This is a genomic window from Streptomyces sp. STAM6, from assembly GCF_054963715.1.
This window is the reverse complement of the sequence record NZ_JBUEFZ010000021.1, coordinates 1-54,082: the sequence shown is the minus strand read 5'-3', so window position 1 is coordinate 54,082 and position 54,082 is coordinate 1. Positions and strand designations below refer to the sequence as shown.

Here is a 54,082-nt window from a genome sequence, read left to right as displayed (position 1 = left end):
CGGCCGCGAGCGCGTCGTACACGTACTCGTCGAGGCCGAAGGTCGTCAGCATCAGAACCTTCGTCGTGCTCCCGGACCCGGCCAGAATCTCGCGGGCCGCCTCGATGCCGTTCTTGTGCGGCATCCTGATGTCGAGGAGCGCCAGATCGGGCCGGGTCTCGGCGGCGATGCGTACCGCCTGCACACCGTCCTCGGCCTCGCCGACGACCTCGATGTCCTCCTGGGTGTTGAGGAGGTTCACAAAGCCGGTGCGGACGACCGCCTGATCGTCGGCGACCAGTGCTCTGATCACATCCAACTCCTTCTCCACGCCGATTACCCGGTCCCCCAGGGAAGCTCCGCCTCCACCAGGAAACCTCCGTCCGGGCCCGCGCCCGCGCTGAGCCGGCCGCCGACCAGGGCCGCCCGCTCCCGCATCCCGGTCAGGCCGTGGCCCGCGCCGGAGCCTGGACCGGAACCCGGGCCGGGGCCGTCGTCGTGGATGCGCAGCGTGAGCAGCCGGTCGGCGCCGTAGCCGATCTCCACCACGGTACGGGCGCCGGGCGCGTGCTTGCGCGCGTTGGTCAGCGCCTCCTGGGTGATCCGGTAGGCGGACAGCTCCCACGCGGCGGGCAGCGACACCCGCTCCCCGGTGACTCTCAATTCGGCCTCGCCGCCCACCGCCCGGTGCTGCTCGACCAGTTCGGCGAGATGGTCGAGGGTCGGCTGCGGGGCGGTTTGGGCCGCATCGCCCGTCGGGGTGCGCAGGACGCCGAGGAGGCGGCGCAGTTCGGCCATGGAGGAGCGGGCGGTGCCGGCGATCTGCTGGAAGCCGTCGCGGGCCTCGGGGGTGAGTCCGGGGGTGGTGTACGTGGCGCTCTCGGCCTGCACGGCGATCATCGAAACGGAGTGCGAGACGATGTCGTGCAGCTCACGGGCGATGGCGGCCCGCTCGGCCTCGGCGGCGTGCTGCCGCTCCACGGCGATCAACCGGGCCTGGGCCAGGTCCCGTTCCTTGCGGGTCTCCTCACGGGAACGCACCGCGTCACCCATCATCACGGCCCCGAAGATGACCACGGTCAGCAGGAACGACTCGGTGAACAGACTGAGCGAGCCCTTCTCCCAGAGCGCGGGCACCGGCAGGTCCATCCGCGACCAGGTGTTGATGTGCACCAGGTTCACGCACAGGGCCCCGAGTGCGGCGCCCGCGACGGTCACCGCCGGGTGCAGTACACGGTTGCGGCCCAGGGTGTAGCAGCCGATCAGCCCGCTCGCCGTGATCGAGACGTACAGATTGACGTCCCCGGCGAAGCCGAGCAGCCCCGCGGCGACCGTGAGCACCGCGAGGGGCGGGAACGCCCGCCGCCACATCAGCGAGGCGGAGGAGACGAGGACCCCGATCGTGGTGGTCACGGATCCGGGAAAGGCGATCAGCTCCACCACGGCACCGACGGTCAGGGCACCGCCGGTGACCCAGGGGTAGGCGGGCGCGGCGATCCATGAGCGGAACCGCTGCTGAAGGCACGTACGCATCCATCCATGGTCCGTGCCGTCGTCGGTGCGCGCGTCGCCGCACGGGTTGAGCCTGCGGCCGGATGTCATGCCACGGGTTGAGTCCCAGGTCCGGAGTCTCGGTTGACGCCCTGCGACCTGCGGATTCCTACCGTCGATGGATATGCGGCAGAGTTTTGAACAGTACATGCGATGCATTCGGTACGTACGTCAGGAGCGGTACGAGCGGTACGCGTGGGCCGGCTGCGCGGTCGTCGCGCTGGGGCTCGCCATGGCCTCGGATCTGCGGCCGCACCGGTGGTGGGGGGTGGTGGCGGGGGCGTGCTACACGGTTGCGGCGGTCCTGGCGTGCGGTGCGAGCTCCCGCCCCGCCGCCCGCGTGGTCGCGGTGGCGGGTGCCGTCGTGGTGCCGCTCGTCTCGCTGGTGACGGCCGGGCTCGGGCAGCTGGAGGTCACGGTCGTCGAGCGGTCGGGGCACCTGCTGCTCACGACCGGCAGCCCGTACGTCGCCGACCCTACGGCCGTCGCCGACTTCAACCCCTACCTGCCCGGGATGGCGCTCTTCGGTGTGCTGCCCGGGGACGCGCGCTGGTGGATGGGCGGCGCCTTCGTGGCGGCCCTCGCCGCGGCCGGCCTGTACCGGGCCCGGCTGCTCGCCTGCCCTCTGGTCGCGCTGCCCCTCGCGGTGGGCGGGATCGACCTTCCGGTCGTCGGCCTGATGTGCCTCGGGGTCGTGCTCGCCGGGCAGGGGCGGCCGGGCCGGGCGGGGCTGGTGCTCGGCGCCGCGGCCACGCTCAAGTGGACGGCGTGGCCCGCGCTGCCCGTGGCGCTGGCGCTGATCGCGGCACGCCGGGGCGGTCGGCCCGCGCTGCGGTACGCGGCCGTGGCCCTGTCCACCGCGACGGCGGCGGTGCTGCCCTTCGCCCTCGCCAACCCCTCCGGCTTCTACCGGAGCGTCGTCGCCTTCCCGCTGGGCCTCACCGACGCCACCTCGCCGGCCGCGAGCCCGCTGCCCGGCCATCTGCTTGCGACGCACGTCCCCGGCGGCAGGGTGATCGCGCTCGCGCTCCTCGCGGTGAGCGCGCTGCTGATCGCGCTGTGGCTGGTGGTGCGGCCGCCGGGGACGGTACGGGCGGCGGCCGCCCGGCTCGCGCTCGGTCTGGGCCTGGCGACGGCCCTGATGCCCGCGACCCGCTTCGGCTATCTGGTGTATCCGCTGGTGCTCGGGGCGCCGGCGTACCGGATGCCGCGGCGCGGCACCCCTGTCCCCCCTTGCGGGGAGAAGGCCCTCGTATGACGAACAACTCCCGCCCGCGCACGCTGATCGTCACCAATGACTTCCCGCCCAGGCAGGGCGGCATCGAGACTTTCGTCCGTGAACTGGCCGACCGTTTCCCGCCCGACGAGGTGGTCGTCTTCACCTCGGCGCCGAGCCCCACCACGGCGGAGTCGGCATCCGACGAGTCATTTCCCTACCCGGTGATCCGCCACCGGGTGCGCACCCTCCTGCCCACCCCCCGGGCCACCGCGCACGCCGCATCCGTGGCCCGGCGGTACGGCTGCGACCGGGTGTGGTTCGGCGCGGCGGCGCCGCTCGGCCTGATGGCGGGCCGACTGCGACGGACGACGGACATCCGTACCGCCGTCGCCACCACGCACGGCCACGAGGTGTGGTGGGCCCGCACCCCCGGGGCCCGGGCCCTGCTGCGGCGCATCGGCACGGATGTCGACGCCCTTACCTGGCTGGGCGCGAGCACCCGCCGGCCGATCGAGGCGGCCCTCGCTCCCGGGACCCGCTCCGCACGTCTGGTCCCCGGCGTGGACACCACGGCCTTCCACCCCTTCCTCGACGGCGGTCCGGTACGGGCCCGCTACGGCCTGGGCCGCCGCCCGGTGATCCTGTGCGCGGCCCGGCTGGTCCCGCGCAAGGGCCAGGACACCTTGATCAGGGCCTTGCCCTGGATCCGCAGGGCGGTCCCGGACGCCATGCTCCTCCTGGTCGGTGACGGCCCTTACGCCCCCGCCCTGCGCCAACTCGCTCTGGCCGAAGGCGTCTTGGACTCGTGTGTCTTCGCGGGCGGCCACCCCCACCACACGCTTCCCGCCTTCTACGCCGCCGCCGACGCCTTCGCCATGCCCTGCCGCACCCGACGGCGCGGCCTGGAGGTGGAGGGCTTGGGCATCGTCTACCTGGAGGCCGCCGCGTCCGGACTCCCCGTCCTGGCGGGCGACTCGGGCGGCGCCCCCGACGCGGTACGCGACGGCGAGACCGGCCATGTCGTCGACGGCCGCTCGGTGGCGGCGACGGCGGACCGCCTGACCAGACTTCTCCGCAACCCCGAACTCGCCCGGGCGATGGGCGAGAAGGGCCGCCACTGGGTCCGGACGGAATGGACCTGGGACCGCTCCTACGCAACTCTGGCGGGGCTGCTCCATTCGGCTCCCGCCGTGCTGAGTCCGTCCAGGACCACGGCGAGAGTCGGCGTACCGGCCACCCCATCCTCGTTGGGGGCGGCTCCACCGGGTCGGGTGTCAATGGCGACGCGCATACTCGGTCCTCGTGTCGATACAGCGGGGTGACGCGTCGACCCTCCACCACTTCGAGCGTATGCGGGTCGTAACGGCGTCGGGCTGTCGGTGGAGCGGCTCACGGCCGGAGACGGCCCAGGCAGCATGACAGCGGCCCAGGCGGCATGACGACGGACCCATCGCGGCTGAAACCCGCTGGTGGGGCCCATTCGGTCCTGAGTCTGGCCAAGTGTAACTAGAACTGGTATCAGTTCTGAAACACCGTCAGACGCCGGAATGGATGGACGCCATGACCGAGCTGGTCGAGCACGGAAAACTGTTCATCGGCGGCGAGTTGGCCGATCCCCTCGGTGACGCGACGATCGAGGTGGTCTCGCCGCACACCGAGCAGGTCATCGGCCGGGTGCCGCACGCCTCCGAGGCCGATGTCGACCGGGCGGTGGCCGCCGCGCGGCGGGCGTTCGACGAAGGGCCCTGGCCACGGCTGCCCCTTGAGGAGCGGATCGCCGTCGTGACCCGCATCAAGGACGCGATCGCCGTGCGTCACGAGGAGATCGCCCGGTCGATCAGCGCGCAGAACGGCTCTCCGTACTCCTGGAGCGTTCTCGCGCAGGCGCTCGGCGCGATGATGGTGTGGGACGCCGCGATCACGGTCGCCCGCGCCTGTCCGTACGAGGAGCGGCGGGCCGGGGTCCTCGGGCCGATCCTGGTGCGCCGCGAACCGGTCGGGGTGGTCGCGGCCGTCATCCCGTGGAACGTCCCGCAGTTCACGACGGCCGCCAAGCTGGCCCCGGCGCTGCTGGCGGGCTGCACGGCGGTGCTCAAGCCGTCGCCGGAATCGCCCCTCGACTCCTACCTCCTGGCCGAGATCGTCCAGGAGGCCGGGCTGCCGGAGGGCGTGCTGTCGATCCTGCCCGCCGACCGGGAGGTCAGCGAGTACCTCGTCGGGCACCCGGGCGTCGACAAGGTCTCCTTCACCGGGTCGGTCGCGGCCGGCAAGCGCGTCATGGAGGTCGCCTCGCGCAACCTCACGCGCGTCACCCTGGAACTCGGCGGCAAGTCCGCCGCGGTGATCCTGCCCGACGCCGACCTGGAGGCGGCCGTCGCCGGGATCGTGCCGGCCGCCTGGATGAACAACGGCCAGGCATGTGTGGCCCAGACCCGCGTCCTCGCCCCCCGCTCCCGCTACGACGAGATCGCCGAGGCGTTCGCCGCGGCCGCCGGCGCGCTGGTCGTCGGCGACCCGCTGGATCCGGCGACCCAGGTCGGCCCTCTGGTCGCCGAGCGGCAGCGGCGCCGCTCCCTCGACTACATCCGCATCGGCCAGGAGGAGGGCGCCAAGGTCCTTACGGGCGGCGGTCGTCCGGCGGGCCTGGAGCGCGGCTGGTACGTCGAACCGACCCTCTTCGGCGGCGTCGACAACGGCATGCGCATCGCCCGCGAGGAGATCTTCGGCCCGGTCGTCTGCCTGCTGCCGTACGGCGACGAGGGTGAGGCGCTCGGCATCGCCAATGATTCCGAGTACGGCCTGAGCGGCAGCGTGTGGACCGGTGACACCGAGCGCGGCATCGACTTCGCCCGGCGGGTGCGCACCGGCACGTTCAACGTCAACACCTTCAGCCTCGACATGCTCGGGCCGTTCGGCGGTTACAAGAACTCCGGCATGGGGCGGGAGTTCGGCCCCGAGGGGTACGGCGCCTTCCTGGAGCACAAGATGATCCACCTTCCCGCCGCCGACGGGGAGGAGTGATGGGCGACCGCTGGCACGTCGAGGTCGACCGGGGCGTGTGCATCGGCTCGGGCATGTGCGTGAACCACGCCCCGGCCGGCTTCCGGCTGGACACCGCCCGCCAGTCGCACCCCACGGCCGGCGACACCGACGCCGGCGAACAGCTCCTCGCCGCCGCCGAAAGCTGCCCCGTCGAGGCCATCCTCATCACGCTGACGGACACCGGCGAAGCCGTATTCCCGCCCGAGGAATAGCAGTTGCGAAGCCGCGTGCGACACTCTTCGCCGGAACACGGGGGCATCGGGCCCTCGTGCACTGAGGATCGGGAGTTCCGTGCGCACGTCGATGGGGGTCGCTCCGGCTCGAGCGAAGTCGAGAGCTTGGGGGAGGGTGGCCGCGGCCGCCGGTGTGGCGCTGCTGGTCGCGGGATGCGGCGGCGAGGGCGGATCGGACGAGGGCAAGGGGGCCGACCGGCCCTCGGCCGGCTCCCCGGCCCCGGCCGGCGGCGGCGCGGAGGCGGGCGGCACCCTGGACGCCGCCGCGGTGGCCAAGGAGATCACGGACGCGGCGACGGCGGCCGGACTCACCGAGAAGCCCGACGACACGGTGCCGCCGGCCCTCAAGCCCTGCATGGTTTCCTGGTTCGCGGACAGCAAGAAGATCACCGACTCGAAGAAGTCCTACGACGACACCGTCGCGGCCCTCGCCAAGGGCGGCTGGCAGGAGTCGCGCACGTTCGAGCAGGCCGGTTCGCTCATCACGTCACTGGAGAAGAGCGGCTGGACGCTGAGGGCGAGCCACCACGGCCAGGCCGGCTTCAAGAGCGTCTCCTTCGGGGCCACGGACAACGGGCCGGAGTGCGAGAAGCTCTTCGCCGAGGACCTCGCGAAGAACAAGGCGTAAGCCGGCGGTCAGCCGCGCCCGCGCCCCCGGGCGGGAGCGGGCGCGGTGGCCACCGCCGGCCGGGCCGCCGACCCGGCGGGCGCCGGGTCGCCGGCCGGGGCCGTGAGGTCGATCAGCCGGCACACCGTCTCGATGTCGATCTTCACCTGGGCGATCGACGCCCGGCCCGACAGCCAGGTGATCAGCGCCGAGTGCCAGGTGTGCTCGATCACCCGGACGGCGGAGAGCTGCTCCGGGGTCGGGTGCTCCAGTCCCATCGCGTCGAGGATGATCGCCGTCGTCTGCCGCGACACCGTGTCGACCTCGGGGCTCACACTGCGGTCCGCGAAGGTCAGCGCCCGCACCATCGCGTCCGCCAGGTGCGGCTCCCGTTGCAGGGCGCGGAAGGCCCGCATCAGCGTCTCCGCGACCCGCTCGGCCGCGCCGGCTCCGGCCGGGGGCCGCTTGCGCAGCGTGGTGTGCAGGTGCTGCAGCTGGTCCTGCATGGTGGCGACCAGCAGGTGGATCTTGGACGGGAAGTACCGGTAGAGCGTGCCCAGGGCCACCCCGGCCGCCTCGGCGACCTCGCGCATCTGGACCGCCTCGAAACCACCGCGGCTGGCCAGCTGGGCGCTGGCGTGCAGGATGCGCCGGCGGCGGGCCTCCTGGCGCTCCGTGAGGGGCGGCGACGCCGGTCTGTCTTCCGCTGTCATGTGTCCCGTTCCATGCCGTGCGTGCGTATCCGGTGCGTGGGGTCCGGCCGGGCACCCACCGCGGCCCGAGCCGTGGCGTGAATCACCTGTTCCGACTCTTACAGCGGCGCTACCTGCCGGTAGATTCGAAGCTCCTCGAACGATCAAGTCTGAAACTTGTTCTAGATTAGCGCGAGCGGTTACGCTCCGGCGAAACGCAGGCCAGAAGGGGGCCACGAGTGACGGCTGAGGCCATAGAGGCAGGCCCCCGCGCCGGTGTCACCGCGGCCGCCGCCGCGCCCGGAGGCAGCGGTGACAGCCCGCTGCGCATCGCCCTTCTCACGTACAAGGGGAACCCGTTCTGCGGCGGCCAGGGCGTCTACGTCCGGCACCTGTCCCGCGAGCTCGCCCGCCTCGGGCACACCGTCGAGGTGATCGGCTCCCAGCCCTACCCGGTCCTGGACGAGGGCGACGACCTGAAGGGCCTCAGCCTCACCGAGCTCCCGAGCCTCGACCTCTACCGCCAGCCGGACCCCTTCCGCACGCCCCAGCGCGACGAGTACCGCGACTGGGTCGACGCCCTCGAAGTGGCCACCATGTGGACCGGCGGCTTCCCCGAGCCGCTCACGTTCTCGCTGCGCGCCCGCCGCCACCTGGCCGCCCGCCGGGGCGACTTCGACGTCGTCCACGACAACCAGACCCTCGGCTACGGCCTGCTCGGCGGCCCCCGCGCCATCGGCGCCCCGCTCGTCACCACCATCCACCACCCGATCACCGTCGACCGGCAGCTGGAGCTGGACGCCGCGCGGGACTGGAAACGCCGTGCCTCCGTGAAGCGCTGGTACGCCTTCACCCGGATGCAGAAGCGCGTCGCCCGCCGGCTGCCCTCCGTGCTCACCGTCTCCGGCTCCTCCCGCCAGGAGATCGTCGACCACCTCGGCGTCCGTCCCGACCGCATCCGCGTCGTCCACATCGGCGCCGACACCGACCTGTGGTCGCCCGACCCGTCCGTCGCCGAGGTGCCCGGCCGGATCGTCACCACCTCCAGCGCCGACGTCCCGCTCAAGGGCCTCGTCCACCTGGTCGAAGCCCTCGCGAAGCTGCGCACCGAGAACCCGGCCGCGCACCTGGTGGTCGTCGGCAAGCGTGCCGAGGACGGGCCGGTCGCCCGGGCCATCGAGCGGTACGGCCTCGACGGCGCCGTCCGGTTCGTCAAGGGCATCAGCGACGCCGAACTCGTCGACCTGGTCCGCAGCGCCCAGGTCGCCTGCGTGCCCTCCCTGTACGAGGGGTTCTCCCTGCCCGCCGCCGAGGCGATGGCCACGGGGACCCCGCTGGTCGCCACCACGGGCGGCGCGATCCCCGAGGTGGCCGGCCCCGACGGCGAGACCTGCCTGGCCGTCCCGCCCGGCGACGCGGGCGCCCTCTCGGCCGCCCTCGCCCGGCTGCTGGACGACCGGGAGCTGCGTGCCCGCCTCGGTGCGGCGGGCCGCGCCCGGGTGCTGGACCGGTTCACCTGGGCCCGGGCCGCCCAGGGCACCGCCGAGCTGTACCGCGAGGCGATCACCCGGCGCGGAGCCCGCAAGTGACCATCGCCGTGACGCCCCACGGAACCCGTACCTCCGATCACGAAGGCAGGCCCTCGTGCTGACCGTCGACTTCACCCGCTTCCCGCTCGCCCCCGGCGACCGCGTGCTCGACCTGGGCTGCGGCGCCGGACGGCACGCCTTCGAGTGCTACCGGCGCGGTGCGCAGGTCGTGGCCCTCGACCGGAACGGCGAGGAGATCCGCGAGGTCGCCAAATGGTTCGCGGCCATGAAGGAGGCCGGCGAGGCCCCGGCCGGCGCCACCGCCACCGCGATGGAGGGCGACGCCCTCAACCTGCCCTTCCCGGACGAGTCGTTCGACGTCGTGATCATCTCCGAGGTCATGGAGCACATCCCGGACGACAAGGGCGTCCTCGCCGAGATGGTCCGCGTCCTCCGGCCCGGCGGCCGCATCGCCGTCACCGTCCCCCGCTACGGCCCCGAGAAGGTCTGCTGGGCGCTCTCCGACGCCTACCACGAGGTCGAGGGCGGCCACATCCGCATCTACAAGGCCGACGAACTGCTGGCGAAGATCCGCGAGGCCGGTCTCAAGCCCTACGGCACCCATCACGCGCACGCGCTGCACTCGCCCTACTGGTGGCTGAAGTGCGCGTTCGGCGTCGACAACGACAAGGCGCTCCCCGTCCGCGCCTACCACAAGCTGCTGGTCTGGGACATCATGAAGAAGCCGCTGGCCACCCGCCTCGCCGAGCAGGCGCTCAACCCGGTCATGGGCAAGAGCTTCGTGGCGTACGCGACCAAGCCGCACCTTCCCGCGACGGCCGCCAAGTGACCTCCCCGGAACGCACCGAGCACCTCGTCCTGCCCGGGGTCCTCACCGCCGAACAGGCCGCCCGGACCGTCGCCGGCATCCTCGCCGTCCAGCGCGAGGACGGTGCCGTCCCGTGGTTCCGCGGGCACCACCTCGACCCGTGGGACCACACCGAGGCCGCCATGGCCCTGGACGTCGCCGGCGAACACACCGCGGCCGCCCGCGCCTACGAGTGGCTGGCCCGGCACCAGAACGACGACGGCTCCTGGTACGCCGCCTACCACGACGGCGACCCGGACCGCGTCACGGACGCCGGCCGCGAGACCAACTTCTGCGCCTACGTGGCGGTCGGGGTCTGGCACCACTATCTCGCCACCGGCGACGACACCTTCCTCGACCGCATGTGGCCCACCGTCTACGCCGCGATCGAGTTCGTGCTCCGGCTCCAGCAGCCCGGCGGGCAGATCGGCTGGAAGCGCGAGGCGGACGGCACCCCCGTCGCCGACGCCCTCCTGACCGGGTCCTCGTCGATCCACCAGGCACTGCGCTGCGCCCTCGCCATCGCCGAGGAGCGCGAGGAGCCCCAGCCCGACTGGGAACTCGCGACCGGCGCCCTCGGCCACGCCATCCGCAGCCACCCCGAGCGCTTCCTCGACAAGAACCGCTACTCCATGGACTGGTACTACCCGGTCCTCGGCGGCGCCGTCACCGGCACGGCCGCCAAGGAGCGCATCGAAAGCGCCTGGGACGACTTCGTGGTCCCCGGCCTCGGCGTGCGCTGCGTCCTGCCGAACCCCTGGGTGACCGGGGGCGAGAGCTGCGAACTCGCCCTGACCCTGTGGGCCATGGGCGAGTCCGACCGGGCGCTGGAGATCCTCCAGTCCATCGGCCACCTTCGGGCCGAGAACGGCATGTACTGGACGGGTTACGTCTTCGAGGGCGACAACCCGGCCGTCTGGCCCGAGGAGCTCACCACCTGGACGGCCGGCTCACTGCTGCTCGCGGTGGCCGCCCTCGGCGGGGACGAGGCGACCACCGCCGTCTTCGGCGGCGAGCGCCTGCCGCGGGGCCTGGAGCCCGACTGCTGCGTCTAGGGCGCGTTTCGAAAGGCCCGTCCGGCCGGGAACGCCTGGCACGCACCAGACGCCCCGGCCCCGCCCTCGGGGCGGACGACGCCACTTTCGAAACACGCCCCCGGGCGTTGCCCGGGTGCGGCCGCCCGGTGTCAGTGCCGGCGCAGGCGGCTGGCGACCGTGTGGCCGACGAAGAGGTACACCACGGCGGCGAGGCCGTAGCCGGCCACCACGCGCAGCCAGGCCGCGTCGAAGGTGAACAGGTCGTGGGACCAGCCGGCCAGCCAGCGGGCCGCTTCCTGGACGGCGTGGACCAGGTCGTTGGCCCGGTTGGCCTCCAGCAGGTACATCAGGATCCAGAGGCCCAGGATCGCGGCCAGGACATCCGCGACGACCGCGACCGCGACCGCCGCCTGCAGCTTTCCGTTCCGGTGACGGGGAGACATGTACGACGGGTTGCCGCTGCGGCGGCGCCCAAACGCGCGGCCGTCGCCCAGGGCGTGTTTCGAAAGTCCCGTCCGGCCGGGGCCCCGCCCTCCGGGCGGACGACGCCACTTTCGCAACGCGCCCTAGGAGTTGAGCTCCGCCAGCACCCGCAGGGTGTGCGGGTCCGGCGCGGTCACCAGCAGGTCGGTGACCGGGCCCGCGCGCCACAGCCGGAGCCGCTCGGCGATCCGCTCACGCGGGCCGATCAGGGAGATCTCGTCCGCGAAGGCGTCCGGGACGGCCAGCACCGCCTCCTCGCGGCGGCCCTCGGCGAACAGCCCCTGGATGCGGCGGGCTTCCTCTTCGAAGCCCATCCGGGCCATCAGATCGGCGTGGAAATTGCGGGCCGTGTGGCCCATGCCCCCGATGTAGAAACCGAGCATGGCCTTGACCGGCAGCAGCCCCTCGGCGACGTCGTCGCAGACCCGCGCCCGGGCCATCGGGGCCACCAGGAAACCTTTCGGCACGTCGGTGAGCGACGCCGCGTACACGTCGGTGCGCAGGGGAGACCAGTACAGCGGCAGCCAGCCGTCGGCGATCCGGGTCGTCTGGGCGATGTTCTTCGGTCCCTCGGCGCCGAGCAGGACGGGCAGGTCCGGCCGCAGCGGGTGGGTGATCGGCCGGAGCGGCTTCCCGAGTCCGGTGGCGTCCTCACCGGCGTACGGATGCGGGTGGAACCGCCCGTCCAGCGTCACGGGAGCCTCGCGGCGCAGGACCTGGCGGACCACGTCGACGTACTCGCGTGTCGCGGTCAGCGGTGAGCGCGGGAACGGACGGCCGTACCAGCCCTCCACGACCTGCGGCCCGGACAGACCGAGCCCCAGCCTCATCCGCCCGCCGGAGAGGTGATCCAGGGTCAGCGCGTGCATCGCGGTGGCCGTCGGCGAGCGGGCCGCCATCTGCGCCACGGCCGTGCCCAGCCGGATCCGCGAGGTGTGCGCGGCGATCCAGGTGAGCGGGGTGAACGCGTCGGAGCCCCACGCCTCCGCGGTCCACACCGAGTCGTAGCCGAGGCGCTCGGCCTCCCGGGCCAGCTCCAGGTGCGCGGGGTCCGGACCGCGGCCCCAGTACCCCAGTGCGAGTCCGAGCCGCATACCACCACCGTCCTGACGAAGCGTCAGTTCTCGCTGGGGACTGTACGCCAACGGCCCCCCGCCCGGAAGGGCGAGGGGCCGTCGTGGAGCGTGGAGGTGCTTATCCGCGCTGGATGCCCGTGGTGTCCTGCAGGACACCACGGCGGCCGTCCTGCGTCTGGGCGACCAGACTCTGGCCGCGCTGCTCGACCGCGAGGTACCAGGTGCCGGGCGCGAGTTCGGCGATCGGAGTCGGGGAGCCGTCCTCGCCGTACAGCGGACGGGCCACCGGCACGGCGAACCAGAACGGCGCGAAGTCCCCGGCGGGAGCCGCCTGCTGGGCGGCCGGAGCCGGCTGGTCCTGCGGCGTCGGCTGCCCCGGCGCCGGCTGCTGGTGACCGGGCTGGCCACCCGGGTAGCCGTAGCCGCCCTGCGGCTGGCCGCCGAACGAGGGCTGCTGCGCGCCCGGGTAGCCGTAACCGGCCGGCGGCTGGGCGCCGTACGGCTGCGGGGCCTGCGGGCTCGGGGCGCCCATGAGCGGGGCCTTGAGCGCGGGGACGAGCGGCGAGGCGACGGCGCCCGCGGCGAGGGCGATCGTCGAGAGGAGGCCCAGGATCATGCCCGCGCCCGCGTCCTGGTCCATGTCGATGATGGTCCAGAAGGCGGTCCACAGCGCGAAGATGCAGAAGGCGACGCCGAACTGGCCGAGGTCGATACCGGCGATCTTGCGCCCCGGCATGCCACGGCCGACGACGATGAGGACCGCGCCGATGACACCGGAGAGGAACATGCTCATCAGAAGGCCCAGGCTGTCCCAGGCGTTCGCACGGTCGAAGTTCGAGCAGTCGACGCCGCTGGGGCAGTCGAAGCTGGACAGGGCCAGGAACGAGGCGATGAACAGCACCACCGCTGCTCCGATCACCACGCCATCGCCTCGAGTGAGGGAGCGGATGTTCACGTGTAAGAGTCCTTCGTCGGTTCGTCTCGGGGTGGCGCGAAGCACGGGGGTGGCCGGCCCCATCGTACGGATGTGCACGTGCCCGGGGACACAGCCCCCCCGGACCCCGGCAGGCTATCGTCCGCTCGATCTACCCCTGCAGGTAGGTACTGATGCCGTCCGCGATTCCCTGCGCCGCTCTCTGACGCCAGGCCGGATCGGTCAGAGAAGCGGCGTCCTTCGAGTCACGCATATTGCCGCATTCGACGAACACCTTGGGTACGGTCGACAGATTCAGTCCACCGAGATCTTTGCGCACGTCCAACCCGGTACCGCCACCGAGGTAGTTGGCGGGGGCGCTCCCGGTGGCCCGGGCGAAGGCGCGCGCGATGTTCTCGCCGAGTCCGCGGGAGGGGCCGACGATCTTCGTCGTGTCGGCTCCACCCGCTTTGACCAGGGCGGGAAGGATCACATGGAAGCCGCGGTGGCCCGAGGCGGAGCCGTCGGCGTGGAGGGAGACAACGGCGTCGGCCTGGGCTTTGTTGCCGATCCGGGCGCGTTCGTCCACGCATGGACCGAAAGGCCGGTCCGCGTCATGGGTGAATTCCACCCTTGCGCCCTGCTTCTGGAGCAGAGTGCGAAGACGGTGTGAAACATCCAGGGTGAATGCGGCTTCGGTGTAACCGGCATGGGTGGACGTGCCGGTGGTGTCACATTCCTTCTTGTTCGTCCCGATGTCGACGGACTCGCCGATTTCTCGTGCGTGATCGAAATTGCCTGGATTGTGGCCCGGGTCGACGACCACGACCTTTCCCGTGAGCGGCGGTGTCCCGCCGGGGGTGGCGCCGGGCGCGCTGCCGGCCGGTGCCCCGCTCGGCGCGGGCAGGGGCGGGTGCTGCGCCTTGGGCGCGCTCTGGGCCGGCCCGCCCTGCGTCGCCCAGGCCAGCCATCCGGCCAGCGCGGCGGTTCCGAGGACGGCGGCGGTGAGGAAGGCCTTGGGGCGGCCGGACCGGCGCGGGGCGGGGGAGGGGCTCTCGTCGTCGTGCACGGGGGCGATGCTAGAACGCCGTCGTCAGATACCCGTGCCGGTGCGGCGCAGGACACGCAGGGAGTCCGTCGCGGAGACCTCGGTGAAGGCGCCCGACCCCAGTGCCCGCAGATAGATCCGGTAGGGGGCCTGGCCGGTGAACTCGTCCTCCGGCTCCGGGAACACGTCGTGGATGACCAGCAGGCCGCCCTCGGCGACGCGCGGGGCCCAGCCCTCGTAGTCGGCGGTCGCGTGCTCGTCGGTGTGGCCGCCGTCGACGAAGACCAGGCCCACCTCGCCCGCCCAGACCCGCGCCACTTGCGGGGAGCGGCCGACGACCGCGATCACGTGGTCCTCCAGGCCGGCCCGGTGCAGCGTGCGGCGGAACGTCGGCAGGGTGTCCATCGCGCCGACCTCCGGGTCCACCACCGCCGGGTCGTGGTACTCCCACCCCGGCTGCTGCTCCTCGCTGCCGCGGTGGTGGTCGACCGTCACGGCCACCGTGCCGGCCCGCCGGGCCGCGTCCGCGAGGAGGATCGTCGAGCGGCCGCAGTACGTGCCGACCTCCAGGAGGGGCAGTCCGAGCCGTCCGGCGTCGACGGCCGCCGCGTAGAGGGCCAGGCCCTCGCGTACGGGCATGAAGCCCTTGGCGGCCTCGAAGGCGGCGAGCGTCTCCGGCGCGGGCGTCGCGGGTGCCGGCGTGACGGCGGCTTCGGCGGCCATGGGCGGTTCCTCCTGGTCGGGCGGTGGCGTAGGCCGTCCATGCTGCCGTACGCGTCCGGCGGGGCCGCGGGCGCCCCGCACCCCGCCCGTATCCCGCCCGCGACGGCCCTTCCCTCCGAATGGAACGTGTTCTAGTCTGCCCGGCCGGGACCGACCGGCCGTCCGACCGAGGGAGTGTTCCTGTGAAGAGCTATGTCGCCGGAGTCGGCACGACCAGGTTCGAGAAGCCCGAGACCCGCGACTGGCAGTACTGGGACATGGCCCGCGAGGCCGGCACCCGGGCGCTCGCCGACGCGGGCATCCCGTACGAGAAGGTGCAGCAGGTCGCCGTCGGGTACTGCTTCCAGGCCTCGACCGCGGGGCAGCGCGCCGTCTACGAACTCGGCCTGACCGGCGTGCCCGTCTACAACGTCAGCAACAACTGCGCCACCGGCGCCACCGCGCTGATGATGGCCCGCCAGTTCGTCGAGGGCGGCATCAGCGACTGCGTCCTCGCCCTCGGCTTCGAGAAGATGACCCGCGGCGCGCTCGGCGGGCAGTCCGGCGCGGGAGACTTCAGCGCCTCGCCCGTCGCCCGGCACTACGCCGTCATGGCCGCCGCCCACGGCTTCGGGGCCACCCCGCCCACCGCCCAGATCTTCGGCAACGCCGCCCGGGAACACATGGACCGGTACGGCACGACGGCCGCCCAGCTCGCCGCCGTCGGAGCCAAGAACCACCGGCACTCCGCCGGCAACCCGGACGCCCAGTTCCAGGACGTCCACACGGTCGACGAGGTGCTCGCCGCCCGCACCGTCCACCGGCCGCTGACCAAGCTCCAGTGCTCGCCGACGTCCGACGGCGCGGCCGCCGCCCTCGTCGTCTCCGAACGGTTCGCCGCCGAGCACGGGCTGCGCGACCGGGCCGTCGAGATCGCCGCCCAGGCCATGACCACCGACACCGAGGCCTCCTTCTCCTCCGGCTCCTGCATCGACGCCGTCGGCGCCCCCATGACCCGCGCCGCCGCCCGCCGGGTGTACGAGGCCTCCGGAATCGGTATCGAGGACGTCGACGTCATCGAGCTGCACGACTGCTTCTCCATCAACGAGCTGCTCACCTACGAGGCGCTCGGCATGTGCCCCGAGGGCGCGTCGGGCAAGCTCGTCGAGTCCGGCGCCACCACCTACGGCGGCCGCTGGGTGGTGAACCCCTCCGGAGGGCTCATCTCCAAGGGCCACCCGCTGGGCGCCACCGGACTCGCCCAGGCCGCCGAGATCGTCCGGCAACTGCGCGGCGAGGCGGGCGCCCGGCAGGTCGCGGGGGCCGGGACCGGGCTCGCGCACAACATCGGACTGGGCGGCGCCGCGGTCGTCACCCTCCTGCGAAAGTCCTAGGGCGTCTTGCCGGGGCCTCCCGTCGCAGGGCGTACGCCGATAGCCGGATGTACGGACCAGAGGGCAGCTGCGACCATGACAGCCATGCCCCGCTCCAGGACCGAACCCGCCGCCCTGTCCACCGACATGACACGACCCGTCCGTACCTGGGCGGTGCTCCTCGCAGCCTGCGCCGGCCAGTTCCTGGTCGTCCTCGACGTCTCCGTCGTCAATGTGGCGCTCCCCTCCATGCGCGCCGACCTCGGTCTGTCGGCCCTCGGACTGCAGTGGGTGCTCAACGCCTACTCGATCGCCTTCGCCGGGTTCATGCTGCTCGGAGGGCGGGCCGCGGACCTCTTCGGCCGCAAGCGGATGTTCCTCGTCGGGCTCGGCCTCTTCACGGTCGCCTCGGTCGCGGGCGGCCTCGCCCAGGAGGGCTGGCAGCTGATCGCCGCCCGCGCGGCGCAGGGGCTCGGCGCGGCGGTCCTCGCGCCCGCGACGCTCACCATCGTCACCGGCGCCGTGCCGGCCGGTCCCGCGCGGACCCGGGCGATAGGCACCTGGTCGGCGGTCGGCGCGGGCGGCGGCGCGGCCGGCGGGCTCGTCGGCGGCGTGCTCACCGATCTGCTCTCCTGGCGCTGGGTCCTGCTGATCAACGTGCCGGTCGGCGTCCTCGTGCTGATCGGCGCCGCGCTGTGGATCCGCGAGAGCCGCGGCGAGGCCGGTCGCCGGCTCGACCTGCCCGGCGCGGTGCTCGTCACCGCCGGCCTCGCGGCCGTCGCCTACGGCATCGTGCAGACGGAGCAGGCCGGCTGGGCCGCGTCCGCCACGCTGCTGCCGCTGCTCGCCGGACTGGTGCTGCTCGCCGCGTTCGTCGCGGTGGAGGCCCGCACCCGCGCGCCGCTCATGCCGCTGAAGGTCTTCAGGTCGCGGGCCGTCTCCGCGGCCAACGTCGCCATGCTCGTGATCGGCTCGGCGTCCTTCGCCACGTGGTTCTTCATGACCGTGTACGCACAGAACGTGCTCGGCTACACGCCCCTGGAGGCCGGCCTGGCCCTCGTGCCGAGCTCCGTCAGCGTCATCGTCGGCTCGAAGCTGGCGCCCCGGCTGATGCCCCGGGCCGGTGCGCGCAACCTCGCCGTCATCGGCGCCCTGGTCGCCGCCACCGGCTTCGGCTGGCAGTCCCTGATGGAGGCCCACGGCGCGTACACCACCGTCATCCTCGGACCCGGCGTCCTGATGATGACCGGCCTCGGGCTGTCCCTCCCGCCGCTCGCCTCGCTCGCCACCTCCGGCGCCGCGCCCGGCGACGCCGGGCTCGTCTCCGGCCTGGTCAACACCTCCCGGACGATGGGCGGCGCGCTCGGTCTGGCCGTGCTGTCGACGGTCGCCGCGGCGCGCACCGCGGGCGGCACGGACGCTCAGGCGCTCACCGCCGGGTACGCGCTGGCGTTCCGGGCGGGCGTGGGCATCCTGCTGGCCGCCGCGGTGCTGATGCTGCTGTGGCTGCCGCGCCGGTCGGAGGCGTGAGCCGCGCGCTCGTCAGAGCTCCAGGGCCGAGAGGTCGAGCCGGGCGAGGCGCTCCGGGTCGTTGAGGATGTCCAGGGCGACCACCCGGTCGCCCCGGACCGTGAACGCCATGACCGACAGCGGCCGGCCCCCGGCCGTCGCGACGATCCCGGCGACCCCGTTGACCAGCGCGGGCCGGGCCGCCTCGGCGAATCGCGCGAACATGATGGCCTGGCTCGCCACCGCCGCCGCCCCGCGCCGGAGCACTCCGGGGCGCAGCGCGCCGCCGTCGGAACGGGCCACGATGTCCGGGTCGAGGACCGCGACGAGCGCGTCGAAGTCCCCGCCGCGAGCGGCCGCCAGAAAGGCGTCGACGACCTTCCGCTGGGCGGTCACATCGGCGTCGGGCGCCGGGGCGGCTTTCTGCACCCGACGGCGGGCCCGGCTGGCCAGCTGGCGCGTCGCGGCAGGCGTACGGTCGACGAGCGGCGCGATCTCGTCGAACGGCACGGCGAACAGGTCGTGCAGGACGAACGCGAGCCGCTCGGCCGGCCCCAGCGTGTCCAGTACCACGAACAGCGCCAGGCCGACCGAGTCGGCCAGCAGTGCCTCGTGCTCGGGATCGAGCCGGTCGGGGCCGCTGATGACCGGATCGGGCAGCCGCACCCGGTCCTCCAGCGGCTCCTCGCGCCGGGTGGTGCGCGAGCGCAGCATGTTCAGGCAGATCCGGCCGGTGACCGTGGTCAGCCAGCCGCCCAGGTTCCGCACCTCGCTCGTGTCCGACCGGCTCAGCCGCAGCCAGGTCTCCTGGACGGCGTCCTCCGCCTCGGACAGTGATCCGAGCATCCGGTAGGCCACCGCTCGCAGATGCGAGCGGTGCTCCTCGAAGCGCTCCGCCGGCACGAACCCGCCGTCCACCGCGTCCCCTCCCCCTGATCGTCCTCCGAGCCTACGCCACAAGGTGCACCAACGAACTGACACAACGTCAGGAGCCTTCCCAAGTGCCGGGAGCTGCGTTATACAGGAGGGCCACCGGCCCTAGAACGCGTTCTAGAACGACTTCCGGGAACGAGCTCACGGGCCACCCATGACGGCCTCGGTGCGACCGACGGTGCGGACGGCCGCACCGAGGTCTTCCTTCTCCCGGACCGATCGAGGAGCAGCAGCCCCATGCCCATTGACGCCGGCCAGGCACTCGCCGCGGAGCCCCGCTCCGCCGAGATCCGCTGGGAGCACAAGGACGTCCTGCTCTACCACCTCGGCCTCGGCGCCGGCACACCGGCGACCGACCCCGACGAGCTGCGCTACACCCTGGAGTCCCGGCTGCACGTACTGCCCAGCTTCGCCACGGTCGCGGGCGCCGGCGTGAGCGTCCTCGGCGGCCTCGGCGCGCCCGGCATCGACATCGACCTCGCCGCCGTCCTGCACGGCGGACAGACGATCACCCTGCACCGTCCGATCCCCGTCGCGGGCCGGGCCGTCTCCACCTCGCGCGTCGCCGCCGTGTACGACAAGGGCAAGGCCGCCGTCGTCGTCCTGCGCACCGAGGCCACCGGCGACGACGGGCCGCTGTGGACCAGCGACGCCCAGCTCTTCGTACGCGGCGAAGGCGGCTTCGGCGGCGAACGCGGCCCGTCCGTCCGCCTCGACCTGCCCGACCGCGAGCCGGACCGGACCGTGGCGCTCCCGGTCCGCGAGGACCAGGCGCTGCTCTACCGCCTCTCCGGCGACTGGAACCCACTGCACGCCGACCCCGAGTTCGCCAAGCTCGCCGGCTTCGACCGGCCGATCCTGCACGGCCTGTGCACCTACGGCATGACCCTGAAGGCCGTCGCCGACACCCTGCTCGACGGCGACGTGGCCCGAGTCCGCGCGTACGCCACCCGCTTCGCCGGGGTCGCCTACCCGGGAGAGACCCTGCTGGTGCGCATGTGGCGCCGGTCCGCCGAACGGATCCAGGTGTCCGTGACGGCCGCCGACCGGAGCGACGCACCCGTACTGGCCGACACCACCGTCGACATCACCTGAGGGAGGCGCATCATGCGCGCAGCCGTACTCCACGAGACCGGCCAGGACAAGCTCGAAGTCCTCGACGACGTCGAGGCGGTGGGCTTCGGCCCCGGCAAGGTCAGGATCCGGGTCCGGGCGACCGGGCTGTGCCACTCCGACATCTCCGCGATGAACGGCGTACTGCCCCAGCCCGCGCCCTTCGTCCCCGGCCACGAGGGCGCCGGCGAGATCCTCGACGTGGGCGACGGCGTCACCACGCTCCGGCAGGGCGACCGGGTACTGCTGTGCTGGCTGCCCGCCTGCGGCGCCTGCCCCTCCTGCAAACGCGGCCAGACCCAGCTGTGCCTCGCCGGCTTCATGAACGCCGGCACCCCCAACTTCCGCCGCCCCGGCGGAGACGTCTTCGGCTTCGCCGGCACCGGCACCTTCACCGAGGAGGTCGTCGTCGATGCGGGCTGCGCCGTCCCCGTCCCGGACGACGTGCCCTTCGACATCGCCGCGCTCATCGGCTGCGGCGTGACCACGGGGCTCGGCGCCGCCGTCAACACCGCACGGGTGGAGGCCGGTTCCTCGGTCGCCGTCATCGGCTGCGGCGGCGTCGGGATCTCGGCCGTCCAGGGCGCCAGGCTCCAGGGAGCGGCCGAGATAGTGGCGGTCGACCCCGTCGCCTCCCGCCGCGAGGCCGCGCTGCGGTTCGGCGCCACCGAGGCCGTCGCACCCGACGCGCTGGGCGACGCCAAGCAGCGCGTCACGGCCGGTGAGGGCTTCGACTACGTCTTCGAGGTCGTCGGCAAGTCCGCCACCGCCCGCACCGCCTACGAGACCACCCGCCGCGGCGGCACGCTCTGCATCGTCGGCGCGGGCGCCATGGACGACTTCCTCCAGCTCAACATGTTCGAGCTCTTCTTCGACGAGAAGCGCATCCTGCCGTCGATGTACGGGGGCGGCGACGTCCTGCGCTCCTACGAGCGGGCCATCGCGCTCTGGCGGGCCGGCCGGATCGACCTGTCGGGCCTGATCACCCACCGGGTGCAGCTCGCCGAGATCAACGACGCGCTGGCCCAGATGCGGACCGGCGAGGCGCTGCGCACCTGCATCGAGATCTGAGAGGACTTCTTGATGTCACACCCCCTGGAGGGTCTCTCCGCCGTCGTCACCGGCGGCGGCCGGGGCCTCGGCCGCGCGGAGGCGCTCGAACTGGCCCGGCTGGGCGCGGCCGTCGTCGTCAACGAGTACGGCGACGGATCGGCCGAGGCCGCCGACCAGGTCGCCGAGGAGATCCGCGCCGCGGGCGGCCGTGCGGTCACCCACCTCGGCGACGTGGCCGACCACACCGCGGCACGCGCCCTCGTCGGTCTGGCCGTCAGCACCTACGGACAGCTCGACATCCTCGTCAACAACGCGGGCGTCCTGCGCGACCGGATGGTCTTCTCGATGACCGAGAGCGAGTGGGACGCCGTGATACGCGTCCACCTCAAGGGCCACTTCAACACCACACACTTCGCGTCCGCCCACTGGCGGGAACGCTCCAAGGCGGCCGCCGGAGCCCCGGTGCACGGCCGGATCGTCAACACCTCGTCCGAGGCGTTCCTGGCGGGCTCGGCCGGCCAGCCGAACTACGCGGCGGCCAAGGGCGGCATCGTCGGCCTCACCACCTCCACCGCGCTGGCCCTCGCCAAGTACGGAGTGACGTGCAACGCCATCTGCCCCCGCGCCCGCACCCGGATGACGGAGGACGTCTTCGCCGCCGTCCCCGCGACCGGGCGAAGCGACGGGCAGGCCGGGCCGGACGCCGTCGACCCACTCTCCCCGGCCCATGTCGCGCCGCTCGTCGGCTACCTCGCCTCACCCGCCGCCGCGCGCGTCAACGGCCAGCTGCTGGTCGTCCACGGCGGCATGGTCGCGGTCGTGGAACGGCCCAGAGTGGCCGCCAAGTTCGACACCGCGAAGGACATGTTCTCGTACGAGGAACTGGACGGCCTGCTCACGCCCTACTACGCCGACCGTCCCCCGAACGAGACCTTCGCGGCCGCCGAGATACTGGCCCTCAAGAAGGACTGACCGGCCGGGCGGTGCGGCGGGCGCCGGTCACCCGCGTACGCCGAAGGGGCCGCCGCGGGAGGATCGACCCCCGGGCAGCCCCTTCTTCCGTGCTGGTGCCGGCGTCAGGCCGCGGTGCCGTGGTGCGGCTCCCGGCGGTGCCTGCCGTGCGGCTGCGCCGTCGTGTCCTCCGTCGACGCCGCGTTCCCTCGGTGCTTTCCGGAGCCGCCGGCGTCCCCCTGCGGTCGCGCCTGGGTCGTGTCGGTACTGGCCTCAGACATGTGGGAAGTTCACCCCGTCGTTGATCGCTGATGATGTGCGGCCCGGAGTCTAACCAGGGGCCGTGCGGCCGGTGAGCGGCGCCTGCTGCAACGGCACCGGCTTGCACACACCAGGAGCCGCCGCGCCCCCGGACGGTTCCCCACCAGCGGGTTCCGCTTGTGCCGGTTGTGTGCCCGGATGCGGTACGGGCGCCTCCGGCGGCCCCTCGACCCGGGCCATACCGCAGCGCACGGCCCCTGTCGCGTACGGCAGTCGCAGCACCCCGCCCCGCGTCCACAACCCCGCTCCCGCCAACCAGCCCTCGGGGGCAGCCAGTTGGTGCAGCCGCCGGGCCGCGGGCCGCCACACCCCGACCCAGCTCCCGCCCGCCGCGTCGATCCGCAGCGCCACCGCGCACCTCTCGGGCGTCAGCATCTGGCCCGGCTGAACGGCGAACGGCGTCACCGCCGCGTCCGCCAGGCGCAGGCACTCGGGGAACCGCACCGGCAGCGTGCTGCCCAGCACCCCCCAGCCCAGCCGGTCGTGCCCCGGTGACGGCGCGTCGGAGCGGATCAGCAGCAGCCCGCTGTCCGGATCGGCCAGCAGCAGCCGGTCGTCGCTGCCGTCCGTGATCTGCAGCAGCGGCGTCACCTCGCCGCCCCGCTCCAGATCGACCGCCACCGCCTTGACCGGCCCGCCGTCCACCCGCCGGTCCAGGGCCAGCATCCGCCCCGCACGGTCCAGCCACACCCCGCCCGTGCAGCGCCCTCGCACCTCGGCCACGTGCTCCGGGCCGAACGCCCCGCCCGCCACCAGCCACACCGCCGTCGAGTGCTCGCCCACCGTCAGCGCGTACGCCCGCGTCCCCTCCGGCGACGGCGGCAGCAGCCGCAGCGCCGCCGACTCGACCGCGCCCAGCGGCAGTTCACCCGTCCCCGGGCCCGTCGGGTACAGCAGGGAGAAGGTGTACCCACCGGCCACCCGGCGCCCGATCAGGACCCGCCCGTCCGACAGCGGCAGCAGCTGTGCGTCCGGGTCCTCGGGCTGGCCGACCGGCAGCGGCACCGCGTACGGCTCCGGCCCGTCCAGCGTCCATCGCTCCGGGTACAGCGCCTCGCCGCTCCCCGCCAGGCGCGCCGCGTAGGCGCCGTCCGCGGCGATCGTGAACCGCTTACGCCACAGCGTGTCGTCCTCCGCGGCGGTTTCGGTGGCACAGACTGTCATCGACTCGTCACCTCCGGCGACCGAAGGTAGTTTTCGCACGCCCAGCCGAACCGCACGAGTCTCCGCACTTCACCTATAAGGGTGTCCCTGTCCAGGTTCGCCTGAGAAAGGGAGTCCGGGTGTGCTGAGGGCTCGGGACGTACGAGGGTGAAGGGCGCCCGGGCGAGACCCTCCGGGAGGCGTCCCGGGAGAAGGCGGAGGGGGAGCGGGTGCCCCTTCGTCCACAGGCCAGGGCGACGGGGCACGTGGGACAGGTAGCCTTTCCCTCGTGCCCCGTCTGTCTGAAGTCATCGCCGAGCTCGACGCCCTCTGGCCGCCCGAGCGGGCCGAACAGTGGGACGCCGTCGGCACCGTCTGCGGCGACCCCGACGCCGAAGTCACCCGCGTCCTGTTCGCCGTCGACCCCGTCCAGGAGATCGCGGACGAGGCGCTGAAGCTCGGCGCCGACCTGATCGTCACGCACCACCCGCTCTATCTGCGCGGTACGACCACCGTCGCCGCCGGCCACTTCAAGGGCCGGGTCGTACACACCCTGATCAAGAACGACATCGCGCTCCATGTCGCGCACACCAACGCGGACACCGCCGAGCCCGGTGTCTCCGACGCCCTCGCCGGCGCGCTCGATCTGCGCGTGACCGGACCGCTCGTCCCCGAGAACGGCCTCGGCCGGATCTGCGAACTCGACCGCCCCGAGACGCTGCGCGAGTTCGCCGCCCGCGCGGCCGCGCGGCTGCCCGCCACCGCCCACGGCATCCGGGTCGCCGGAGACCCCGACGCCGTCGTCCGGCGCGTCGCCGTCAGCGGTGGCTCCGGCGACAGCCTCTTCGACGCCGTACGGGCCGCGGGCGTGGACGCCTTCCTCACGGCGGACCTGCGCCACCACCCGGCATCCGAAGCCACCCAGCACACTCCGCTGGGGCTGGTCGACGCCGCCCACTGGGCCACCGAATGGCCCTGGTGCGAGCAGGCCGCCGCCCAGCTCGACGAAATCTCCGACCGCCACGGCTGGGACCTGCGGGTCCACGTCTCGAAGACGGTCACCGACCCCTGGTCATCCCACCACTCTTCTCCTGGAGCCCCCAACTGAACGCCGCGCCCGCCGACCAGATCCGACTCCTCGACGTCCAGGCCCTCGACCTCCGTCTGTCGCAGCTCGCCCACAAGCGCCGGAGCCTGCCCGAGCACGCCGAGATCGAGTCGCTGAACAAGGACCTCACGCAGCTGCGCGACCTGCTCGTCGCCGCGCAGACGGAGGAGAGCGACTGCGCCCGCGAGCAGACCAAGGCGGAGCAGGACGTGGACCAGGTGCGCCAGCGTGCCGTCCGCGACCAGCAGCGACTGGACTCCGGGGCCATCACCTCCCCGAAGGACCTGGAGAACCTCCAGAAGGAGATCGTCTCGCTGGCCAAGCGCCAGGGAGACCTGGAGGACGTCGTCCTGGAGGTCATGGAGCGCCGCGAGTCCGCGCAGGAGCGGGTCGCCGAGCTGACCGAGCGCGTCGAGTCCGTCCAGGCCAAGGTCGACGCCGCGGTCGCCCGCCGCGACGCCGCGCAGGCCGATCTGGACGCCGAGGGCACCTCCGTCACCAAGGAGCGCGAGGTCATCGCCGGTTCCGTCCCCGCCGACCTGATGAAGCTCTACGAGAAGATCCGCGAGCAGCAGGGCGGCGTGGGTGCGGCCAAGCTGTTCCAGCGCCGCTGCGAGGGCTGCCGTCTGGAGCTCAACATCACCGAGCTCAACGAGGTGCGGGCGGCCGCCGCCGACGCCGTCGTCCGCTGTGAGAACTGCCGCCGCATCCTCGTCCGTACCGCGGAGTCCGGCCTCTGATGCCGGAGCTGCGCGAGCTGATCGTCGAGGCGGACGGCGGCTCCCGGGGCAACCCGGGCCCGGCGGGGTACGGGGCGGTGGTCCTGGACCCGGTGTCGGGCGAGCCGCTGGTGGAGGCGGCCGAATACATCGGCGTCGCCACGAACAACGTCGCCGAGTACCGGGGGCTGATCGCCGGCCTGAAGGCCGCCCGCGAGCTGGCCCCCGGCGCGACGGTCCGGGTCCGGATGGACTCCAAGCTGGTCGTCGAGCAGATGTCCGGCCGCTGGAAGATCAAGCACCCGGACATGAAGCCGCTGGCCGCCGAGGCGGCCCGGATCCTGCCCGCAGGGCAGGTCGTCTACGAGTGGATCCCGCGCGAGAAGAACAAGCACGCGGACCGGCTGGCCAACGAGGCGATGGACGCGGGCAAGCGCGGCAGGCAGTGGCAGCCGTCGGTCTCCACGGCGGCCCTCGACGCCGCCGCCGCGTCGGACGCGGGCGCGGCACGCGTGGTCGGCGACGCGGCCGCGGGCGCGGCCAAGGCCCGCGCGGCCCTGGCCGAGGCGGCCGCGGCCACCCGCGCGCCGGCGCCGGGCGCCGTTCCTGCCGCGCCCGGGCCGGCATCAGGCACCACGGTGTCCGGCACCACGGTGTCCGACGTGGTGCAGACGGCCAGTACGGCGCCTGGCGCCGGCGTCGGCGTCGGCGACAAGGCTGGTCGTCCCTTTGCAGGGACCGGCACAGCCGGGACCGGGGCCGAGCCCGGGACCGGGGCCGCCGTGACGGGTGGCACCGCCCCCGAGGGGACGTCCGGCACCGGCGTGACCGGCGCGGTCGCCGGTCGCGCGGCGCCCGCAACCGGCGCGTCAGCGGTCCCGACCCCCGTCAGCGGCGCAGTCGGCGAGGCGGCCACCGCCCCCGGCGGGGCCGTGGCCGAGGCCGCCACCGCGCCAGGCGCCGCGCCGGCGGTCGGATGGGGCGCGGCGGCCGACATGGGAGCGCCCGCCACATTCGTGCTGCTGCGGCACGGGGAGACGGCGCTCACTCCCGAGAAGCGTTTCTCGGGCAGCGGGGGCAGCGACCCCGAGCTGTCCGCGGCCGGCCGGCGCCAGGCCGAGGCGGTCGCCGCCGCACTCGCCGCGCGGGGCACGATCCAGGAGATCGTCTCGTCCCCGCTGCTCCGCTGCCGTCAGACCGCCGAGACCGTCGCGGCCCGGCTGGGCCTCGACGTCCGCGTGGACGAGGGCCTGCGCGAGACGGACTTCGGCGCGTGGGAGGGCCTGACCTTCGCGGAGGCACGGGAGCTGTACCCGGACGAGCTGAACGCCTGGCTCGCCTCGCCCAAGGCGGCCCCGCCCGGCGGCGAGTCGTTCGCGACCGTCTCCCGGCGCGTCGCGGCCACCCGCGACCGGCTGACCGCCCGCCACACGGGCCGCACGGTCCTGCTGGTCACCCATGTGACGCCGATCAAGACGCTGGTCCGGCTGGCCCTGGGCGCCCCGCCGGAGTCCCTGTTCCGGATGGAACTGTCCGCCGCCTCCCTCTCGGTCGTGGCGTACTACAAGGACGGCAACGCCTCGGTCCGCCTCCTGAACGACACATCGCACCTGCGCTGACGCGACGCCGGGCCGGCCGGAGGCCGCGCGGGCCGAGGCCCGGCTCAGCCGGTGCGCAGCGCCGCCGCCTCGCGGGCCAGGGACTCGACGCGCGGCCAGTCGCGGGCGGCGAGTGCGTCGGGGGGCAGCATCCATGTGCCGCCGACACAGCCCACATTGGGCAGGGCGAGGTACGAGGGCGCCGAGGCGAGCGAGATACCGCCCGTGGGGCAGAACCGGGCCCGGGGAAGCGGTCCGCACAGGGACCTGAGATAGGCCGTGCCGCCCGCCGCCTCGGCCGGGAAGAACTTCATCCCACTCACCCCTCGCTCCAGCAGTGCCACGACCTCCGAGGCGGTCGAGACGCCCGGCAGGAAGGGCACGCCGGACGCGAGCATCGCGTCGAGCAGCCCGTCCGTCCAGCCGGGACTGACGAGGAAACGGGCCCCCGCGCCGACCGCGCCGTCGACGGCCCGCGCCGAGAGGACCGTGCCCGCGCCCACCACCGCGTCCGGCACCTCGGCGGCGATCGCCCGGATCGCGTCGAGCGCCGCCGCCGTCCGCAGCGTCACCTCGATCGCCGGCAGCCCGCCCGCGACCAGCGCACGCGCCAGCGGTACGGCCTCGGCGGCGTCCTCCACGACGACGACCGGAACGACGGGGGCGAGGTCCAGCACGGATCGCGGCAGGGAGGCCATGCGCCTCATCCTGCCGACACTGCGCAACACCTGCAACAGGCGTTGCGCAGTGTGCAATGAGCTAGTGGATCTCGTCCACCAGGACGTCCAGCGACCACGCCTTCCCCGCCCTGGCCGGAGCCTCGGCCTCCACCTCGTATCCGAGGTCCCGCAGCGCCTCCACCAGCTCGGCCGGCCCGGCGGGCACCGCGGCGGCCTCCAGCAGGCTCCGTACGATCCGCCCCTTCGTCGCCTTGTTGAAATGGCTCACCACCTTCCGGGTCGGCGCGTGCAGCACCCGGACGGTGGCCGTCCGCCCCGCGACCTCGCCCTTCGGCTTCCACGCCGAGGCGTACGCCGCGGACCGAAGGTCCAGGACCAGCCCGTCGCCCGCCGCCTCGGGCAGCACGGCCGCCATCGGCGTACGCCAGTACGCCCCCAGGGCGCCCAGGCCAGGCAGCTTCAACCCCATCGAGCAGCGGTACGACGGAATCCGGTCGTCCACCCCGACCGCGCCCCACAGTCCCGAGAACACCAGCAGTGACCGGCCGGCCCGGTCACGCGCGGCGGCGCCGAGCGTGGCGAGGCCCAGCGCCTCGTACAGCACACCGGTGTAGATCTCCCCGGCCGGCCGGGCCCCCGCCGTGCGCAACCCGGCGTTCTTCGCGACCTCGCCGCGCAGCCCCTCGCTCAGCCCGAGCACCTCGCGCGCCTTCTCCTCGTCGGCCGCGCACAGCTCCACCAGCTCGTCCAGCACGGCCGCCCGCGCCCCGGCGAGCCCCGGCAGCGACAGCCCCTCAGGACTCAGCGGCGCGCCGCTGCCCGATGCGGCCTTTCCCTCGGAGGGCGGCAACAGCACCAGCACGTTCTCTCTCCTTCACACGCTTCGAAAGGCCCCGCGCCAGCGTACAAAGTGCCGCCCACCGCCCCGCGCCATACGCTCGGTCCATGCCCCGCCGCCACATCCGGGTGACCGGCGCAGCCCAGGCTCGCCTGCGGGCCGCCCTGCGCGCGCTGCGCACCGAGCTCGACCTGCCCGGTGCCTTCCCGCCCGGTGTCCTCGCCGAGGCCGAGGCCGCCGCCGCGGCCCCGCGCCTGCCGGAGCACGACGCCACCGAGATCGCCTTCTTCACCATCGACCCGCCCGGCTCGACCGACCTCGACCAGGCCATGCATCTGGCCCGCCGCGACGGCGGCGGCTACCGCGTCCACTACGCCATCGCCGACGTCGCCGCCTTCGTCACCCCCGGCGGCGCGGTCGACACCGAGGCCCACCGGCGGGTCCAGACGCTCTACTTCCCCGACGGCCGCGTCCCCCTCCACCCGGCCGTCCTCGCCGAGGGTGCCGCAAGCCTCCTCCCCGGCCGGACCGTCCCCGCCCTCCTCTGGACGATCGACCTCGACGCCCACGGCCGCACCGTCACCACCGACGTGCACCGGGCCCTCGTCCGCAGCCGCGCCCGGCTCGACTACGCGGGCGTACAGCGGCAGCTCGACACCGGCACCGCCGAGGAGCCGCTCACCCTCCTCCGCGACATCGGACGGCTCCGCGAACAGCTGGAGATCGAGCGCGGCGGGATCTCCCTGAACGTCCCCGAGCAGGAGATCGCGGAAAGCGACGGCGGCTACGTCCTGGAATACCGGGCCCCGCGCCCCGCCGACGCCTGGAACGCCCAGATCTCCCTGCTCACCGGAGCGGCCGCCGCCGACCTCATGACCGCCGCCGGCACCGGCATCCTGCGCACCCTGCCCACCGCGCCGCTCGGCGCCGTGGCCCGGCTGCGGCGCTCCGCCGCGGCCCTCGGCATCGACTGGCCGCACCACCTCTCGTACGCCGCCCTCGTACGCTCCCTCGATCCCCACCGTCCCCGGCACGCCGCCTTCCTGCAGGACTGCACCGCCCTGCTGCGCGGCGCCGGCTACACGGTCTTCACCGGCGGCGAGGTGCCCGATCCGGCCGTCCACGCGGCCGTCGCCGACGAGTACACCCACTGCACGGCCCCACTGCGGCGGCTCGTCGACCGGTACGCGGGCGAACTGTGCCTGGCCGCCGTCGCCGGCCGGGAGCCCCCGGAGTGGGTGAGGGCCGCGCTCGCGGCGCTGCCGCGGGAGATGGCCGAGGGCGCGCGCCGCGCCAACGGAGTCGAGCGCGCGTGCGTCGACCTCGTCGAGGCGGCCCTGCTCGAGGACCGGATCGGGGAAGTCTTCGACGCGTACGTGGTGGACCTCAGGGACGACGACCCGACGACCGGCACCGTGCACCTGGTGGAACCGGCGGTCGTGGGCCGGGTCGACGGCGGCGGCGCCGTGCTCCCGCTGGGGGAGCCGCTGCGGGTGCGGCTCACACAGGCGGACCCGGGGAAGGCGAAGGTGCTGTTCACTCCGGCGTGACCGGCGTGACCGGCGTGACCGGCGTGCCCCCGGCCGGTTCCGGACCGGCAGGTCCCTTCCCGGCCGGTCCCTTGGCGGCCCCGTCCCGCGCGGCCGCCGTCTCCTCCTCGACCGCGTCCCTGATCGCCCGCACGAGCCCGCGCGCGTCGTCGGCGTGGCACCGCACCGTGTGCACCGGATACCGCCGCCCCAGCAGCCGTTCCGCGGTGACGGGCTCGGCCAGCTCGATCGTGACCGACGTCTGCGAGGCGACGGCCAGGTCGAGCACCCCGTCCCGCGCGGGGTGGGAGAACAGCAGCTCGTGCCGTACTGCCGCGATCCGCCCGACCGGTATCGCCACATCCACGTGCCCGGCCCTCCGCACCCGCAGCACGCCGCCGCCGAGCAGATGCGGCCGGGTCGCGGACGCCGCGTGCATCCCCAGCACGAAGAGCACGGTGTACACGTCCAGGACGAAGACCACGCCGTGCACCATCGGCCACGACGCCAGCAGGTACGACATGCCGACCGTCTCGACGGCGCAGACGAACGCGAAGCCGTACATGTACGCCGCCTGGTCGCGGGCGTGCCCGAACGCCCGCATCCCCGGCCCTGTGCCGTGCGGCCGGCGCGCCGCCCAGCGCAGCAGGCTCACCATCAGCCGCAGCTCGTGCCGGGCCAGCCGCAGCAGCGTCCTCATCGCGCACGCTCCAGGACGAGCCGCAGCGCACGGCGGACGGCCGCGGCCTGCGCGGCCGGGAAGTCCGCGAAGAACGCGTCCATGAAGCCCCCGTCGGACTCGCTCTCCGACATCCGTGCCTCCTCCAGTTTCCGTACGATCCCGTCCGGCAGCAGCGCGGCCAGCGCCCGCGCGGTCTCCTCCACCCGGTCGTCGCCGGGCGCCGCGTCCGCGAGGGCGTCGAGCCGCGCGTACACGTCGTACGCCGCCTCCATGGCGCCCGGAGCCCCGGCCATCTCCCGCATGATCGCCACCAGCTCCTCGCCCTCGTCGGCGGGCGCCACCGTCTCCAGCAGCGCCAGCAGCTCCCGGTCCTTGGCGGCCATGGCGGGCTCGGGGCCGGGCAGGTCCTCGCGGGCCCGCGCCAGGTCCGCGAACAGCGCCGCCAGCGCCGGCGACACCGGCCCCTCGGCGGGCAGCCGTCCGGCCCGCGCCTGCTCCAGCAGCACGCCCAGCCGCTCCCGCCGCGCGCCGATCTCCGCCTCCTGCCGGGCGAGATCGCTGTCCAGCTCCTCCAGCACGTCGACGAGCTCCCGCCCCTCCGCCGGGCTCCCGGCCTCGCCCGAGCCGGAGCCACCCCGCGCGTCGGCGAGCACGTCCCGTACCTCGTCGAGCCCGAGCCCCAGCTCGGTCAGCCGCCGGATCCGCGCGAGCTGCACGGCGTCCCGCACCGAGTAGTCCCGGTAGCCGTTGGCCAGCCGCTTCGGTTCGGGCAGCAGCCCGAGATGGTGGTAGTGGCGCACCGCCCGTGTCGTGACGCCGACGAGGCCGGCGATCTCTCCGATCCGCATGGCCTCAGTAGAAACGTTGACGCCGCGGCAAGGTCAAGACGCCATGGCGGCCGGGTAGCATGGTCGGCACGGCAGACGAGCCGGGCGGGCGGCCGCGTGGGGATCCGGAAGGATCCTCCCGAGGAACGTCCGGGCTCCACAGGGCAGGGTGGTGGCTAACGGCCACCCGGGGTGACCCGCGGGACAGTGCCACAGAAAGCAAACCGCCGGGGACCTCGGTCCTCGGTAAGGGTGAAACGGTGGTGTAAGAGACCACCAGCGCCTGAGGTGACTCAGGCGGCTAGGTAAACCCCACCCGGAGCAAGGTCAAGAGGGGCCGCCGTGAAAAGCGGCTCTGCGCGGACGATCGAGGGCTGCCCGCCCGAGTCCGCGGGTAGACCGCACGAGGCCGGCGGCAACGCCGGTCCTAGATGGATGGCCGTCACCCCGACGACCGCGAGGTCCCGGGGGACAGAACCCGGCGTACAGCCCGACTCGTCTGCCGCTTCGCCTCCGTACCTCCGCTCCCCCGTCCTGCCCGGCCGGCGGGCCGGGGCGGGCGATCTCGGTGACAATCCGAATCATGGACGACACACCACAGGTCACCGTCGAACGCCGGATCGCCGCGCCCGCCGGCCGGGTCTGGGACGCGCTCACCGATCTGCACGGGATGCCGGGGACACTGACCGGTGTCGAGCGGGTCGAGGTGCTCACCGAGGGGCCGTTCCAGACGGGCACGCGATGGCGCGAGACACGGCGGATGTTCGGCAAGGACGCCACCGAGGAGATGTACGTCACCGCCTGCGCGGCGCCGCACCGCTATGTGGTGGAGGCCGACTCGCGGGGCACGCACTACATCTCGGAGTTCAACGTGAAGTCGTCCGGCCCGGACGAGACGCGCGTCCGCATGACGTTCACGGCGCGGACGACCGGCGGGTTCGCGGGCGTCATGGCCAAGGTCCTCGGCGGGCTCGGGCGCAAGGCGGTGGCCAAGGCGATCGAGCGGGATCTCGACGACGTGGCGAAGGCGGTGGAACAGCCCTGGGGCTCGCGATGACTTCCGGGCGGTGGGACAGTCTCCCTTCCCGTACGTTCCCCGCGAGCAACAGGAGTGACCCCCATGCGCATCACCATAGTTGAGTTCATCAGCCTCGACGGCGTCGTGCAGGCGCCCGGCGGCCCCGAGGAGGACACCGACGGGGGCTTCGCCCACGGCGGCTGGACGCACCCGTTCTTCGACGAGGTGGTCGGCGGCGCCTTCGACGAGGCGCTGGCCGGGGCCGACGCCCTGCTGTTCGGGCGCCGCACCTGGAAGGCGATGGCCGGGGCATGGCCCGATCGGGCCGGCGACCCGTTCGCCGACCGGATGAACGCCATCCCGAAGTACGTCGTGTCGTCCACGCTCGCCGACTCCGAGCTGACCTGGAACAACACCACCCTCATCCCGGGCGACGAGGCCCTCGCCCACATCCGGAAGCTGCGCGAGACCGAGGGCCGGGACCTCCTCGTCATGGGCAGCCCCGCACTCGCGCGCACCCTCCTGCACGAGGGCCTGGTCGGCGAACTCCGCCTGATGGTCATGCCGGTGATCCTGGGCGGCGGCAAGACGATCTTCCCCGCCGGTGGCGCGAAGCACCCCCTGCGCCTGGTCTCCACGGTCACGAGCGGTACGGGCACGAACGTGTGCGTCTACCGTCCGGCGGCGGAGGGATAGGGGCCTTCGGGACGCAGCATTTTCCCCTGCAGGACCTTGATGCCCTTGCGGAGCCGCCGTGGCCGATTGAGGTGGACGGAGAGGTGCAGGGGGAACAGATGCTCCACCGTGCCGTCCGGGCCGAGGGTGAAGAGCGCCCCGCGCTCGTCGTACGGGGGCAGCTCGATCCCGACGGGTCGGAGTCGGTCCGCGGCGCTCGCCCACTCCTTCCGGAAGGCGAGGCGTGGGCGGACACGACCGCGTGAGTTGACGAACGGCCTCTTGGGGCCTTCGTGGATCACGATCCCGCCCGGTTCCGGAGTCTCCGGCATGTACAGAATCACTTTCCCGAGCAGTTGCTCCTGCCGAAGGTGCTTCATCTCCCGGAAGGTGCCGTCCCGGTCCGACGGAAGGATCAGGATCAGACGGGCCCGCGCGGCAAGCTCCTTGAAGGTGTCCCACCAGTTCTCCTCGGAGGTCAGGACGCGCGCCGCCCCGTACATCTCGCCGGGGCGGCCCAGGGTGATGAACGGAAGACGCCGTTTGAGGGCCCTGCGAAGCTGAAGTTCCACGTCGATGAAGGGGAGCACTCCCGACGGGCGGACTTCCTGCTGGGACAGGAGCTGTCCCGTGCTGTCGAACGGGCGCAGATACAGCGCGTACCGCTGCGTCTCCCGCCCGCGGGGCCGCTCGATGACCGCCTCGACCATCCGAGCGGCGCGCTCATCGACCCGTTCCTGCTCCACGCTGACATCCACGCGCCAGAGGAAGCGGTACACGTGCACGATCACGAACATCGCCACCAGGCCGAGAAGATAGAACCATCCGTTGGCCGGCTCGCTGGAGCGCACCCCTGAGCGGTGGAACAAGTAGGGAGGGACGAGTAGGAGCGGGGCGAACATGCGCGTGGCCCAGGTGGGCCTGTGATGGACGGCTCGGTGCGCTGTTTCCAGGGCGACCAGTGCCGCTGCGTAACCCAGCAGAAGGTGGTACTCGGCGATTCTCTTCAGCAGTTCGAATACCTGGAACAGGGCAAATGCAACAGCCAGAGACGACGCCATGAATAGGGCGACTCGAGTCTTTGTCACGCGGCGACAGTACGGCGAATGACCCGGCTCCCACCATATTTTCCGTACATCTCACGGAATTGTGGCGGCGTCGATTTCGCACGGGTCCCACGGAATGACCTGTGCATCAGAGGACCCGCCGAAAGAAGCCCGCTAGCCCTCCACCGAGCGCCGCACGACACGCTCCAGGTGCGTCGCGAAGACAGGGCCCGGGCTCGGGTTCAGGGTGCGCAGGGCGACCATCGCCGTGACGATCACGTCGCAGAGTTCCGACTCCACGTCCTGCCAGGTGTGTGAGACGCCCTTGCGGGGGTTCTGGCCGGTCGCGCCGATGACGGCCTGGGCCGCCTCGCCGACCTCTTCCGACAGTTTCAGCGTCCGCAGCAACACGTTCTGTTCGGGGGTGCGGACGGTCGCGGATTCGAGCCAGGCGTGGAGTCGTTCGATGCTGTCCCAGGTGGCGTCCATGGTGGTGAGCCTGCCATGTAAGGTGCGCGGATGATATTCGAACAGGGCGGTTTTCTCGGGGCCGTCGAGGCTTTCGAGACCGCCGTACGCGCCCGCGATCCCGAAGGGTCCGAGCAGGCCTTCGCGCGGCTGCACCAGGAGTACGGGCAGGCCGGCGTGCGTGAATTCCGCACCGCGGGGCCCCGGTTGGCCGGGCTCATCGCCGAAGTGCCCCACGGGCCGCGGGCGGTGGTGGCCGTGATGACCGGTGCGTGCGTGGAGCGCGGGGCGGACCCCGTGGCCTGCGCGCCGGGTGTGTTCGGCGGTGTACGGGAGGCGCTGGAGGCGGCCGGGGCGTTCTGCGAGCGGTGGGCGGCCTCCGGCGGCGGGGAGCTTCCCGACCCCGACGACGACGAACTCACCGACGGGATCGTCGACCGGACCGGCTTCGACGCCGCGATGGGCTGGTGGTCGCTGCCGCAGTGGGAGATGGCCGCCCTGGCCATGCTCAACTCGCCGGACGTACGCCGTCGGCTGTCCGGCAAGGACGAGCTGCTGGCTCTCGCCGAACGTGTCCGGGACGTGTCCGGCCGCGACTTCAAGTGCCTGGTGTACGCGCTGCGCGTGCTCGACGACGAGCCGCTGGTCGTGCTGCACCGGGAGACCGGCACCGGGTACGCGATGCGGATGTCGGGCATCGGCGACAACTTCCAGCTGCACACCCTGCTGGCCGGTGCGCTCATCGGCGGCCTGCACGTCCCGGGCCGGGCGCCTTCCGCGCAGGAGGTCGCGGTGTGCCGCGACGCCCCCGGGCAGGTGGAGACGGTCGGCTCGTTCAACCTGGTCGGCCCGGACGGCGGCTGGATCTGGAACGAGGGCACGCCCTCCGACATCCCCGTGGTCGGAGACGTCCGGCTGCTGGTCCTCGACCCGCCGCCGTACCAGCGCGGCTGGCCGTCGGGGCGGTTCTTCCCCGGTATGGCCGGTGACCTCGTCCTGGAGCGGGTGCTCGGCGCGGAGGAGACCGCCTCCTGGTTCACGCACGTCGCCGACGCGAAGGGCTGACGCGCCACGGGTGGACCAAGGTCCACGGGGAGCGGGCCCGGCGGGTGTACGGGTGGGACGCCCGACCCGTCCCCGTGACCCGAGGAGACCTGATGACCATCCCCGTGGACCGCCTCACCGACCCCGCCGTGCGTGCCTTCGTCACGGCGCTCAACGCCAATGACCCGTCGGCGTTCTTCGACGCCCTGACCCCCGGCGCCACCATGTCCGACGACGGCTCCGACCGCGATGTGCGCGAGTGGACGGACAAGGAGATCTTCTCCTCCCGCGGGCACATGGAGATCGAGTCGGAGAAGGACGGCGGTCGTTCGCTCGTGGCCCGCTACCACAACGACACCTGGGGCGAGATGCGCACCGCCTGGCGGTTCACCGTCGAGGACGGCAGGATCAGCCGGTTCGAGACCGGCCAGGCCTAGCCGTTCGGCCGCGCCGCGGCCGAGGGATCCCGGGGCGTGTCCGGGACGTCCCGTCTCCCGGCGGGCGGACGACGCCTCGGCGGACCGCTCCCCGGGGCGTGTTTCGGGAGTTCCGGTTGGCCGGGGGCGTCCGGCACGCTCGCTCGCGGCGTTGTGGGTCGTCGGCGCAGCCCGCCGCGCTCTCTCCCCCTGCGCCTGGCGGCGCGGGAGGTACCCCCACCCTCCGTCTTGCGCTCGCACGCACCGGACGCCCCCGGCCCCGCCCTCCGGGCGGACGACGCCACTTCCGCAACACGCCCTAGCCGCGGCCGATGTAGGGCATGGTCGTCGCCATCACCGTCGCGAACTGCACGTTCGCCTCCAGGGGCAGCGCCGCCATGTGGGCGACCGTCCGTGCGACGTCCGCCGCGTCCATCACCGGCTCGGCCGCCAGCTGTCCGTTCGCCTGAGGGACGCCCGTCTGCATGCGCGCCGTCATGTCCGTCGCCGCGTTGCCGATGTCGATCTGGCCGCAGGCGATGCGGTAGGGGCGGCCGTCCAGGGACAGCGACTTCGTCAGACCCGTCATCGCGTGCTTGGTCGCCGTGTACGCCACCGAGTGCGGGCGCGGCACATGGGCCGAGATGGAGCCGTTGTTGATGATCCGCCCGCCCTGCGGGGACTGCTCCTTCATCCGTCGGAACGCCGCCTGGGCGCAGAGGAACGCGCCGGTGAGATTGACGTCGACGACCGCCCGCCAGGTTTCGGGGGTGAGGTCCTCGGTCGGCGTACCTCCGCCCGCGAAGCTGCCCGCGTTGTTGAAGAGCAGGTCCACCCGGCCGTACCGGTCGTCAACGGCCGCGAAGAGCGCCGTCACCGCGTCGGGGGAGGTGACGTCGGTGGGCACGCACAGGGCGCCCCGTGGCGTCAGGGACGCCGTCTCCTCCAGCGGCTCGGCGCGCCGGCCGGCCAGCGTGAGGGTCCAGCCGTCGTCCGCCAGGGCCAGGGCCACGCTCCGGCCGATGCCCGAGCCGGCTCCGGTGACGACAGCGATCTTCCGCTCAGCGTTCATGGGCCGGAGCGTACGGGAGGGTCCGGCACTCGGACCTCATATGGCCGACATGTGGATGTTGTGTACTCGTCAGCGGCTGCTACTGCAATGGCGGTGACAGCTGTCGTCAGGGGAGGGGTACATGACGTACGCACACCGGCCGAGCGCCCGGCAGGCCCGCGGCACCACCCGGCACGATCCCGAACTCCGAGCAGCCGCACGCCACGTCGGCCGCCGGGGCTTCCTCGGCGTCACCGGGGCCGCCGCCGCCCTCGCGTTCACCGTCCACCTGCCGGGCACCGCCCACGCCGCGGAACTCGACGGCCGAGCGATCACGGAGGACCCGTTCACCCTCGGCGTGGCGTCCGGCGACCCCCTCCCCGGCTCCGTCCTGCTGTGGACCCGCCTCGCGCCCCGCCCGTACGAGCCCGACGGGGGCCTGCCGGGCGCGCGCGTCCAGGTCCGCTGGGAAATCGCCCACGACGCCCGGTTCACCCGCGTCGCCAGACGCGGCCGCGCCACCGCCCACCCCGAGCTCCACCACAGCGTCCACGTCGACGTGACCGGCCTGGACCCCGGCCGCGTCTACTACTACCGGTTCCGCACCGGCACCTGGATCAGCCCGGCCGGCCGCACCAGGACCGCACCCCGGCCCGGGTCCCGCGCCGGCGGGATGAAGCTCGCCGCCGTCTCCTGCCAGGCCTACCACGACGGGTACTTCACCGCGTACCGGCACCTCGCGGAGGAGGACCTGGACGTCGTCGTCCACCTCGGCGACTACCTGTACGAGTACGCCGTCAACGCCACCGGCGGGGCGCGGAACTACACCGACCGCCGCCTGCCCGCCCACTTCGACCGCGAGACGATCACGCTGGAGGACTACCGGCTGCGGTACGCGCTGTACAAGACGGACCCCGACCTCGCGGCCGCACACGCCGCCCACCCGTTCGTGGTCACCTGGGACGACCACGAGACGGAGAACAACTACGCGGGCGGCACCCCCGAGAACGACGTGCCGCCCGAGGAGTTCCTGCTGCGCCGGGCCGCCGCCTACCGAGCGTACTGGGAGAACCAGCCGCTGCGCGCACCACAGCGGCCCCAGGGGCCGGACATGCGGCTCTACCGGCGGCTGCACTTCGGCCGGCTCGCGCAGTTCGACATCCTCGACACCCGCCAGTACCGCTCCGACCAGGCCTACGGCGACGGCTGGCAGACCCCCGGCCCCGAGTCCGAGGACCCCACCCGCACCATGACCGGCGCCGAGCAGGAGCGCTGGCTCCTCGACGGCTGGCGCGCCTCACGCGCCGTGTGGAACGTCGTACCCCAGCAGGTCACCTTCGCCAGGCGGCGCAACGTCCCCACCCCGGACTTCAAGCTCTCCATGGACGCCTGGGACGGCTACCCCGCCGCCCGCAAGCGCGTCCTCGACGGCGCCGCGGCCGCGGGCGTCCAGAACCTGGTGGTGCTGACCGGCGACGTCCACGTGGGGTACGCCTTCGACCTGAAGGCCGACTTCGACGACCCCGCCTCCCGCACCATCGGCACCGAATTCGTCGCCACCTCCATCAGCAGCGGCAAGGACGGCGCCGACCGACCGGCCAACTGGGACAACCTCACCAGGGCCAACCCCCATCTGAAGTTCTACAACGGTCGGCGCGGCTATCTGCGGCTCACCCTGAGCGCCGAGCGGGCCCGCGCCGACTACCGGACCCTGGCCGCCGTCACGACTCCCGGCGCGCAGGTCACGACGGCGGCCTCGTTCGTGACCGAGGCGGGTGATCCGGGGCTGCGTCCGGTGTGATGAAGAACCGAGCCCTTGAGGTTTCAACCAAAGCCGCCGGGCTGAGAGCATGGGGCGAGCCTCGGAACAGGAGATGAGATGCCGGAGAGCGGCGCGGACACCCAAGGGCACATACCGACCGGCCGCACCGGCGCCGCACCACCGGTTCCCGCGCGCCGCGCCGGACTGCTGGTCACGCTCGTGCTCGGCGGCCTCACCGCGCTGCCTCCGCTGTCCATGGACATGTACCTCCCGGCCCTCCCGGAGGTCACCCGCTCCCTGGGCTCACCCGCCGCCACCGTCCAGCTCACCCTCACCGCATGCCTCGCCGGCATGGCCCTCGGGCAGCTGGTCGTCGGTCCCATGAGCGACAAGTGGGGGCGCCGCCGCCCGCTGCTCATCGGCATGATCGTGTACGTCGCCGCCACCGCGGTCTGCGCCCTCGCCCCCAGCGCCGAGCTGCTCATCGCCTTCCGGCTGCTCCAGGGGCTCGCCGGCGCCGCCGGCATCGTGATCGCCCGCGCCGTCGTCCGCGATCTGTACGACGGCGTGGAGATGGCCAGGTTCTTCTCCACCCTCATGCTGATCTCCGGCGCCGCCCCCATCATCGCCCCGCTGATCGGCGGCCAGGTCCTGCGGATCACCGACTGGCGCGGGGTCTTCCACGTCCTCACCGCCGTCGGCGTGCTGCTCACCCTCGTCGTGTGGAAGTGGCTGGGGGAGACCCTGCCGCCCGAGCGTCGGCACGGCGGCGGTGTCGGCGAGGCACTGCGCACCATGCGCGGCCTGCTCGCCGACCGGGTCTTCACCGGCTACGTGCTGGCGGGCGGGCTCGCCTTCGCCGCCCTGTTCGCCTACATCTCCGCGTCCCCGTTCGTGGTCCAGGAGATCTACGGCGCCTCCCCGCAGAACTTCAGCCTGCTCTTCGGACTCAACTCGGTCGGGCTGGTCGCCGTGGGACAGATCAACGGCAAGGTCCTCGTCGGCCGGGTCAGCCTCGACAAGGTCCTCGGCGCCGGCCTGGTCCTCATCACCCTGGCCGCGCTGGCGCTGCTGCTGATGACGAGCGGCGTCCTCGGCGAGGTCGGCCTGGCGCCCGTCGCCGCCGGGCTGTTCGTGCTGATGTCGGCCATGGGTCTCGCCATGCCCAACACCAACGCGCAGGCCCTGATGCGCACCCCGCACGCCGCCGGCTCCGCCTCCGCGCTGCTCGGCACGTCCTCGTTCCTGGTCGGCGCGGTCGCCTCGCCGCTCGTCGGCATCGCGGGGGAGGCGACGGCCGTACCGATGGCCGTGGTCCAGCTGGTGTGCGGCGCCGGTGCCCTCGCCTGCTTCCTCGGGCTGTGCCGCCCCTGGCGGAAGCGCTAGGCGTTTCCCGCGGACCCTGCCGGGGCTCGCGAGCCCCGGCACGCGCGGCCGCCGCGTCGACGCCGGTCCCCGGGCTGCCTGAGCCGGCCCCCGGCGGGGATCAGCGTCTGCGGTAGCCGACGAGGTGCAGACGGTCCTCCGGATCGGTCCAGCGGAACACGCCCACACCGCCCGCCTCCGCGACCGGCAGCCGCACGTTCGCCGGCAGCGGCTCGGGCCGCCCGGTCGCGAGGTCCACCCGGACCGGACTGCCCCCGCCGGCCAGGGCGTGGGCCGCGCCGCGCGCGCTCCGGGCGCCGTAGACCACGCCTTCGTCCGTGACCGTCGCCAGCACCAGTGGATCGGTCCCGTCGGCCTTCTCGTAGCAGTGACCGGTCCGGTCCTCCAGGTCGAAGGCGAGGTTCCCGGCGATCAGGTACCGGCCGTCCGGGGAGGTCACGGCCCCCGGGTGCTCGCCGGGTGCGATCGCCGGCTTGCGGCACTCCGTCTTCACCAGCGGCCTGCCGGACTCCGTGTCGTGCACGGCCCAGATGTCGTGCGTCGCCGCCCTCGGCGTGCCCTTCCCGGCCTGCCAGCGGGCGAGCACACGGCCGGGCGCCAGCGCGGTCGGCACCCCGCCGGCCGGATCGGCTCCGGCCGGTGCCCGGTCGCGGCTGAACCACCCACCGCGGACCCAGAAGCCCCGCACACCGCTGACCAGCAGGCCGTGCGCGGTGACCCCGCGCACCTCGGTCAGCCGCCGGCAGTCCGCACACCCCCGGGGGTGGCCCAGCCGGCCGGGCGGCACCACGGTCACCTCACCCGTGTCGGGCGTGACGACCGCACTGTGTGCCTTGCCGTCGCTGATCAGCACCCCCGGCCCGGTGGCCGTCACTATGGGGGCGTCCGGCCAGGGGACCTCCACACGCCGCCGGTCGCCGTCGGCCGCGTCGTACACGTCGAGTGAGACGAAGCTGCCCGCCGCCGTCGCCGGATCGTCGCCCGCGCGTCCGTGCGACCAGGTCACGAAGTACTGCCGGCCGTCCTTGGTGAGCGACAGCAGCCGGGGCGAGGTGCCGGGGCCGCCGAGCGGGCGCCACGGCCGGCCGGCCCAGCCCGGTCGGCCGGTCGCGGTGGCGAGGGTGCGCAGCCGGTACCGTCCGGCGCCCGCGTCCTCCAGATAGGCGACCAGACCGGCCGCCGGGGCCACGGCGTACCCGGCCGAGACGTCGGGCAGCTCCCAGCCGCGGCCCGTGTCGTACACCGCCGGGACGGTCAGCCGGGTCGCCGGGCCGGCGCTCGCGCCTACCGGTCTCTTCGGTCCGGCGCCCTTGCCGCGCCCGGGGTCTTCCGGTGCCTTGCCACAGGTGGCCAGCAGGATCAGCAGCGCCAGGACGGCCACTCCCACGACCAGGGCCATGCGCACGATCCTCTGTCTCATGGTCCCCCCGTGAGCACGGCCACACCCGGATCAACGGCCGCCAGACTAGCAACTGCCGTGCCCGTCAAAGGACTTCCGCGTCCCGCCGCGCCCGCGCGCCCGCCCGGTGCCGCGGACGGCGCCGAGCAGGGCGCCGGGCGGGCGCGACCCGCCGCCTACGATGGATCGGTGAACGCCTCCCTCCTCCTCTCGGAAGCCCTGCGCGACGCCCTCGCCGGGCTGCTCGACGGGCTGCCGCCGACCCGCGCCGCCCAGGCGGTCGAGCGGCTCATCGCCAGCTACCGCGGCACCACCCCCACCGACGCCCCGGTGCTGCGCGACCGGTCCGACGTCGTCGCCTACGCCGCGTACCGGATGCCGGCGACCTTCGAGGCGGTACGGGCCGCGCTGGACGCGCTGAGGGACGCCGCACCCGCATGGGTGCCGGACACGCACACCGACATCGGCGGCGGGACGGGCGCGGCGACCTGGGCGGTCGCCGAGGCCTGGGAGTCGGCGCCGCGCACGACGGTGCTGGACTGGGCCGAACCGGCGCTCGCGCTGGGCCGCGAACTCGCGGCCGCCTCCGGCGTACCGGGCCTGGAGCGGGCCGAGTGGCGGCGCTCCCGGATCAGCGGGGCGCTGCGGGTCGACAGCACCGGCCTCGTCACCGTGTCCTACGTCCTCAAGGAACTCACCGAGCGGGACCGGGCGGCGGTCGTCGACGAGGCCGCCCGCGCGGCGCAGGCCGTGGTGATCGTCGAGCCCGGCACCCCGGACGGGTACGAGCGCGTGCTCGCCGCCCGCGACCGGCTGGTCGAGGCCGGCCTGAGCGTCGCGGCCCCCTGTCCGCACAGCCGGGCCTGCCCCATCGAGCCGGGCACCGACTGGTGCCACTTCTCGGCGCGCGTCAGCCGCTCCTCGATCCACCGCCAGGTGAAGGGCGGCTCACTGGCGTACGAGGACGAGAAGTTCAGCTACGTCGCGGCGACCCGGTTCCCGGTGCTACCCGTCCCGGCGCGGGTGACGCGCAAGCCGCAGATCCGCAAGGGCCAGGTCCTGCTGGACCTGTGCACCGAAGGGGAGGGGCTGCGCCGCGACACGGTGACGAAGCGGCACGGCTCCCTCTACAAGGCGGCGCGCGACGCGGCCTGGGGCGACGCCTGGCCGCCGCGCTGAGACCTCCCTGGGGCGTGTTTCGGAAGTCCCGTCCGGCCGGCCCTCCGGGCGGACGACGCCACTTTCGCAACACCCCCTAGGCGGCCGGGCGCACCTCCTGCGTGCAGCACTTCACACCGCCGCCGCCCTTGAGCAGTTCGCCCACGTCCATCCCGATGGGCTCGAACCCGCGCTCCCGCAGGGGCCGGAAGAGACCCACCGCGGCCTGGGGGAGCAGGACGTGCAGGCCGTCGCTCACGGCGTTCAGGCCGAGCGCCGCGGCGTCCTCCTCGTCGGCGAGCAGCGCGTCGGGGAAAAGCTGGGCGAGCACGGCCCGGCTGCCGGGGGAGAACGCGCCGGGGTAGTACATGATCTCGTCGGCCGCGCCGTCCAGGACGCACAGCGCCGTGTCGAGGTGGTGGAAGCGCGGGTCCACCAGGTCGAGCCCGATCACCGGGCGGCCGAAGAACTCCTGCGCCTCGCTGTGGGACAGGGTGCTGCAGCCGAAGCCGCGCCCGGCCAGCAGGCAGGACGCGGTGACGGCGAAGTCGCCCTCGCCCTCGTTGATGTGGTCCGGCTCGTGGACGTCGGTGAAGCCGTGCGTCACGAACCAGTCGCGGTGCACATACGATTCGGCGGCCCGCTCGGCATGGGCGAACCGGGCGCCGAGCACCTGCCCGTTGACGACGGTCGCGCCGTTGCCGGCGAAGACCATGTCGGGCAGATCGGCGCGGGGCTCCAGCAGCTCCACGGTGTGGCCGAGGGAGCGGTAGCGGTCGCGGAGGCCTTCCCACTGGGTGAGGGCGAGCGGCAGGTCGACCGGTTTCGCCGGGTCCATCCACGGGTTGATGGAGTACGTCACCCTGAAGTGCGTGGGTGGGCACATCAGATAGCGGCGGGGTGTTGCGTCACGAGGCAATGAAGGCTCCTCCCGGACGGCGGGTGCACCGTGTGTGCGTGCACACAGCCATCGTCCGCCGAGAGGACCCTTCCCGGCTGTGGACCGTACGGGTGGTTCACAGCCGCGCTCACGAAGCGCGGTGTGCCGTACGCCCCTCCTGTAGCTTCCGCAGCAACTCCCGCTTCTGTGCGGCCGGATCGATGCCCCGGCCGACCCCGCCGCCGCCGCTCCCGCGCATCGCCTTGCGGGAGAGCTTCCTGCGGGTGCCGCCGACGCCGAGCATGTTGCCTGCTCCACCACGGGTCATGGGGGTGCTCCCTTTCGTTCGTCCGTCTCGCTGACGTACTCAAGAGTGGACGAGACGTCTCGTCTTGTCAAGAGACGATACGTCTCGCCTCGCGCGCTGGTAGATTGGGGTCATGGCAGACACCAAGGCTCCCGACTCCGCGCGCCGCAGCGACCGCTCCCGTCGCGCGATCTACGACGCCGCCCTCGCCCTCGTCGGCGAGGTCGGCTACGCGAAGACCACCATCGAGGGCATCGCCGCCCGCGCCGGTGTCGGCAAGCAGACGATCTACCGCTGGTGGCCGTCCAAGGCGGCCGTTCTCCTGGAGGCCTTCGTCGACCTCGGCGAACAGGCCAACGAGGCCCTCGGCGGCGACGCCGAGTCCGAGATCCCGGACACCGGCGACCTGGCGGCCGACCTCAAGTACGTCCTGCGCGCCACCGTCGACGAGATGAACGACCCCAAGTACGACGCCCCCTCGCGGGCGCTCGCCGCCGAGGGGGTGGTCAACCCCGAGCTCGGCGCCCAGTTCGTCGAGAAGCTCCTCGAACCGCAGCTCCAGCTGTACGTGCGCCGGCTGCGCAGCGCCCAGGACGCCGGCGACGTCCGCCCCGACATCGATCCGCGCATCGCCCTGGAACTCTTCGTCGGCCCGCTCGCCCACCGCTGGCTGCTGCGCACCCTGCCGCTCACCCACGCCTACGCGGACCGGCTCGTCGAGTACGCCCTCCATGGCATCGCCCACGCCACGCACGGTGACGAATCCTGACAAACCAGCCCATCGCGTCCGACAAAGCACACCCCGGTTGGGGACTCCGGTCACCCGAGGCGCAGGATGGTGGGACCATGGCAGGGACCGCAGGGCTTGGCAGGGGTGTGAGGGGATAGATGGGCGACGGTATCGGCCGCTACCGCGGCACGGAGAGCAAACTCGCGCAGTGGCTGCGCCGGCGCCCGAAGAAATCCGCCGCCGACGCCCCGACCCGTGAGGATCTGCTCCTGGCCACCGCCGCCGTGGGACTGCCCCTCGCCCCCGCCGCGTACCCCGTCGGCTACCGATGTTCCTGCGAGCGCATCGGCTGCCCCACCCCGGCCCGCCATCCCGTCTCCTTCGCCTGGCAGACCCAGTCGACCACCGACCGGGCCCAGATCGAGCGCTGGGCGACCGGTCAGCCGCAGGCCAACTTCATCACCGCGACCGGCATGGTCCACGACGTCCTGGACGTTCCGCTGGACGCCGGTCGCGCCGCGTTGGAGCGGCTGCTGGCCGACGGTGTCGACGTCGGGCCGGTCGCCGAGTCCGGCGACGGCCGGATGCTCTTCTTCACCGCAACCCGCGGCACCCCCGAGGACGAGGACGAGTGGTGGCCGTGCGAGCTCGACTGCCATCCCGAGACCATGGACGAGCACCCCGGCCTGCGCTGGCACTGCCGCGGCTCGTACGTCCTCGTGCCGCCCGCCCGGCTCCCCGGTGACCTCGGCGTGGAGTGGGTCCGTGGCCCCGAGCACCCGCTCCCGGACCCGCTGACCCTGCTGGAGACGCTCACGGACGCCTGCGCCCGCCACGCCGACCAGCTCGACGACGACCACGACGGCAGGCATTCCGTCGCCTGGCCGCTGAGTCGCTGATTTCCCGGGCCCCGGTCCGCCTCCGGGGGGCGCCTGTCGCACGCGTCGACGGTCGACCCTGCGCGATCCCTCGCCCCTCGGGGCCTCGGCGCGCTCTCCAGGACACCCGCGCTGCCCCTGCGGCCCGGGGGATCCCACTTCGGCTCACCCTCACGCCCTGCGGGGTGCGCGCGGCCGCACATCGTCCGCCCCCCCCGGCGTCGGGCCGGGGACCCGTCCGTCAGGAACCCGTGGCGGAGGTCACGCCCTGGAGGCGGCCCAGTATCGTCACCTGGTTCGCCGCCGCGCCGGCCGGCTTGACCCGGACCGCCTGGCTGGAGACCCACTCCTTGGTGAGCGTGTTCTTCACCTGGCCGGTCATCAGCGCCCGCACATCGTCGCTGACCTTCGGGCGGTAGCCCTTCGCGGCCGTCTGCCGGTCGTAGAAGCGGGTCGCGAAGAAGACCAGCGCCCCGCCGTCCTCGGTCATCAGCCCCAGCGGCGCGAAGTCACCGGTGTCCAGCGCCTGGTCGACGAACTGCGTCGACAGCCCCGGCCGCAGGCGGAGCTTCGCCCGCTCGTCCCGCCACTGCGAGGTGTGCGCGCCCGGCGCGAAGTGCGCGGGCCTGCCCGACTGCAGGTACGAGGCGTACTCCTCGCTCAGGTTCTTCGGCGCGACCGCGAGCGACGCCGAGTCCGGCTCCGCGGGCTCCGCCCATCCGTCCTGGTCCTTCTTGAACTTCGGCACCTCGGTCGGCGCGAGGATCGTCAGATAGGCGACCTCCCACAGCTGGTCGGCGCTGTTGCGCACGAAGACCAGCAGCCAGCGGGTGTCGTCACCGGCGCGGTCGCCGTCCCGGTTGGAGTCGGCGTCCGCGACGAACCAGCGCGGCCAGCCCGCCTTCTTCGGGATCGTGAACGACGCGTCCGTCAGCCGCAGCGGCTGGTGGTTCCGGTTGCCCTCGGGGTTGTTGACGTTGCGCGCCTTCAGCCCGGCCTGGTTGATCGCGCCGAGCGCGCCGGTGACCCGGCCCGCGTCGAGGGCCGGGTCGTAGGCCTTGTCGGCCTTGTTGTACGCGTCGGTGAAATCCTTCAGCGCCTGCTCAGCCTCGGACGCCGTCGCCGCCGGGACGACCTCCAGCTCGCCGTGCACCGTCACGCATCCGCTCGCCGTCAGCGCCAGCCCCGTCACCGTCGCGAGCGTCGCCGCCGCCCGACCCAGCCTTCTCATCGGTTGCCTTCTGCTCCTCGACCCCCACTGACCGTCCGAACCCTACCGGGGTCAGGAAGAGCGTGAGCGTCGGGACCAGACAGAGCGCCCACACCGTGACCCGGAGGACGGTCGGGTCGGGCTGGAAGTCGAACACACCCTTCAACAGCGATGGGCCGGGCCACCAGGGAGGAGCCGCCCGCGAGCCATTCCGGACCGTCCTTGGGCGCGACCCAGACGTGCTTGTCGAGCGCGGTGCCGTCGGTGCCCGAGATGTTCCGGGTGCCGTCCTTGACGCCGAACGGATTGCGCGGGGTCTGCGCCTCGGGCGTCGTCGAGGACGTCTTGCCGAAGCCGAGCTGCGACCAGCGGACGGCGACCTTGCCGAAGCCGATGCGCGCCAGGTTGCGGACGGCGTGCACCGCGACCTGCGGGTCGTCCGCGCAGGCCTGGACGCACAGGTCGCCGCCGCTGCGGGAGCGGTCGAGGTTGTCGCCCGGGAACGGCGGCAGGTCCACCAGTGCCGCCGGGCGCTCGTCCGCGAGGCCGAACCGGCCGTCGAACAGGGACGGGCCGAAACCGATGGTGAGGGTCAGCCGTGACGGCTTGAGGCCCAGGGCCTCGCCGGTGTCGTCCGGCGGGGCCTCCGGCAGTCCGCCGTCCAGCCGCTCGCGGCCCGCCCCGCGATCCGCGGGACCGGGGCCGTATCGCCGACCCGACGACACGGCCCCGCGTGCTTCAATGCCCGGGTGAACAGTGCTTATGACGTTCTTGCCGTCTTCTGCGGAGGCGATGGCCGGCACGGCAACCTCCTGGGAGTCGTACGCGACGGGCGCGTCTGCCCCGACGAGGCGTCCCGCCAGGCGCTCGCGAAGCAGCTGGGCTACAGCGAGACCGTGTTCGTCGACGACCCCGAGCGCGGTGTCGTCGACATCTACACCCCGGGTCTGCGGCTGCCGTTCGCCGGCCACCCCCTCGTCGGCGCCGCCTGGCTGCTCGACCTGGAAGTGGTCAACCCGCCCACCGGAGAGGTGTGGGTGCGGCAGGACGGGGAGTTCACCTGGATCACCGCTCGCGCCGAGTGGGCGACGCCCAGGACCCTGCGCCAGTACGCCACCGCCGCCGAGGTCGAGGCGCTGGACGTGCCGCCGCCCGGAGAGTGGGTCTACGCCTGGGCCTGGGAGGACGAGGCGGCCGGCCGCGTCCGCGCACGGGCGTTCCCCGGACGCGGCGACGGCATCGAGGAGGACGAGGCGACCGGCGCCGCGGCCCTTCTCCTCACCGCCCGGCTCGGCCGCGCCCTGAACATCACCCAGGGCCGGGGGTCACAGCTGCTGACGGCACCCGGCCCGGACGGCTTCATCGAGCTCGGCGGCCGGGTCCGGCACGCCGAGGGCCCGATGTACGAGGCTAGGCGCTGAGCGGGAACTCCTCGCCCAGCTCACGGAAGACCGCGCCGTTGAACGCGAAGGCGCGCTTGCACTCGTCGACGATCCGCTGTTTCTCCAGATCGTCCGCGTTGACCCGGTCGAGGAGTTCGCGGTAGCCGCGCTTGAACGCGGCCGGATTCGGGATCTGCTCGAACACGTAGAACCGGACACCATCACCCTTGCGGGCGAAGCCCCAGGTGCGCTCGGCCTTGTCCCGGATGATCTGTCCGCCGGAGAGGTCGCCCAGGTAGCGCGTGTAGTGATGGGCCACATAGCCCGCGGGCCACTCGCGGGTGCACTCCTCGACCCGGGCCGCATAGGCGGCCGTGGCCGGCAGCGGCGCCAGTGCGGTCCGCCAGTCAGGTCCCCTCAGATGTGCCAGATCGCGCTCCAGCTCCGCCGTGCGGAACAGCTCGGGCTGGATGAACGGCCCGGCGACCGGATCGTCCCCGAGCGAGCCCGCCCCGCTCTCCAGCGCCCGGTACACGAACCACAGCTGCTCCGTGTAGCGCGTGTACGCCTCGACGCCCAGTCGGCCGCCCAGGAGATCGCTCATGAACGTCGAGGTCTCCGCCTCGGTGTGCTGCTCGTGCGACGCGACACGGATCAGGGTCGAGAACGGCGGCGTGTCCAAGGCGGGCCTCCAGGGACCGATGGGGACGGGAACCAGCGAGATCCTTCTGCTTAGGCTTACCTAAGTCACCTGGTTCCCGACGACCTGTCGGTAAAACAGTACCCGTTCGGCACCTCAGGGCAACGTAAGGATTTCCGCCCCGGTCTCCGTCACGACCAGGGTGTGCTCGAACTGCGCGGTCCGCTTACGGTCCTTCGTCACCACGGTCCAGCCGTCGTCCCACATGTCGTACTCGTGCGTCCCCAGCGTCAGCATGGGCTCGATCGTGAACGTCATCCCCGGCTGGATCACCGTGGTCGCGTGCGGGCTGTCGTAGTGCGGAACGATCAGCCCGGAGTGGAACGACGAATTGATCCCGTGGCCCGTGAAGTCCCTGACGACCCCGTAGCCGAACCGCTTGGCGTACGACTCGATGACCCGCCCGATGATGTTGATCTGGCGCCCGGGCTTGACCGCCTTGATCGCCCGGTTCAGCGACTCCCGGGTCCGCTCCACCAGCAGGCGCGACTCCTCGTCGACGTCACCGCACAGGTAGGTCGCGTTGTTGTCGCCGTGCACGCCGTTGATGTACGCGGTGACGTCCAGGTTCACGATGTCGCCGTCGCGCAGCACGGTGGAGTCGGGGATGCCGTGGCAGATCACCTCGTTGACCGAGGAGCACAGTGACTTCGGGAAGCCCCGGTACCCGAGCGTCGACGGGTAGGCGCCGTGGTCGCACATGTACTCGTGCGCCACGCGGTCCAGTTCGTCCGTGGTCACGCCCGGCGCGATCAGCTTGGCGGCCTCCTCCATCGCCCGTGCGGCGATGCGACCCGCGATGCGCATCCGCTCGATGGTGTCGGAATCCTGCACCTCCGGGCCGGTGTACGGCTTCGGCGCGGGCTTCCCGACGTATTCGGGACGGCGGATGGAACCGGGAACGGAGCGGATGGGGGAGAGTTCCCCGGGTACGAGCAGCGACTGGCCAGACATGTCAGCGAGTCTAACCAGCGAGGCCGGGGCAACATGGCGACAGAGGAAGGAGCCGACGATGGCCCTGTTCAAGAGGCGCACGGCCGGAAAGCCGGGCGAGTGGTACTACTGCCTGCAGCACAAGAAGGTCGAGGAGGGTCCCGAGTGCCCGGCCAAGAACCGCTTCGGCCCCTACGGCACCCGTGAGGAGGCCGCGCACGCCATGGAGACCGCCCAGGAGCGGAACCTGGAATGGGACACCGACCCCAAGTGGCACGACAAGGACCCCGACCGGGGAAACCTGGACACACCCTGACGCACAGCCGGGGCGCCTGCTGCCGGAGGCACCCCTCCCCCGGCGGGGGCGGGGCCGCGCGGGTGCGGGGGTCGTCCACGCCGCGCGCTCACCAGCGCTCCGGCGGGGGTGACGTGAGACGGTCGGCGAGGCGCGACAGCCGGTCGCGGAAGCGGCGCCTCGCGGGGGGCACCGTGGGCAGGCCGTTCTCGCCGGCCGCCGCGCTCACCAGGTGCTGCACGGTATCGAGGTCGACGTCCTCGGACGCCGTCACGGTCAGCGCCTCGTGAGCGAGACCGTGCACCTCGCGGTCCCCGCCGTCCAGCGACAGCACGGTCGCTCCGGCGCGCCGCGCGTCGTGCACCCGCTCCAGCAGGCCTGCGTCCGGCCGCCTCGGGGCCACGACCAGCAGGGTGGAGCCACGGCCCGCCGTCTCCAGCCGGCCGACGCCGACGGACAGGTGCGCGGGGTCGTCGGGCCGCACCCGGTGCCTTACCAGGGTGGGCGCCAGTTCGGGCTGCCCGGACCAGGCGGCCTCGTCGACGAGGTGCGCGGCCAGGTGCCACGGCTCGTACTCGGTCGTCCCGACGAGCAGCAGTCCGCCGCCCCGGGGTACCACGGACGACCGCAGCGCACCGGCGAACCGGCGGGCCGCCGCGGGCCACTCCGTTCCGGCCAGGACTTCACGCAGCAGGGCGACACGTACCGCATCCATGGCGCAGCATCCTGCCCCGCGCGCCGTGTCCCGCGCAGGCGTTCGCCCGGGCGTCACCCGGACGGCGGGCCGGCGCGTAATGTCGGGCCCATGACTACTTCCGACAGCGCTGACAAGCCCGCCCCCAAGGCCGCGAAGGATCCCTGGGACCTGCCCGACGTGTCCGGCCTGGTCGTCGGCGTCCTGGGCGGCACCGGGGACCAGGGCCGCGGCCTCGCCCACCGGCTCGCCAAGGCGGGCCAGAAGGTGATCATCGGGTCGCGGGCCGCGGAACGCGCCGAGGCGGCGGCCGCCGAGCTCGGCCTGGGCGTCGAGGGCGCCGACAACACGGAGTGCGCGCGCCGCAGCGACATCGTGATCGTGGCCGTGCCGTGGGACGGGCACGCCAAGACCCTCGAAGCGCTCCGGGAGGAGCTCGCGGGCAAACTGGTCGTCGACTGCGTGAACCCGCTCGGCTTCGACAAGAAGGGCGCGTACGCCCTCAAGCCGGAGGAGGGCAGCGCCGCCGAGCAGGCCGCCGCCCTGCTGCCGGAGTCCCGGGTGACGGCCGCCTTCCACCACCTGTCGGCCGTGCTGCTCCAGGACGAGACGATCGAGGAGATCGACACGGACGTGATGGTGCTGGGCGAGGCGCGCGCCGACACCGACATCGTGCAGGCGCTGGCGGCCCGCATCCCCGGCATGCGGGGTGTGTTCGCCGGCCGGCTGCGGAACGCGCACCAGGTCGAGTCGCTGGTCGCCAACCTGATCTCCGTCAACCGCCGCTACAAGGCGCACGCCGGCCTGCGCGTGACCGACGTCTGACCGCCCACCGTCTTTCCGGCGCACGCACGAGCACGATCACGGGCGCGGTACGAGCACGAGTACGGGCACACGCCCGAGCCCGCACAGCCCGCCCACGCCGCACGATCACGGGCTCGACCGAGCCGCGTCCGGATGATACCGGGGCATGGGGGACACTGGACGGGCACGTACCGCCGTACCCGGACAGGAGCCGACCCCCATGCCCCGCCTCGCTCTGTACGCCCTCGTCGTCTGCGTCCTCGCCGTCGCCGCGGCGGTGGTCTCCTTCTTCCAGGGCACCTGGCTCGGCATCGTGTGGGTGCTGCTGGCCGGCGTCTCGTCCAACATGGCCTGGTACTACCACCGCCGTCACCGGGCGGACACGACCACCGTCACTCGCTGACCAGGCTCTCGCAGAGCCCGGACTGTTCCTGCCACAGGCTGCTGAAGAGGTCCCGGCCGCAGTAGGTCTCCACCTCGCTGACGCCCAGCGCGCCCAGCACCCCGTCGACCAGCCCGAAGAACGCGTTGTTCACCTCGGGGACGAAAAGCAGCACGAACACCGCGATCAGCCCGAACTGGGCGAACGGCTCCACCTGCCGGCGGATCCGGTACGGCAGCCAGGGCTCGATCACGCCGTAGCCGTCCAGGCCGGGGACCGGCAGGAAGTTCAGGATCACGGCCGACACCTCCAGCAGCACCAGGAACGCCAGCGCGAACCGGAACGCGACCGGCACCCCGTCGAGGAGGCCCAGCCAGAACGGCGCGGCCAGCACGAGCACGAACAGCACGTTCGCCAGCGGGCCCGCGGCGGAGATCAGGCTGTGCTTCCAGCGGCCGTGGACGCGGTGGTGCTCGATGAAGACGGCACCGCCCGGCAGACCGATACCACCCATGATCACGAACACGACCGGCAGGACGATGCTCAGCAGCGGGTGGGTGTACTTCAGCGGGTTGAGGGTCAGATAGCCCTTCGCGCCGATCGAGATGTCGCCGCCGTGCAGCGCGGTGCGCGCGTGCGCGTACTCGTGCAGGCAGAGCGAGACGATCCAGGCGGACGTCACGAAGAGGAACACGGCCAGCCCGAGGTTGGCCGAGAAGCCGGTCCACACCGCCCATCCGGTGACCACCATGACGGCGGCGATCCCGAGGAAGACGGGACTGATCCTCCGGTCGCTGTGGCGGGAGGTGGCGGTGACCATGGTCGGCGCTCCTGGAATCGGGGACTGTGCGGACGACCGTAGCGGACGCCGGGGGAACGGCCGGAGCCGCCGGGTGAGTTCCGGCGGGCGGCGCGCCGTCACGGAGAATGGGCCCGTGCAGATATCCGTACTCGGCCCCACCCAGGTCCGCCCCGCCCGCGGCTCCGACACGCCCGGGGACACCCCGGCCGCCGGGGCGCCCGTCACACTCGGCGGGGCCCGGCTGCGCGCCCTGCTCGCCGTGCTGGCGCTGCGCCCGGGACGGAGCGTCCCGGTGGGGGTGCTGATCGAGGAGGTCTGGAACGGTGAACCGCCCGCCGACGCGCCGGCCGCCCTGCAGGCCCTGGTCGGCCGGGTACGGCGGCTGCTCGGCCCCGACGCGGTGATCTCGGCCGACGGCGGCTACCGGCTCGGCGCCGCGGCGGACGACATCGACCTCCACCGCTTCGAGCGGCTGGTGACGGCGGGCACCGGGGCGCTGGAGGCCGCCGACCCGGCCGGAGCGGTGGCACTCCTGGACGAAGCGCTCGCGCTGTGGCGCGGCCCGGTCCTGGCCGACCTGCCGGACCGCACGGCCGAGGCGGCCCGCTGGGAGGCCCGGCGCCGTGACGCCCGCCGCTCCCGGCTGGCCGCGCTCCTCGCCCTCGGCCGCCCGGCGGAGGCGCTGCCCGAACTGGCCGCCCTGTGCGACGAGTCGCCGCTCGACGAGCCGCTCCAGGCGCTGAGGATCCGCGCCCTGCGCGCCACGGGCCGCGCCGCCGAGGCGCTCGCGGCCTACGGGGAGGTGCGCCGTGACCTGGCCGCCCGCCTGGGCACGGACCCGGGGCCCGAACTGCGCGCCCTGCACGCGGAACTGCTCTCACCCGCGCCCGGCGCCGGCGACAGCCGCCCCGCCGAGAACGGCCCCGCCCAGGAGCCCCCCGTGCGGCGGGCACGGCAGGGCAACCTGCGGGCGCGGCTGACGAGCTTCGTGGGGCGGGAGGAGGACATCCGAGTGATCCTTCAGGACCTCCGGGCCGCACGGCTCGTCACCCTCCTCGGTCCGGGCGGGGCCGGCAAGACCCGACTCTCGCAGGAGGCGGCCGAGCGGGCCGCCGCGTGCGCCGCCGAGGGGCCGGACGGCGGCTGGCCGGACGGTGTGTGGCTCGCCGAACTCGCCCCGGTGGACGACCCCGAGGCCGTGCCCGACGCCGTCCTCACCGCTCTCGGCGCCCGGCAGACCGTGCTCCGCGGGGCGGGCGCCGAGGAGCTGCGGGCCGCGGAACCGGGCGGCGACGACCCCGTCGTG

Annotated in this window: 57 protein-coding genes, 1 other RNA gene and 2 pseudogenes (1 of these 60 cut by a window edge); 32 read left to right on the top strand and 28 right to left on the bottom strand. The window is 73.1% G+C overall.

The genetic code is table 11. The features are described 5' to 3' along the window. Positions 1–292, bottom strand: partial view of a response regulator gene (locus ACY34K_RS22705; protein WP_462749949.1) — the start only. The gene continues 374 nt to the left of window position 1, outside the view; only the first 292 of its 666 coding nucleotides appear in the window; it begins with the start codon at positions 290–292; its stop codon lies off the left edge, out of view. Positions 293–315: 23 nt separating this feature from the next. After that, positions 316–1,512 carry a sensor histidine kinase gene (locus tag ACY34K_RS22700; protein WP_462749947.1) on the bottom strand — a complete coding sequence of 399 codons (1,197 nt, stop codon included), beginning with the start codon at positions 1,510–1,512 and terminating at the stop codon, positions 316–318. Between the two features lie 166 nt (positions 1,513–1,678). On the opposite strand from ACY34K_RS22700, the gene ACY34K_RS22695 reads away from it, so the two are divergent. The 5 genes from ACY34K_RS22695 (at position 1,679) to ACY34K_RS22675 (ending at position 6,652) form a co-directional block, all read left to right on the top strand. Beyond that, positions 1,679–2,788 (top strand): glycosyltransferase 87 family protein, encoded by a 1,110-nt coding sequence (locus ACY34K_RS22695; protein ID WP_462749945.1) that lies wholly within the window; start codon positions 1,679–1,681, stop codon positions 2,786–2,788. Then, positions 2,785–4,071, top strand: a complete 1,287-nt coding sequence (locus tag ACY34K_RS22690) for a glycosyltransferase family 4 protein (protein WP_462749943.1) — start codon at positions 2,785–2,787, stop codon at positions 4,069–4,071. The genes ACY34K_RS22695 and ACY34K_RS22690 overlap by 4 nt, the downstream gene beginning before the upstream one ends. Positions 4,072–4,309: 238 nt before the next feature. Beyond that, positions 4,310–5,770: an aldehyde dehydrogenase gene (locus ACY34K_RS22685; RefSeq protein ID WP_462749941.1), complete on the top strand. Its 1,461-nt coding sequence runs from the start codon at positions 4,310–4,312 to the stop codon at positions 5,768–5,770. Beyond that, a complete protein-coding gene (locus ACY34K_RS22680; protein ID WP_462749939.1) occupies positions 5,770–6,003 on the top strand; it encodes a ferredoxin in 234 nt (77 codons plus the stop codon). Before ACY34K_RS22685 ends, ACY34K_RS22680 begins: the two co-directional genes overlap by 1 nt. 136 nt (positions 6,004–6,139) lie before the next feature. After that, the gene (locus ACY34K_RS22675) at positions 6,140–6,652 is read left to right on the top strand and encodes a hypothetical protein (RefSeq protein WP_462749937.1); all 513 of its coding nucleotides are present in this window, start codon (positions 6,140–6,142) and stop codon (positions 6,650–6,652) included. Between the two features lie 8 nt (positions 6,653–6,660). Here ACY34K_RS22675 and ACY34K_RS22670 read toward each other — a convergent pair whose 3' ends face one another. Next, positions 6,661–7,344, bottom strand: coding sequence for a TetR family transcriptional regulator (locus ACY34K_RS22670; protein ID WP_462749935.1), 684 nt, complete (start codon positions 7,342–7,344; stop codon positions 6,661–6,663). Positions 7,345–7,562: 218 nt separating this feature from the next. Between ACY34K_RS22670 and ACY34K_RS22665 the strand changes: the two genes are divergently transcribed. From ACY34K_RS22665 to ACY34K_RS22655, 3 genes are read left to right on the top strand one after another with little or no spacing between them, the layout of a single operon-like run. Next, complete coding sequence (locus ACY34K_RS22665; RefSeq protein ID WP_462749933.1) at positions 7,563–8,912, top strand: glycosyltransferase family 4 protein; 1,350 nt, start codon at positions 7,563–7,565, stop codon at positions 8,910–8,912. Then, positions 8,803–9,702, top strand: a complete 900-nt coding sequence (locus ACY34K_RS22660; protein ID WP_462750089.1) for a class I SAM-dependent methyltransferase — start codon at positions 8,803–8,805, stop codon at positions 9,700–9,702. The genes ACY34K_RS22665 and ACY34K_RS22660 overlap by 110 nt, the downstream gene beginning before the upstream one ends. Further along, entirely contained in the window at positions 9,699–10,775 is a 1,077-nt protein-coding gene (locus ACY34K_RS22655; RefSeq protein WP_462749931.1) for a prenyltransferase/squalene oxidase repeat-containing protein, read from the top strand. The genes ACY34K_RS22660 and ACY34K_RS22655 overlap by 4 nt, the downstream gene beginning before the upstream one ends. A 131-nt stretch (positions 10,776–10,906) precedes the next feature. On the opposite strand, the gene ACY34K_RS22650 is transcribed toward ACY34K_RS22655, so the two are convergent. The 5 genes from ACY34K_RS22650 to ACY34K_RS22630 all read right to left on the bottom strand — a co-directional run bounded on the left by ACY34K_RS22650 (position 10,907) and on the right by ACY34K_RS22630 (position 15,000). Beyond that, entirely contained in the window at positions 10,907–11,200 is a 294-nt protein-coding gene (locus tag ACY34K_RS22650; protein WP_462749929.1) for a hypothetical protein, read from the bottom strand. 123 nt (positions 11,201–11,323) lie between these two features. Continuing rightward, positions 11,324–12,334: an LLM class F420-dependent oxidoreductase gene (locus tag ACY34K_RS22645; RefSeq protein WP_462749927.1), complete on the bottom strand. Its 1,011-nt coding sequence runs from the start codon at positions 12,332–12,334 to the stop codon at positions 11,324–11,326. A gap of 100 nt (positions 12,335–12,434) precedes the next feature. Further along, a complete protein-coding gene (locus ACY34K_RS22640) occupies positions 12,435–13,271 on the bottom strand; it encodes a hypothetical protein (protein ID WP_462749925.1) in 837 nt (278 codons plus the stop codon). Positions 13,272–13,401: 130 nt separating this feature from the next. Continuing rightward, positions 13,402–14,307, bottom strand: coding sequence for an N-acetylmuramoyl-L-alanine amidase (locus ACY34K_RS22635; protein ID WP_462750087.1), 906 nt, complete (start codon positions 14,305–14,307; stop codon positions 13,402–13,404). Positions 14,308–14,322: 15 nt separating this feature from the next. Further along, positions 14,323–15,000, bottom strand: a complete 678-nt coding sequence (locus ACY34K_RS22630) for a class I SAM-dependent methyltransferase (protein WP_462749924.1) — start codon at positions 14,998–15,000, stop codon at positions 14,323–14,325. Between the two features lie 182 nt (positions 15,001–15,182). Here ACY34K_RS22630 and ACY34K_RS22625 point away from each other — a divergent pair, with 182 nt between their 5' ends. Next, positions 15,183–16,373 (top strand): lipid-transfer protein, encoded by a 1,191-nt coding sequence (locus ACY34K_RS22625; RefSeq protein WP_462749922.1) that lies wholly within the window; start codon positions 15,183–15,185, stop codon positions 16,371–16,373. A gap of 84 nt (positions 16,374–16,457) precedes the next feature. Beyond that, positions 16,458–17,882 (top strand): DHA2 family efflux MFS transporter permease subunit, encoded by a 1,425-nt coding sequence (locus tag ACY34K_RS22620; RefSeq protein ID WP_462749920.1) that lies wholly within the window; start codon positions 16,458–16,460, stop codon positions 17,880–17,882. A gap of 12 nt (positions 17,883–17,894) precedes the next feature. Here ACY34K_RS22620 and ACY34K_RS22615 read toward each other — a convergent pair whose 3' ends face one another. Further along, positions 17,895–18,779, bottom strand: coding sequence for a sigma-70 family RNA polymerase sigma factor (locus tag ACY34K_RS22615; protein WP_462749918.1), 885 nt, complete (start codon positions 18,777–18,779; stop codon positions 17,895–17,897). Between the two features lie 252 nt (positions 18,780–19,031). Between ACY34K_RS22615 and ACY34K_RS22610 the strand changes: the two genes are divergently transcribed. Genes ACY34K_RS22610 through ACY34K_RS22600 form a run of 3 tightly spaced genes read left to right on the top strand, consistent with a single transcriptional unit; the run spans position 19,032 to position 21,932 of the window. After that, positions 19,032–19,889 carry a MaoC/PaaZ C-terminal domain-containing protein gene (locus ACY34K_RS22610; RefSeq protein WP_462749916.1) on the top strand — a complete coding sequence of 286 codons (858 nt, stop codon included), beginning with the start codon at positions 19,032–19,034 and terminating at the stop codon, positions 19,887–19,889. 12 nt (positions 19,890–19,901) lie between these two features. Continuing rightward, positions 19,902–20,978, top strand: a complete 1,077-nt coding sequence (locus ACY34K_RS22605; RefSeq protein WP_462749914.1) for a Zn-dependent alcohol dehydrogenase — start codon at positions 19,902–19,904, stop codon at positions 20,976–20,978. Positions 20,979–20,990: 12 nt separating this feature from the next. Next, the gene (locus tag ACY34K_RS22600) at positions 20,991–21,932 is read left to right on the top strand and encodes a 3-oxoacyl-ACP reductase (protein WP_462749912.1); all 942 of its coding nucleotides are present in this window, start codon (positions 20,991–20,993) and stop codon (positions 21,930–21,932) included. A 104-nt stretch (positions 21,933–22,036) separates the two neighbouring features. On the opposite strand, the gene ACY34K_RS22595 is transcribed toward ACY34K_RS22600, so the two are convergent. Next, complete coding sequence (locus tag ACY34K_RS22595; RefSeq protein WP_462749910.1) at positions 22,037–22,192, bottom strand: hypothetical protein; 156 nt, start codon at positions 22,190–22,192, stop codon at positions 22,037–22,039. A gap of 49 nt (positions 22,193–22,241) precedes the next feature. Beyond that, positions 22,242–23,396, bottom strand: coding sequence for a hypothetical protein (locus tag ACY34K_RS22590; protein WP_462749909.1), 1,155 nt, complete (start codon positions 23,394–23,396; stop codon positions 22,242–22,244). Between the two features lie 268 nt (positions 23,397–23,664). Between ACY34K_RS22590 and ACY34K_RS22585 the strand changes: the two genes are divergently transcribed. Genes ACY34K_RS22585 through ACY34K_RS22575 form a run of 3 tightly spaced genes read left to right on the top strand, consistent with a single transcriptional unit; the run spans position 23,665 to position 26,821 of the window. After that, entirely contained in the window at positions 23,665–24,483 is an 819-nt protein-coding gene (locus ACY34K_RS22585) for a Nif3-like dinuclear metal center hexameric protein (RefSeq protein ID WP_462749907.1), read from the top strand. After that, positions 24,480–25,223: a zinc ribbon domain-containing protein gene (locus ACY34K_RS22580; protein WP_462750085.1), complete on the top strand. Its 744-nt coding sequence runs from the start codon at positions 24,480–24,482 to the stop codon at positions 25,221–25,223. Before ACY34K_RS22585 ends, ACY34K_RS22580 begins: the two co-directional genes overlap by 4 nt. Next, entirely contained in the window at positions 25,223–26,821 is a 1,599-nt protein-coding gene (locus ACY34K_RS22575) for a bifunctional RNase H/acid phosphatase (RefSeq protein WP_462749905.1), read from the top strand. The genes ACY34K_RS22580 and ACY34K_RS22575 overlap by 1 nt, the downstream gene beginning before the upstream one ends. 44 nt (positions 26,822–26,865) lie before the next feature. Here ACY34K_RS22575 and eda read toward each other — a convergent pair whose 3' ends face one another. Together eda and yaaA are read right to left on the bottom strand one after the other, a co-directional pair. Further along, positions 26,866–27,498: a bifunctional 4-hydroxy-2-oxoglutarate aldolase/2-dehydro-3-deoxy-phosphogluconate aldolase gene (eda, locus tag ACY34K_RS22570; RefSeq protein ID WP_462749903.1), complete on the bottom strand. Its 633-nt coding sequence runs from the start codon at positions 27,496–27,498 to the stop codon at positions 26,866–26,868. A gap of 61 nt (positions 27,499–27,559) precedes the next feature. Further along, positions 27,560–28,342 carry a peroxide stress protein YaaA gene (yaaA, locus tag ACY34K_RS22565; RefSeq protein WP_462749901.1) on the bottom strand — a complete coding sequence of 261 codons (783 nt, stop codon included), beginning with the start codon at positions 28,340–28,342 and terminating at the stop codon, positions 27,560–27,562. A gap of 83 nt (positions 28,343–28,425) precedes the next feature. Between yaaA and ACY34K_RS22560 the strand changes: the two genes are divergently transcribed. Continuing rightward, positions 28,426–29,868, top strand: coding sequence for an RNB domain-containing ribonuclease (locus ACY34K_RS22560; RefSeq protein WP_462749899.1), 1,443 nt, complete (start codon positions 28,426–28,428; stop codon positions 29,866–29,868). On the opposite strand, the gene ACY34K_RS22555 is transcribed toward ACY34K_RS22560, so the two are convergent. Further along, positions 29,855–30,547 carry a hypothetical protein gene (locus ACY34K_RS22555; protein ID WP_462749896.1) on the bottom strand — a complete coding sequence of 231 codons (693 nt, stop codon included), beginning with the start codon at positions 30,545–30,547 and terminating at the stop codon, positions 29,855–29,857. The genes ACY34K_RS22560 and ACY34K_RS22555 overlap by 14 nt on opposite strands. Continuing rightward, positions 30,544–31,377, bottom strand: coding sequence for a MerR family transcriptional regulator (locus ACY34K_RS22550; protein ID WP_462749894.1), 834 nt, complete (start codon positions 31,375–31,377; stop codon positions 30,544–30,546). The genes ACY34K_RS22555 and ACY34K_RS22550 overlap by 4 nt, the downstream gene beginning before the upstream one ends. Before the next feature lie 76 nt (positions 31,378–31,453). On the opposite strand from ACY34K_RS22550, the gene rnpB reads away from it, so the two are divergent. From rnpB to ACY34K_RS22535, 3 genes are all read left to right on the top strand, one after another. Then, an RNA gene (gene rnpB / locus ACY34K_RS22545) (RNase P RNA component class A) lies at positions 31,454–31,858 on the top strand. An 81-nt stretch (positions 31,859–31,939) separates the two neighbouring features. Further along, entirely contained in the window at positions 31,940–32,413 is a 474-nt protein-coding gene (locus ACY34K_RS22540) for an SRPBCC family protein (RefSeq protein WP_462749892.1), read from the top strand. A gap of 63 nt (positions 32,414–32,476) precedes the next feature. Continuing rightward, on the top strand, positions 32,477–33,070 hold the full coding sequence (locus tag ACY34K_RS22535; RefSeq protein ID WP_462749889.1) for a dihydrofolate reductase family protein: 594 nt from the start codon (positions 32,477–32,479) through the stop codon (positions 33,068–33,070). On the opposite strand, the gene ACY34K_RS22530 is transcribed toward ACY34K_RS22535, so the two are convergent. Beyond that, positions 33,046–34,137 carry a hypothetical protein gene (locus ACY34K_RS22530; RefSeq protein WP_462749886.1) on the bottom strand — a complete coding sequence of 364 codons (1,092 nt, stop codon included), beginning with the start codon at positions 34,135–34,137 and terminating at the stop codon, positions 33,046–33,048. The genes ACY34K_RS22535 and ACY34K_RS22530 overlap by 25 nt on opposite strands. Positions 34,138–34,269: 132 nt before the next feature. After that, positions 34,270–34,584 (bottom strand): MazG-like family protein, encoded by a 315-nt coding sequence (locus ACY34K_RS22525; protein ID WP_462749883.1) that lies wholly within the window; start codon positions 34,582–34,584, stop codon positions 34,270–34,272. Between the two features lie 30 nt (positions 34,585–34,614). Here ACY34K_RS22525 and ACY34K_RS22520 point away from each other — a divergent pair, with 30 nt between their 5' ends. Together ACY34K_RS22520 and ACY34K_RS22515 are read left to right on the top strand one after the other, a co-directional pair. Further along, a complete protein-coding gene (locus ACY34K_RS22520; RefSeq protein WP_462749880.1) occupies positions 34,615–35,628 on the top strand; it encodes a hypothetical protein in 1,014 nt (337 codons plus the stop codon). A 92-nt stretch (positions 35,629–35,720) separates the two neighbouring features. Next, the gene (locus ACY34K_RS22515; RefSeq protein WP_462749877.1) at positions 35,721–36,044 is read left to right on the top strand and encodes a nuclear transport factor 2 family protein; all 324 of its coding nucleotides are present in this window, start codon (positions 35,721–35,723) and stop codon (positions 36,042–36,044) included. A 298-nt stretch (positions 36,045–36,342) separates the two neighbouring features. Here the strand turns inward: ACY34K_RS22515 and ACY34K_RS22510 are convergent, their stop codons facing one another. Continuing rightward, on the bottom strand, positions 36,343–37,095 hold the full coding sequence (locus ACY34K_RS22510; RefSeq protein ID WP_462749874.1) for an SDR family oxidoreductase: 753 nt from the start codon (positions 37,093–37,095) through the stop codon (positions 36,343–36,345). 121 nt (positions 37,096–37,216) lie between these two features. Here ACY34K_RS22510 and ACY34K_RS22505 point away from each other — a divergent pair, with 121 nt between their 5' ends. Both ACY34K_RS22505 and ACY34K_RS22500 read left to right on the top strand, forming a co-directional pair. Continuing rightward, a complete protein-coding gene (locus ACY34K_RS22505) occupies positions 37,217–38,875 on the top strand; it encodes an alkaline phosphatase D family protein (RefSeq protein ID WP_462749871.1) in 1,659 nt (552 codons plus the stop codon). Positions 38,876–38,953: 78 nt separating this feature from the next. Next, positions 38,954–40,222, top strand: coding sequence for a Bcr/CflA family multidrug efflux MFS transporter (locus ACY34K_RS22500; RefSeq protein ID WP_462749868.1), 1,269 nt, complete (start codon positions 38,954–38,956; stop codon positions 40,220–40,222). A 100-nt stretch (positions 40,223–40,322) separates the two neighbouring features. Here ACY34K_RS22500 and ACY34K_RS22495 read toward each other — a convergent pair whose 3' ends face one another. Beyond that, positions 40,323–41,642: a hypothetical protein gene (locus tag ACY34K_RS22495; RefSeq protein ID WP_462749865.1), complete on the bottom strand. Its 1,320-nt coding sequence runs from the start codon at positions 41,640–41,642 to the stop codon at positions 40,323–40,325. A gap of 168 nt (positions 41,643–41,810) precedes the next feature. On the opposite strand from ACY34K_RS22495, the gene ACY34K_RS22490 reads away from it, so the two are divergent. Further along, positions 41,811–42,800: a small ribosomal subunit Rsm22 family protein gene (locus tag ACY34K_RS22490; protein WP_462749863.1), complete on the top strand. Its 990-nt coding sequence runs from the start codon at positions 41,811–41,813 to the stop codon at positions 42,798–42,800. Between the two features lie 76 nt (positions 42,801–42,876). On the opposite strand, the gene ddaH is transcribed toward ACY34K_RS22490, so the two are convergent. Both ddaH and ACY34K_RS22480 read right to left on the bottom strand, forming a co-directional pair. After that, the gene (gene ddaH / locus ACY34K_RS22485; protein WP_462749861.1) at positions 42,877–43,698 is read right to left on the bottom strand and encodes a dimethylargininase; all 822 of its coding nucleotides are present in this window, start codon (positions 43,696–43,698) and stop codon (positions 42,877–42,879) included. A 109-nt stretch (positions 43,699–43,807) separates the two neighbouring features. After that, positions 43,808–43,963 (bottom strand): DUF6243 family protein, encoded by a 156-nt coding sequence (locus ACY34K_RS22480; RefSeq protein ID WP_462750083.1) that lies wholly within the window; start codon positions 43,961–43,963, stop codon positions 43,808–43,810. 136 nt (positions 43,964–44,099) lie between these two features. Between ACY34K_RS22480 and ACY34K_RS22475 the strand changes: the two genes are divergently transcribed. Both ACY34K_RS22475 and ACY34K_RS22470 read left to right on the top strand, forming a co-directional pair. Further along, entirely contained in the window at positions 44,100–44,735 is a 636-nt protein-coding gene (locus ACY34K_RS22475) for a TetR/AcrR family transcriptional regulator (RefSeq protein ID WP_462749858.1), read from the top strand. 119 nt (positions 44,736–44,854) lie between these two features. Next, complete coding sequence (locus ACY34K_RS22470) at positions 44,855–45,595, top strand: bifunctional DNA primase/polymerase (protein ID WP_462749855.1); 741 nt, start codon at positions 44,855–44,857, stop codon at positions 45,593–45,595. A 220-nt stretch (positions 45,596–45,815) separates the two neighbouring features. Here ACY34K_RS22470 and ACY34K_RS22465 read toward each other — a convergent pair whose 3' ends face one another. The 3 genes and pseudogenes from ACY34K_RS22465 to ACY34K_RS22455 all read right to left on the bottom strand — a co-directional run. Next, entirely contained in the window at positions 45,816–46,805 is a 990-nt protein-coding gene (locus ACY34K_RS22465) for an SCO2278 family lipoprotein (RefSeq protein WP_462749852.1), read from the bottom strand. Then, positions 46,693–46,956: pseudogene (locus ACY34K_RS22460) on the bottom strand (iron transporter); the annotation flags it as partial. The pseudogene ACY34K_RS22460 and the gene ACY34K_RS22465, both read right to left, overlap by 113 nt. Further along, positions 46,955–47,443, bottom strand: a pseudogene (locus tag ACY34K_RS22455) (Dyp-type peroxidase); the annotation flags it as partial. The pseudogenes ACY34K_RS22455 and ACY34K_RS22460, both read right to left, overlap by 2 nt. Positions 47,444–47,533: 90 nt before the next feature. Here ACY34K_RS22455 and ACY34K_RS22450 point away from each other — a divergent pair. Continuing rightward, the gene (locus tag ACY34K_RS22450; protein WP_462749849.1) at positions 47,534–48,205 is read left to right on the top strand and encodes a PhzF family phenazine biosynthesis protein; all 672 of its coding nucleotides are present in this window, start codon (positions 47,534–47,536) and stop codon (positions 48,203–48,205) included. Here the strand turns inward: ACY34K_RS22450 and ACY34K_RS22445 are convergent. Together ACY34K_RS22445 and map are read right to left on the bottom strand one after the other, a co-directional pair. Next, positions 48,195–48,848, bottom strand: a complete 654-nt coding sequence (locus ACY34K_RS22445) for a biliverdin-producing heme oxygenase (protein WP_462749846.1) — start codon at positions 48,846–48,848, stop codon at positions 48,195–48,197. The genes ACY34K_RS22450 and ACY34K_RS22445 overlap by 11 nt on opposite strands. A gap of 114 nt (positions 48,849–48,962) precedes the next feature. Continuing rightward, complete coding sequence (gene map / locus ACY34K_RS22440) at positions 48,963–49,820, bottom strand: type I methionyl aminopeptidase (RefSeq protein ID WP_462749843.1); 858 nt, start codon at positions 49,818–49,820, stop codon at positions 48,963–48,965. A 58-nt stretch (positions 49,821–49,878) separates the two neighbouring features. Here map and ACY34K_RS22435 point away from each other — a divergent pair, with 58 nt between their 5' ends. Next, entirely contained in the window at positions 49,879–50,115 is a 237-nt protein-coding gene (locus tag ACY34K_RS22435; RefSeq protein WP_462749841.1) for a hypothetical protein, read from the top strand. Positions 50,116–50,203: 88 nt separating this feature from the next. Here ACY34K_RS22435 and ACY34K_RS22430 read toward each other — a convergent pair whose 3' ends face one another. Continuing rightward, positions 50,204–50,809: a hypothetical protein gene (locus ACY34K_RS22430; protein ID WP_462749838.1), complete on the bottom strand. Its 606-nt coding sequence runs from the start codon at positions 50,807–50,809 to the stop codon at positions 50,204–50,206. Positions 50,810–50,899: 90 nt separating this feature from the next. Here ACY34K_RS22430 and npdG point away from each other — a divergent pair, with 90 nt between their 5' ends. Next, entirely contained in the window at positions 50,900–51,613 is a 714-nt protein-coding gene (gene npdG, locus ACY34K_RS22425) for an NADPH-dependent F420 reductase (protein WP_462749835.1), read from the top strand. A 145-nt stretch (positions 51,614–51,758) separates the two neighbouring features. After that, positions 51,759–51,995 (top strand): hypothetical protein, encoded by a 237-nt coding sequence (locus ACY34K_RS22420; protein WP_462749833.1) that lies wholly within the window; start codon positions 51,759–51,761, stop codon positions 51,993–51,995. Here ACY34K_RS22420 and ACY34K_RS22415 read toward each other — a convergent pair. Then, positions 51,985–52,794, bottom strand: a complete 810-nt coding sequence (locus ACY34K_RS22415; protein WP_462749830.1) for a site-2 protease family protein — start codon at positions 52,792–52,794, stop codon at positions 51,985–51,987. The genes ACY34K_RS22420 and ACY34K_RS22415 overlap by 11 nt on opposite strands. 115 nt (positions 52,795–52,909) lie before the next feature. On the opposite strand from ACY34K_RS22415, the gene ACY34K_RS22410 reads away from it, so the two are divergent. Next, the coding region (locus ACY34K_RS22410) for an AfsR/SARP family transcriptional regulator (protein ID WP_462749828.1) at positions 52,910–54,082 on the top strand (1,173 nt) is incomplete at its 3' end.

Excerpts from the sequence above, each read along its gene's own strand:
- ACY34K_RS22700 (WP_462749947.1), bottom strand. The coding sequence starts at position 1,512 with ATGCGTACGTGCCTTCAGCAGCGGTTCCGCTCATGGATCGCCGCGCCC.
- ACY34K_RS22695 (WP_462749945.1), top strand. The coding sequence starts at position 1,679 with ATGCGATGCATTCGGTACGTACGTCAGGAGCGGTACGAGCGGTACGCG.
- ACY34K_RS22690 (WP_462749943.1), top strand. The coding sequence starts at position 2,785 with ATGACGAACAACTCCCGCCCGCGCACGCTGATCGTCACCAATGACTTC.
- ACY34K_RS22685 (WP_462749941.1), top strand. The coding sequence starts at position 4,310 with ATGACCGAGCTGGTCGAGCACGGAAAACTGTTCATCGGCGGCGAGTTG.
- ACY34K_RS22680 (WP_462749939.1), top strand. The coding sequence starts at position 5,770 with ATGGGCGACCGCTGGCACGTCGAGGTCGACCGGGGCGTGTGCATCGGC.
- ACY34K_RS22670 (WP_462749935.1), bottom strand. The coding sequence starts at position 7,344 with ATGACAGCGGAAGACAGACCGGCGTCGCCGCCCCTCACGGAGCGCCAG.
- ACY34K_RS22650 (WP_462749929.1), bottom strand. The coding sequence starts at position 11,200 with ATGTCTCCCCGTCACCGGAACGGAAAGCTGCAGGCGGCGGTCGCGGTC.
- ACY34K_RS22645 (WP_462749927.1), bottom strand. The coding sequence starts at position 12,334 with ATGCGGCTCGGACTCGCACTGGGGTACTGGGGCCGCGGTCCGGACCCC.
- ACY34K_RS22630 (WP_462749924.1), bottom strand. The coding sequence starts at position 15,000 with ATGGCCGCCGAAGCCGCCGTCACGCCGGCACCCGCGACGCCCGCGCCG.
- ACY34K_RS22620 (WP_462749920.1), top strand. The coding sequence starts at position 16,458 with ATGCCCCGCTCCAGGACCGAACCCGCCGCCCTGTCCACCGACATGACA.
- ACY34K_RS22610 (WP_462749916.1), top strand. The coding sequence starts at position 19,032 with ATGCCCATTGACGCCGGCCAGGCACTCGCCGCGGAGCCCCGCTCCGCC.
- ACY34K_RS22605 (WP_462749914.1), top strand. The coding sequence starts at position 19,902 with ATGCGCGCAGCCGTACTCCACGAGACCGGCCAGGACAAGCTCGAAGTC.
- ACY34K_RS22600 (WP_462749912.1), top strand. The coding sequence starts at position 20,991 with ATGTCACACCCCCTGGAGGGTCTCTCCGCCGTCGTCACCGGCGGCGGC.
- ACY34K_RS22595 (WP_462749910.1), bottom strand. The coding sequence starts at position 22,192 with ATGTCTGAGGCCAGTACCGACACGACCCAGGCGCGACCGCAGGGGGAC.
- ACY34K_RS22590 (WP_462749909.1), bottom strand. The coding sequence starts at position 23,396 with ATGACAGTCTGTGCCACCGAAACCGCCGCGGAGGACGACACGCTGTGG.
- ACY34K_RS22575 (WP_462749905.1), top strand. The coding sequence starts at position 25,223 with ATGCCGGAGCTGCGCGAGCTGATCGTCGAGGCGGACGGCGGCTCCCGG.
- eda (WP_462749903.1), bottom strand. The coding sequence starts at position 27,498 with ATGGCCTCCCTGCCGCGATCCGTGCTGGACCTCGCCCCCGTCGTTCCG.
- ACY34K_RS22560 (WP_462749899.1), top strand. The coding sequence starts at position 28,426 with ATGCCCCGCCGCCACATCCGGGTGACCGGCGCAGCCCAGGCTCGCCTG.
- ACY34K_RS22555 (WP_462749896.1), bottom strand. The coding sequence starts at position 30,547 with ATGAGGACGCTGCTGCGGCTGGCCCGGCACGAGCTGCGGCTGATGGTG.
- ACY34K_RS22550 (WP_462749894.1), bottom strand. The coding sequence starts at position 31,377 with ATGCGGATCGGAGAGATCGCCGGCCTCGTCGGCGTCACGACACGGGCG.
- ACY34K_RS22540 (WP_462749892.1), top strand. The coding sequence starts at position 31,940 with ATGGACGACACACCACAGGTCACCGTCGAACGCCGGATCGCCGCGCCC.
- ACY34K_RS22535 (WP_462749889.1), top strand. The coding sequence starts at position 32,477 with ATGCGCATCACCATAGTTGAGTTCATCAGCCTCGACGGCGTCGTGCAG.
- ACY34K_RS22525 (WP_462749883.1), bottom strand. The coding sequence starts at position 34,584 with ATGGACGCCACCTGGGACAGCATCGAACGACTCCACGCCTGGCTCGAA.
- ACY34K_RS22520 (WP_462749880.1), top strand. The coding sequence starts at position 34,615 with ATGATATTCGAACAGGGCGGTTTTCTCGGGGCCGTCGAGGCTTTCGAG.
- ACY34K_RS22515 (WP_462749877.1), top strand. The coding sequence starts at position 35,721 with ATGACCATCCCCGTGGACCGCCTCACCGACCCCGCCGTGCGTGCCTTC.
- ACY34K_RS22510 (WP_462749874.1), bottom strand. The coding sequence starts at position 37,095 with ATGAACGCTGAGCGGAAGATCGCTGTCGTCACCGGAGCCGGCTCGGGC.
- ACY34K_RS22505 (WP_462749871.1), top strand. The coding sequence starts at position 37,217 with ATGACGTACGCACACCGGCCGAGCGCCCGGCAGGCCCGCGGCACCACC.
- ACY34K_RS22500 (WP_462749868.1), top strand. The coding sequence starts at position 38,954 with ATGCCGGAGAGCGGCGCGGACACCCAAGGGCACATACCGACCGGCCGC.
- ACY34K_RS22495 (WP_462749865.1), bottom strand. The coding sequence starts at position 41,642 with ATGAGACAGAGGATCGTGCGCATGGCCCTGGTCGTGGGAGTGGCCGTC.
- ACY34K_RS22480 (WP_462750083.1), bottom strand. The coding sequence starts at position 43,963 with ATGCTCGGCGTCGGCGGCACCCGCAGGAAGCTCTCCCGCAAGGCGATG.
- ACY34K_RS22475 (WP_462749858.1), top strand. The coding sequence starts at position 44,100 with ATGGCAGACACCAAGGCTCCCGACTCCGCGCGCCGCAGCGACCGCTCC.
- ACY34K_RS22470 (WP_462749855.1), top strand. The coding sequence starts at position 44,855 with ATGGGCGACGGTATCGGCCGCTACCGCGGCACGGAGAGCAAACTCGCG.
- ACY34K_RS22465 (WP_462749852.1), bottom strand. The coding sequence starts at position 46,805 with ATGAGAAGGCTGGGTCGGGCGGCGGCGACGCTCGCGACGGTGACGGGG.
- map (WP_462749843.1), bottom strand. The coding sequence starts at position 49,820 with ATGTCTGGCCAGTCGCTGCTCGTACCCGGGGAACTCTCCCCCATCCGC.
- ACY34K_RS22435 (WP_462749841.1), top strand. The coding sequence starts at position 49,879 with ATGGCCCTGTTCAAGAGGCGCACGGCCGGAAAGCCGGGCGAGTGGTAC.
- ACY34K_RS22430 (WP_462749838.1), bottom strand. The coding sequence starts at position 50,809 with ATGGATGCGGTACGTGTCGCCCTGCTGCGTGAAGTCCTGGCCGGAACG.
- npdG (WP_462749835.1), top strand. The coding sequence starts at position 50,900 with ATGACTACTTCCGACAGCGCTGACAAGCCCGCCCCCAAGGCCGCGAAG.
- ACY34K_RS22420 (WP_462749833.1), top strand. The coding sequence starts at position 51,759 with ATGGGGGACACTGGACGGGCACGTACCGCCGTACCCGGACAGGAGCCG.
- ACY34K_RS22415 (WP_462749830.1), bottom strand. The coding sequence starts at position 52,794 with ATGGTCACCGCCACCTCCCGCCACAGCGACCGGAGGATCAGTCCCGTC.